The organism is Mycobacterium pseudoshottsii JCM 15466, assembly GCF_003584745.1.
In the GTDB taxonomy this organism is placed as follows: Bacteria; Actinomycetota; Actinomycetes; order Mycobacteriales; family Mycobacteriaceae; genus Mycobacterium; species Mycobacterium marinum.
This window is the reverse complement of sequence record NZ_AP018410.1, coordinates 1,497,974-1,555,644: the sequence shown is the minus strand read 5'-3', so window position 1 is coordinate 1,555,644 and position 57,671 is coordinate 1,497,974. Positions and strand designations below refer to the sequence as shown.

Genomic DNA, 57,671 nt, shown 5'->3' with positions numbered 1-57,671 from the left:
GACGATGCGGCAACAGGTCGCGCTCGGCGGCGAACGCCTGGTCGACCAGCCCGGCGTAGTCCGGTGCCGTCATCTTGATCCGCAACGGGACCGTGTTCAAGAACATCCCCAGGGCGCTGGCCGAGTCGTCGGTTTCGGGCCTGCCGTTGACGACAACCCCGCTCAGGACGTCGTCGGTGGCGCCGAGACGGCCGTTGACCGCCAGGTGGGCGGCCAGCAGCGTGCTTTTCAGCGGTACGTGTCGACTGCGAGCCATCCGCACCAGGCCCGCCTCGATGCGCTCGGGCAGCTCGATCCACCGGAACTTGGGGCGGACGTGCTGCAGGCGGTCACCCGCGAAGCGCAGCGTTTGGAAGCCCTGTAGCCGATCGAGCCAGAAGGCCCTCGACGGGCTGGCCTCGGCTTCGCTCTCGAGCATGACAAATTCCCGAAAATGGTTCTGCAGCCGCGGTCGGGCCGGGGGCGCGCCGGTGGTCCGCAATGCGTCGTAGCTGACGAGCAGGTCACGCTGAAGTTCGGCCACGCTCCACCCATCCAGAAGCGCATGGTGGACCGTCAGCCCCAGTTCGAAGCGTTCGCCATCGCGCACGTGGATCACCACCCCGAACGGAGTCTGGGTTTGCCACTGCATGGCCGCACTCGATTCGGCTTCCATCCAGGCCGCCACGGTGGCCTCCTGTTCGGCGGCGCTCTGCCCGGACAGGTCGATCACCGTCAGTGGGGTGCACGCCTCTTCACGCACCACCTGTAGCGGTCGCGAATAGCCGGACAGATCAAAGGTCGTCCGCAGGATCGGGTGCCGGGCGGTGACCACGTCGACGGCGGCGCGGAACGCGATCTCGTCCCACGGGGCGTCTACCAGATAGCTGAACACGTCGTGATAGATGCACGGCCCATCGACTCGGCTGTGCAGCAGCATCCCGGCCTGTAGGGCGGCCAGGGGGTAGGCATCCTCCACACCCGGCGGCAGATCGCTGGGTTGCGGACCCTCGACCATCGGCGTTCGCGGCTCCGATTGCAGCGCCGCACCGGCCGAACCGGTGCGGATCATGCCGGCCGCGAGTTGCTCGGGCGTCTGGCACTGGAAGAGATCTTGAACCTCCACCGCCAGCCCCAACGCTCTGGCCTTCGCCGAGAGCTGCACCGCGTGCATCGAGTCGCCGCCGATATCGAAGAAGTTGTCGTCAGCACCGACCGAGGGAAGTCCCAGGACCTCGGCGAACACCTGCCGGATCTGGTCAACCGTCGAGGCGGCGAGATTCCGGGTGGAGTCGGTGGTCTCACTCGGCGTTGCGCTGGGCGCCCCGGCCGCCACCATCGGTGCCGGCAACGCCCGCTGATCGATCTTGCCGTTCGCGGTCAGTGGCAGGGATTCGACGGTGACGATCGCTGACGGGAGCATGTAGCCGGGAAGGCGGGCGGCCAACTTCTGGCGGCTGGAACTGATCGGCAGTTGCTCGCCGGTCGAGGTCACCACGTAGGCCACCAACCGGGGTTTGTCGTCGTCGTGGCGCACCATCGCATGACAGGCCACCACCTCTTCCAGCCCCGAGACGGCGTTTTCGACCTCTCCGAGCTCGATCCGAAAACCGTGCAATTGGACTTGGTGATCGAGGCGGCCGAAGTACTCGATCTCGCCCGACGGCAGTCGCCGTCCGACGTCGCCGCTTCGGTACAGCCGCTCCCGAGGGCGAAACGGGTGTGGGACAAAGCGTTGACCGGTCAGTTCCGGCTGCCCCAGGTAGCCCTTTGCCAGCCCGGGACCGGCCACGCAGATCTCGCCGCGCACACCGAGCGGGACCAGGTTGCCGGCAGCGTCGGTGAGCAGGCACTCGAGGTCGGGTATCGGGCGTCCGATCCGCGAACCCCGCCCGCCCAGCACATCCTCGCGGCGCAATCGACGAAACGTCACATGCACCGTCGTCTCGGTGATGCCGTACATGTTGATCAGGTCGGGATGGGAATCGCCGTGTGCCTCGATCCAGGGGATCAGGTCCGAGGACGTCAGCCTTTCGCCGCCAAAGATCACGTAGCGCAAATACAGCGGTGTGTCGGCCTCGGCGTCAGCGTCGCGCAGCAGTCGAAACGCGGACGGCGTCTGGTTGAGTACGGTGATCCGCTCACGTGACAGCAATTCGCGAAACGCGCGCGGGGTCCGGGTCTCCAGATAGGGCACCATCACCACGCATCCGCCGTACAGAAGCGGTCCCCACAGCTCCCAAACCGAGAAGTCGAAGGCGATGGAGTGGAACATCGTCCAACGGTCCGCGCTGGTGAACTCGAAGAGCCCCTCGGTCGCGCTGAACAGCCGCATCACATTGGCGTGGGTAACCTCGACACCCTTGGGGCGGCCGGTCGAGCCCGAGGTGTAGATGACATAGGCGACGTCGTCGTCGTTCACCTCGATGTCGACCCCGGTCCCGGGCTGGTCGGAGAGGTCCAGCGCATCCAGCTGCAGGATCGGCGCGTCATGGTCGGCCACCACGTGTTGAAGCGCGGTCTCGGTGAGGATTGCCGTCGGGGCGCAGTCGCACAGCACGAGTTCGGCTCGTTGCGGTGGCCAGCTCGGGTCCAGCGGCACATAGGCGGCGCCGGTCTTGATGATGGCCAGTACCGCAATGGGTATCAGCGGGGTGCGTTCGAGCAGCATCGCGACCTTGTCACCGGGGCGCACGCCACCGGCGATCAGTAACCTGGCCAGCCGGTTCGACTCGGCGTCCAGCTGGGCATAGGTCAGCCCACGCCCCAGGAACCGGACGGCTTCGGCGTCCGGATCAACTCGCACCCGGTCCTCGAACCATCGGTGCAGCGCAGGGTGTGCGGGCCGAATCTCGCGGCGTCCATCCAGAGCCCGCAACTGGTCGGTCTCGCCCTGGGTGAGCATGGAGAACTCGGCCAACGTGGCGTCGGGTTGGGTGAGACCCGCGGCCAGCAGTGTCACCAGATGAGCGGCCATCCGCGCGATGCTCTGTGCGTCCCACAACGCATCGCGGTATTCGAACACCAGCCGCAATGCGGTCCCATCGGACTGCAAGGACAGCGAAAGCCAGAACAGCGAACGGCCGGGGTCGTGTGGCACCGGGGTGACGTCGAGCCCGTCCAGCGTCGGCCGATAGGAGCCGGGGACCTCCGGAACGAACGCCGCCTCGATCAGCGACGCGGCCTTGTCCCGCGCCGCGAACCGCTCCCGCAGCTCTTCGAAGGGCACGTCGGCGTGGGCCGTCGTCGCGGCCAGCCGCTCGGCGGTCGCGGTCGTCAGCGACCGCAAGGTGAGCGCCGGCGAGAAATCCGCGCGCACCGGCAGGAGGTTTGCGAAATATCCGATCGCGGCCTCGGACACCCCGGCGGGGCGGGCCGGGAACGGCAGCCCAACCAGCAACGCGTCTTGCTGGGAGTAGCGGTGCAGCAGGTACTGCCACATCGCCAGCACCACCGTGGACCGCTGCACCTGGATCTGCGCCGCGAACCGGTCCAGCCGCTCGAGCACATCATCGGGCAGCGGCGATTCGAACCTGGCCCCGGAAAACGACGCCACCGACGGCGCCGGGAAATCAGTGGGAAGCTCCAGGCGACCCGGGAGGCCGGAGAGCATCTCGTCCCAGAACGGCAGGTCGGTTTCCTCCAGCCGATGGCGGGGTTGGGCGGACTCGGCCAGGGCCAGCTGCCCCATGGTCGGCGCGACGGGGGGTTCATCATCGAGCGGCCCGTCGCCCAGGGCGCCGTAGAGCCGGGACAGTTCGGCCAAGATCGTCGCCCCGGCCCAATCATCGGCAACGATTTGGTGGTAGTTGAGTCCGAGCACCACCCGGTCGTCGGCCAGCCGAAGAATGAGCGCACGCAGCGGAGAGTCGGTGGTGATGTCGATCGGTCTGGCGGCATCCGCGCAGACCAGCTCTCGCAGTAGCGATTCCTGATCGCTTGGGTCATGGCCGCGCAGATCGCGGACTTGCACCGGCTCGGCGTCCCCGATTATCTGGACCGGCCCGGTCGCGCGTTCGGGGAATCTGGTCCGCAGCACGGGGTGGCGCTGTGCAAGGAGCTCCAGGGCGTCGTGCAACCGCTCGACGTCAACCTTGCCGCGCAGGTCGAAATACCGCTGCGCACACAGTTCCGGGCCACCCGCGTTCCTCCGGTCGAGCAGCCAGATCCGCAGCTGGGCATGGGTCAGCGGGGCTGGGGTGACCGCAACGAAGGCCCCACCGCCCACGGCGTAGTCCTCGATGCGGCATTCGGGTGTTCGGGTGAGCGAACCGATGGTCGCGACCAGCTCGGCCGCCAGCCGTTCGGCCGTGGCCGCTTTGAACAGCTCGCGGTCGTATTCCAGGAAACCGCCCAGCGTGTTCCCGTCGTCGGCAAACGACGCCACCAAGTCGAATTTGGCCGACCCCGGGTCGACCGCCACGTGACTGACCTCGGCACCCTCGATGCGCACCGGGGCGATATCGCCGTCGAACAACGTGACCACGGCCTGGAAGATCGGGTTGCGGGTACCAGCGCGCTCCGCGCGGACCACATTGACGATGTCGGGGAATGCCAAAGCACTGTGGTCGACCATGGCTTGGACCTCATCGCGGGCGCGGACGACCAGGTCGGCGAACGTGGGGTTGTCGCGCAGCCGGCAGCGCAACGGCAGGGTGCTGGCGAAGTTGCCGATCACGTTCTCGATGCCGGAATGCTCACGCCCGGCGGTCACGCCGCCGATCACGATGTCGCGCTGGCGGCCACGGCTGGCGATCCACGCCATGAAGGCCGCGACCAGCACGCTGTACGGGGTCGCGCCATGCTCGCGAGCCAGTGCTCGCACCGCCGCCCGGTCGTCGTCGTCGATCACGATCGGCACTCGCGCCCCGCGGAAGCTACCCCGCAGCGGGCGCGGGAAATCCCTGGGCAGATCGATCGCCGGCGGCGCATCGCGCAGATGCTCACTCCAATAGCCCTCCAGCGCCGCGCGGTCGCCGGAGGTGATTTGCCCGGCCACCCAGTGGTGGTAGTCGATTGGTTGCAGGCTTAGCTGGAGCAGCCGCGCTGCCCTACCCGGCGCCGCGTAGGCCTTGCTCAGCTCGGCGTTGAGCAGTCCGGCGGCCGACCACCCGTCGGCGGCGATGTGGTGCACGCTCCAGGCCAGGTAGTGGTCATCGGCGCCGAGCGCGATGAGCAGCACTCGGATGGGTAGATCCTTTTGCAGGTCGAATGGGCGCGCCCCCAGTTCGGCGATGAGCTCGTGGGCGCGGGCATCGCCGTCGTCTTGGCCGCCGCCGCAAAGGTCGGCATGTTCGATCGGCGCGGCGCCGCCGGGTGCCAGCACAACCTGGACCGGCTGCCCCTGCTGATAGGGGAAGATCGTCCGCAGCGCCTCGTGCCGCCCGAGCACCGCGGCGAACGCGGCTTCCAAGCGTCGAGTGTCCACCTCGCCACGAATGTGCACGGCCTCGACGATGTTGTAGGCCGACATCGTCGGTGCCAGCTGCTGCAGGTACCACAGATTGGCCTGCATGGGTGCCAGCGGCAGGGGCGCCCGCCGGTCCACGGGCGCCGGTTCAAGCATCTCGACCTCGGCGGCGGTGGCGACCTGTCGCAGTTTCTGCTCGATGAGGTCTTGCAGGCCGGTCAGGGTCCCGGCCGAAACGAAGTCGCGCATCTGCAGGACCACGCCCATCCGTTCACGCACCCGCATGATCACCCGCAACGCAGCAAGGGAATGCCCACCGATGCGGAAGAAGTCCGCATTGGGATCGAGGACGGGCCGGCCGAGGATCTCTTCCCAGATTCTGGCCAGTCCGATCAGTCGCTGCGGCACATCGCGCACATCGGCGTCAGCATCGGCAGCACCGACAGCACCGGCGAAGGGAACGGCTGGTAGCGCGGCCATATCCACCTTGCCGGTCGAGGTGCGGGGAAGCGAGTCCAGCACCATCACCGCGGCCGGAACCATCGTGGCGGGCAACTTGGTGCGGCAGGTCTTGAGCACGGCCTCCAGATCCAGCTCCATGTTCGGGGAGTCGGAAATGAGATAGGCGGCCAGGGCCTTGTCGCCGGGCGCGCGCTCTTTGACGGTGACCACCGCATGCTGCACACCCGGGTGCTCACACAGGGTTCGCTCGATCTCTGCCGGTTCTATCCGCACGCCATGCACCTTGAGCTGCCGGTCCATCCGACCGAGGAACTCCAGCGTCCCGTCGGGTCTTTGGCGTACCCGATCACCGGTGCGATAGACCCGGGCACCGGGATGCGCGCAGCGGACGTCGCGGCGGAAACGCTGCGCGGTGATGGCCGGGGAGCCGAGGTAGCCCATCGTGACGCCGGCACCGCCGATCCACAGCTCGCCTTCGCCCCCCGGGGCGGCCAGCGCGCCCTCCGGATCGACAACGTAGAGGCACGCGTTGGCGATCGGACGTCCGATAGGCGCCCAGGATGCCTCGTCGGCGACTTCGACACGCCAGAAGGTCGCATCGATGGTCGTCTCGGTCGGTCCGTACAGATTCACCAGCTCGGCGTGGGGCAACACGGCGGCAAACCGCCGGCACAGCGCCAGCGACAACGGTTCACCACCGCAGAACACGTAGCGCAAGGTCATGCACTGGCCAAGATCGGGCTCCTCGAGCAGCACATCCAGCTGCGAGGGAACGATCTGCAGCATCGTGATGCTCGACTGCCTGACGCGTTGGACGATAGAGTGCGGATCCCACTCCCCCGGGTTGAACACCAGCCGGGCACCGGCCACCAGCGGGCCGAAGATCTCCCACATGAAGATGTCGAATGTGGGTGCGGCCGTCTGCAGCAACGCATCATCGCCGCCAAGGCCGAATTCGTCGCACCGCCACAGCAGCTGATTGCAGAATGCACGGTGCGAACTGGTCACCGCTTTGGAGCGGCCGGTAGAACCCGACGTGAAGTTGAGGTAGGCCGGCTCAGCAGGATCGAGCTGGGGCGGCGGCATCGACGCGACCGCTGCGCCGGCGCGGTCGGCCGCGATCAGCTCGGGTGCGTTGACCGGAACCAATGGCCGGGTCTGATCGTCGACGACAACGCGACTGACACCGGCATCGGTGATCATGTCCGCGACGGCCAGGTGAACGCTGCGCCCGAGGAAGACGCCGATGGCATCACCGGGTCGGACCCCCGCCGCGGCTAGGTGTTCGGCGAACGCGTCGACCCGCTCGCCCAGCTCGGCATAGGTGACCGTGGCCCCGTGAACGTCTTCAATGGCGATGGCCTGGGGGGTGCGCTCGATCTGGGCGGCAACGAGTTCGTGAATGCTGTGATCCCCGCCCGGCCGCCGGGGACCGACGATCGGTTCAGCCTCCCGCCGGCGAAGCGGATGCAGGGCCGGGTCAACCTCGGCGTCGCCGGCGAGAAATTCATCAAGCGTGCCGACCGCATCGGCGTAGGCAGGTAGCGCCTGTTCGTAGCCGCTGGCGTGCTCGTCTCGCCCGCCCACCTTGGTCCGTTCGAAACGCCAACCCCGCTCGATGAGCGCCTGCGCCGCCGACCCTTGCGGTGCCACCGCCGCAAGGATCGCCCAGCCCCCAAGCCGGCCCAGGTCGTGAAAATTGTTGACCGAGGTATCGGCAGCGAGTTCGTCCACGATTTCCCGCAGCCGGTTTGCCGCATCGCGGCCTGAGCCGCGGCTGGCCATCCAGTCATAGACGGTGTCCGATCGCGCGGCCAAGCGAGCGCCCAGTTCGGTCAGCAGGGCTTCCGAAGGCCCCTCCCCGATCCGCAGGAACCGGACGTCTCGCATCAATGCGGCGACCCGGTTGCGCTCCACGTAGCCGCGCCATCCCAGCGTCTGCATCGCGTTGTCGGTGGCGTGATAGGCGAACTCGGAGGCGGCGACCTTGAGCGTCAGGAAGATCTCTTGCGGGGTGTCGGGCTCGGTCGCGACGACGCCGAGCAGGGCCTCGATCGATTCGATCTCTGCGGCGATGCGCGCCGTGCGGCGCTGGACAACCGGGTCGGTGATGAGCAGGCCGGTGCTCACCTCCCGTTGTGACGCGAAGCGGTAGATCAACTGCGCGCATCGCTTCATCACGCCCAGGCCAATCGCGCCGGCGCTAGCGCGGCCGATCCGCAGGCCCTGGTCGATCACCTCGAGCCCATCGCCAATCCCGCCGAGGATCTGCCAGGGCGCTACCCGCACCCCATCGAAGCGGATGCCCGACACCGGAACGGACCGCAATCCGAAGGTTCTCTCAGGGGGCAGCACGCTGACCCCCGGACTGTCAGCCGGGATCGCCACCGCGGTCAACGCGGTGCCACCGTCGACGGCGAACGGCACCAGAGTCACGAACACGCCGGTGCATCCCGCACCGGTAATGCAGGATTTCGCGGCGCTGATCACCCAGTCGGAGCCGTCGGGGATCGCTGTGCTGACCAGTTCACGCAGGTTGGAACCGGACACGCTGGGCTCGGTGATCGCCAGGGAACCCAGCAGCCGGGCGGTGCGCATCGGATCGATGAATCGCTGACGGGCTTGGCTGCTGCCATGGAGCAAGACGGTCTGCATCGCACCGTGATGTACCGCGAGCAGGGCCGCATGGCCGACATCGATGCCACCGACGCGCTCCACGATCGCACTGAGCTCGGCGAGATCGACCGCGGATCCGTCGGCTCCGGCACTGATGTGTCCGAAGTGTCCCGCGTCGGCGAGTTCATGCAACGACCGATCAAGGGTCAACGATGCCGAAGCCGCTACCCACCGGGCTGCCTGGTCCCCGTCGTCCTCACCAGGGCATTGCGAGACCGTCGGGGTACCAGCCGTCATATGAAACTCCTCAGCTCATTCGCCACGGCTACCTGCCACGCGACACAAGGGCGGCGCGCATTCCCTGCCCAGGGGGACCACAAGACCGCGCGATGCGGTCACGCCCTTTAGGTACATGGCTATGTTGTCATTGTCAACGTGAAATATTGATATTGGCGACTTGACATTGGCTACACGGCTCGGCGTGAAGTTAGCTGAATGTTCCGATTGGCGAGGCGGCAGACGGCGGGCTGCCGCGACGCAGAGCCAGAACGATCAATTACTAGCAGGTCATAGCTTTTTGCTCGCGGCGCCGGTATTCAATAGAGGATTCGACGCAACGCCGCTGATCGGCAAACGTAGTTAGCCTGTGACGTCCGTAACACAGCGGATCTTCCGGCAAGAGCCACGATCAGCGCGTCAGAACGAGACAAGCAGGCGTTAGTCGGCAAACTTTGATGAGCCACCGGTATCGGTAGCCGAACGGCGTCCCGACGCTGCGGAACTGCGGCACGCCAACGTCGATAAGCTGGGCCGAATCTCCCGCCACGGGTTGGCCTACCTGTCGACCGAAGGGCCGGACCCGCCTCGTTGACTTACCATGAGCTAACGCGTGGCGGCTCAGGGCCAACTCGTACGATGCTCGAATGAGTGAACGCTCGCAGTATCACCATGGCGGTCTGCGCGACGCGATCCTGACCGAAGCGGCCACCCTGGTCGCCGAGCGCGGAGTTGGCGCCGTGTCGGTGCGTGAGCTGGCCCGCCGCGCTGGCGTGTCGCACAATGCCTATGGCCACCACTTCACCGACCGGCGCGGATTGTTCACCGCACTAGCGGCGCAAGGCTTCATGTTGCTTGCCGAAGCACTGCGTGAGGCCCGCGGAAACTTCCTCGACGGTGCCCGCGCCTACGTCCGCTTTGCGATCGGGCATCCGGGCCACTACGCGGTGATGTTCGACTGGTCCCTGATCGACCGCACGGATAGCGATCTGGCCGCCGCGCACGCGGCCGCCTCGATGGAGCTCGCCCGGGGCGCCTCACTGCTCCAAGATCCAAAAGCCGTGGCGGATCGCCACGGCGCCGAACTCGCGGCTTGGTCGCTCATCCATGGCTTCTCGATGCTGTGGCTCAACGGCGTGCTGCCGTCGGACCCGGGCGAATGCACGGATCCGATCGCAACTGCGGAGCGGGTCGCGCTCATGTTGTTCGAGACGTGACATCGGTCAACGGACACTAGGGCACGCGAAAACCGGCCGCGAACGGGACGCGCGGCCGCGCTTACTCGAGCTGATCGCGCAGCCGCGCCAGGGACTTGGCCAGCAGCCGCGAGACGTGCATCTGTGAGATGCCCACCCGTTCGGCGATCTGCGTTTGTGTCATCGAGTCGAAAAACCTCAGCACCAGAACCGTTCGCTCCCGCTCGGGCAGCGCCTCGAGCAAGGGACGAAGCGACTCGCGATCTTCGATCCGATCCAAACCGGCGTCCATGTCACCCAACGTGTCCGCGATAGCGCGGGCGTCGTCGTCCTCGCTACCGCTACCGCTGTCAATGGACAAGGTGTTGTAGGAGCTGCCCGCTACCAAGCCCTCGACTACCTCGGCTCGGTCCATCTCGAGCTCGGCGGCAAGTTCGGTCGCGGTGGGCGCCCTGCCCAGCCGCTGCGACAGCTCGGCGGTGGCCGCGCCCAACCGCAGATGCAGTTCCTTCAGCCGCCGCGGAACCTTGACCGACCAACTGTTGTCGCGGAAATGCCGCCGGACCTCGCCCATGATGGTGGGCACCGCGAACGAGACGAAATCCGAACCCGTCTCGACATCGAAGCGGACCACCGCGTTGACCAGCCCGACCATCGCGACCTGAACCAGGTCATCGCGTGGTTCGCCACGTCCCTCGAACCGCCGGGCGATGTGATCGGCCAACGGCAAGCAGCGCTCGACGATCGTGTCGCGGTGGCGCTGGAAATTCGGTGAGTCGGCATCGAAGGTGGCCAACTCACGAAACATCTCCGGGACATCGGCGTATTCGTTGGGTCGTGAAGAGGAACCGCCGGCAGTTCGGGAGGTCACCTGCCGGAGGCCACCCTTCGAGCCGTCAACATGATGCCGAACACGCTGCCGGCTGCCTCAGGTGGGCGACCATCGTGAAATGTCTGAACATCGTCGGCCAGCGATGTCAGCACATGCCAGCTGAAACTTCCCGGCGCCACCACGTCGTGCGTACCGCACGCGGCAGAGGCCTGGACCACAAGTTCGTCGTCGCGCGGGTCCACCACCAGGGTCAGCGTGGCGTCCGGTGTGGCCGAACGGATCAGCCGAGTACACACCTCGTCGACTGCCAGCCGCAGGTCTGCCACAGCGTCGAAATCCAAGTCTTCAAACGTGCCGATGGCACCAACCAGGGTGCGCAGCATCGACAGGTTCTCCAAGCGCGCAGCAACGTTGAGTTCGACGGCACGGTGGCCGCGTTCGCGCTTGTTGATGCGCGGATCCGCATCGGTCATCTGGCCTCCCGGCAATTTTGCACCGACAGTACTCTCGCTTTGAGTCCCGCTTTGGGCCCAGCGTTGCAGCCGGTTGGTCATGATCGCCACCGGGTATTCAACCAGCTACCGGCGAGGCGGGCGGGACCGACACAGTCCGGACGCGCCGGCTCGAGCAAATCGCGATGTTTGCCGGGATGACGTCGGTCGTCGTGATCGTGGTCGCAGTGGAAATCTAGGTCGGTGCTTTGGCGATTTTGTCCCCCATGATGGGGTGACAACGCGGACGCAACAATGCCGGTACTCATCATGGTTTAGACCTGATACCCAGTCGCTACCGCCGGTAAAACCGCGAATCGATTTTCGATTGCATGTTTCTTCGCGCACCGGGTACCGCCGAGATGCCCCACCCCCGCAGCCGCGACAAACACCAACAAGCACCGGCGCGGCAGGGGGCGGACTCCGCAGCCGCCAAGCGACGACGGGGTGCTCACCAATGGCGTCTAGCTGGCCAGCCGCTGTCGACGGACTTCGGGGTGTTCGCTGTACCGGCGATCGGCAATCCTGCGAACCCGTCGATGCTCGAACGCCAGCCAGATCAAACCGACCACGGCGACAGTGAGCGCGACCACGCCGGAAGCCATGCCCTCGGAGTGATGCCCGGTACCGAAGGCCGCCAGCGACCCGACGCCGCCGATTACGCCCGCCACGACCAAGAGGTACCCAGGCCAGTGCAGCACGTCGATCAGCGACTCGCCTGCGAGTGGCCGCGTCGTCCGCAAGTGGTCGACGGGGTCACGATAGGTGTCCCCCATGGCTCCTCCTCTACTATCCCGTTCTATCCCGCGATTGCTGCCATTACCAGGCATTACCTTCAACGGTAGAACTCCCCGAACAGGATGTGGAGTGATCAGGGCAAATTATTTGTCAAAGTGCCAGTACCGGACCCGCAATTGACGGAACGCCCAGGGAAAGAGCCACCACCATCAGCGTCAGCAAAAACCAGCCGGCGCCGTGCCACCCCCACCAGGTGCCCCCGTCACGCCACACGCGATAGGTGCGCACGAAGGCCCATATCCCGCTGGCGAACAGGATCGCCGGCGCCCCGAGCGCGAGCAAGGTGCGCTCGGGCATGCCACACGCCGCGGTGTCGACTCCTGCGCGTCCGCCGCACGTACTGACCCATAACGCCGCCATGATGAGGAAGCCGACGACAGCGCTGGCCGCCAGGGCCGCAAAGCGGATAGCAGCTCGGACCTCTTCGTCATCCTGTCCGAGGCGATCACCGTCCGATCGCTCATGCACCCTTTGCATCCTGAACCCCAATCCTGCGTTCTGCGGATACACAGCAAACCGAATACCCCGCCGGGAGCTGGGATAAACAGCGCGCGGCTCAGGTCATAGCCGATAATGCGCTACGCACGGCCGCAATTGCCAGATCGATTTCGTCGCGACCGACGGTGAGCGCGGGACGAAATCGCACACTGACCTTACCGGCCGGCAACGCAATGACCGCCCGCTGCCACAGACGCTGAATCAATTCGTCGCGATCGGCGGTGGTCGGCAGGTCGAAGGCGCACATCAGGCCACGCCCACGGGGATGCAGAACCACCGCCGGCAGGTCCTTGGCCAGCTCGTCGAATTGGGCACGCAGGTAGCGACCCTGCTCGGCCGCGTTATCGACCAATCCTTCGGCCTCGATCACTTCCAGAATGCGGCGGGCGCGCACCATGTCGGTGAGATTGCCGCCCCAGGTCGAGTTGAGCCGCGACGAGGCGGCAAACACGTTGTCGACGATCTCGTCGACCCGGCGGCCGGCCATCACCCCGCACACCTGGGTCTTCTTGCCGAACGCCACCACATCGGGTTTCACCCCGAGCTGCTGGTAAGCCCAGGGGGTACCGGTCATTGCGCAACCCGTCTGGACCTCGTCGAAGATCAGCAGCGCATCGTGCTCGTCGCAGAGCCGTCGCATCGCCCCGAAGAACTCGGGCCGGAAATGCCGGTCACCACCTTCACCTTGAATGGGTTCGGCGATAAAGCAGGCAATGTCGTGCGGGTGCGCCTCGAACGCGGCGCGGGCCTGAGCCAAGGACTCCGCCTCCACGGCATCCATGTCGGCATCCGGCCGAATGTATGGAGCATCGATGCGCGGCCAGTCGAACGTCGGGAAGCGGGCGACATTGACCGGCTTGGTGTTGGTCAGCGACAACGTGTAGCCGCTGCGGCCGTGAAACGCCCCGCGCAGGTGCAACACCTTGGTGCCCAGCCCCGCATCGATACCGAGTGCCTGGTTGTGCCGGCTCTTCCAGTCGAAAGCCACCTTCAGCGCGTTTTCGACAGCCAATGCGCCACCGTCGACGAAGAACAGGTGCGGCAGTGCCGGGTCGCCCAGCACTCGCACGAAGGTCTGGACGAAGCGCGCCATCGGCACCGAGTACACGTCGGCGTTGCTGGGCTTGTTCAGCGCCGCCTCGAGTAGTTCGGCGCGGAACTGCTCGTCCTCGGCCAACCCCGGGTGGTTCATCCCCAATGCCGACGAGGCGAAGAAAGTGAACATGTCCAGGTAGCGCCGACCGGTTCGGGCGTCGACCAGATACGAGCCGGCGGATTGGGACAGATCGAGCACCAGGTCGAAGCCATCGACCAGCATGCTGCGCCCCAGCACCTCCTGGACGTCATCTGCTTCTATTTGCTGGCATGCAGGCACGGTGGATCTCACGGCGGCGGTCATGCCGACCATGCTAGCGTGTTATTTACGAAAACATGACCCTTGGGCCGGAAAGATTATGGTATAAACTGCCGATAACTGTAAAAAGTGTTCAAAATGATGGCGCTTCGCGTGCGCACGTTAGCGGTCGCCCGGATCCGCTGCAGCAGGTCCTCCAGCGCCCGCGCGGAGACAACCCGCACCAGCAGGACATAGCTCTCTTCACCGGCCACCGAATGACACGACTCAACCTCATGGATGTGTTCCAGACGGGCGGGCGCATCATCGGGTTGGGAAGGATCAAGAGGAGTAATCGCCACGAACGCCGATAGAAAGTGCCCCACCGACTCGGGGTCGACGCGCGCTGAGTACCCGGTCACCACACCGCGTGACTCCAGTCTGCGCACCCGCGACTGGACCGCCGAGACCGAAAGACCGGCACTGGCCGCCAGCTCCGCAAGGGTCGCACGCCCGTCGGAGACCAGCTGGCGCACCAGGATCCGGTCGATGTCGTCGAGCGTCTCACCCATGGGCGCAGACTATCGCAGCAGCCAGGGCACACCATGAGTTCGACGAATAAGCTGGCTACCTGGGAACTGCGGGCCCGCTTCGCCGCGGGACTGTCGGCCATGTACGCCGGCGAAGTCCCCGCATACAGCACGCTGGTGGACGTCACCGCAGAGGTGAACCGTGACTGTGTGGCAGCGCACTCCGGCGCCGAACGGCTGGGATCACTGCAGCGGGTCACCGCCGAGCGCCACGGCGCCATCCGGGTGGGCAGCCCCGCCGAACTTGCCGCCGTCGCCGACCTGTTCGCCGCGTTCGGCATGTTCGCGGTGGGCTTCTACGACCTGCGCTCGGCCCGGTCGCCGATTCCCGTGGTATCCACCGCATTCCGCCCAATCGACGCCGAAGAATTGGCGAACAACCCCTTTCGGGTGTTCACCTCGATGCTGGCCACCGGCGACAGCCGGTTCTTCGATTCCGGGCTGCGCGCGCGAGTGCTGACATTTCTGGGCCGCCGGCAGCTGTTCGACCCCGCGCTGCTGGCCCAGGCCCGGGTGATCGCCGCCGAAGGCGGCTGCGACGCCGCGCAGGCACCGGACTTCGTCGCCAAAGCCGTGGCGGCGTTCGCGCTCTCGCGCGAGCCGATCGACAAGGCGTGGTACGACGAGCTCTCGCGGGTATCGGCGGTGGCGGCCGACATCGCGGGGGTCGGCTCGACCCACATCAACCACCTCACGCCACGCGTGCTCGACATCGACGACCTCTACGCGAGGATGACCGGGCGCGGCATCACCATGATCGAGGCGATCCAGGGTCCGCCGCGCACCGTCGGACCCGCGGTGCTGTTGCGCCAGACGTCGTTTCGCGCATTGGCCGAGCCGCGACTGTTCCGCGGTGCCGATGGCACCGTCACCGAAGGCAGCCTGCGGGTGCGGTTCGGCGAGGTCGAGGCGCGCGGCGTCGCGCTGACGCGACGCGGACGGGAGCGCTACGACGCCGCGATGGCACGGCTCGCCGGCGCCGGGGACCCAGCCACGATCTGGAGCGACCACTTTCCGGCGACCGATGCCGAAATGGCGGCGCAGGGTCTGGCCTATTACCGCGGCGGTGACCCGTCGGCGCCTATCGTCTATGAGGACTTCCTGCCCGCCTCGGCGGCCGGCATCTTCCGCTCCAACCTGGACGGCGATACCCGCACCGGGCAGGCGGCCGGCGCCGTGGACAGCGACCCCGATTACCACGTGGGGTGGCTGGCCGGGGCCATCGACCGCGACATTCACGACCCGTACTCGCTCTACGATGCACTCGCCACCGAGCGGGCGCGATGACGGTGCACGGCGCAGCGACAATCGGCAACAAGCAGCCACAGACAGCGACAAACAGTGAAAAGGAGCGAGCGGGGCCAATGACCCACTCAGATGAGCTACGTAACCGGGTACGCAAGGCGTTCGAGGCGATCGGCGTGACCGCCAGCCTCGACGAGCCGGGCGGACACGGGATGCCGTCGAGCACGCCTATCACCTGCGAGACGCTGTTCACCCTGACCGCCACCACTGCCGAACAGACCGAGCGCAGCATCGCCGACGCGCAGGCCGCGTTCACCCAATGGCGAAGCACGCCGGCGCCGGTGCGCGGCGCATTGGTGGCCCGCCTCGGTGAGTTGATCAGCGCACACAAGCACGACCTGGCCGAGCTGGTGACGATCGAAGTCGGCAAGACCGGCTCCGAGGCGCTGGGCGAAGTGCAGGAAATGATCGATATCTGCGAGTTCGCGGTCGGCCTGTCCCGCCAGCTCTACGGTCTCACCATCGCCTCCGAGCGCCCCGGGCACCGGCTCATGGAGACCTGGCATCCGCTCGGTGTGGTCGGCGTGATCACCGCGTTCAACTTCCCGGTTGCGGTTTGGGCATGGAACACCGCGGTGGCGCTGGTGTGCGGCGACACCGTGCTGTGGAAGCCCTCGGAGCTGGCGCCATTGACGGCGCTGGCCTGCCAGGCACTGCTGACCCGGGCCGCGGCCGACGTCGGCGCGCCGCCGTCGGTGGGCGCTGTGGTGCTGGGTGGGGCCGAGCTGGGCGAACAACTCGTCGATGACCCGCGCATCGCGTTGCTGTCCGCGACGGGTTCGGTGCGCATGGGCCAGCAGGTGGGGCCCCGGGTCGCCCGGCGATTCGGCCGGGTACTGCTGGAACTGGGCGGCAACAACGCGGTCATTGTGACGCCATCGGCCGACCTGGACCTGGCGGTGCGGGGCATCGTGTTCGCCGCCGCCGGTACCGCCGGGCAGCGCTGCACCAGCCTGCGCCGCCTGATCGTGCACAGCTCCGTGGCCGACGATGTGGTGGCGCGCGTCGTCGCCGCCTGCCGCACGCTGCCCGTCGGCGACCCGTGCGATCCGGCGACCCTGATCGGCCCGCTGATCCATGAGACCGCCTACCGCGACATGCTGGGCGCGCTGGACCAGGCGCGCGCCGAGGGCGGCGAGGTGATCGACCCCAACCCGCGCCGCGACGGCCCCGCGGGCGGCTATTACGTCGCACCGGCGGTGGTCCGGATGCCGGCGCAGACCGCCATTGTGGCGACCGAAACCTTCGCCCCCATCCTCTATGTCCTCACCTACGACGATCTAGATGACGCGATCGCGCTCAACAATGCTGTACCGCAGGGACTCTCGTCGGCGATCTTCACCAACGACCTGCGTGAGGCCGAGCGCTTCCTGGCCGCATCCGACTGCGGGATCGCCAACGTCAACATCGGGACATCGGGCGCGGAGATCGGCGGGGCGTTCGGCGGCGAGAAGCAGACCGGCGGCGGCCGCGAGTCCGGTTCGGATGCCTGGAAGGCGTATATGCGCCGCGCCACCAACACCATCAACTACTCCACCGAGCTGCCGCTGGCCCAGGGCGTCCAGTTTGGGTGAGCCTGCGCGCTAGCGGAGGGCGTTGGCCGCGTGAGTAGTATCTTCCCCATGGCGACAGCCAGAAGGCGGTTATCCCCCGAGGATCGACGCGCTGAACTGCTCGCCCTGGGGGCGGAAGTTTTCGGCAAGCGACCTTACGACGAGGTCCGCATCGATGAGATTGCGGAGCGCGCCGGGGCTTCGCGCGCGCTGATGTATCACTACTTCCCGGACAAACGGGCGTTCTTCGCGGCGGTCGTCAAGGACGAGGCGGATCGGCTCTACGAGGCCACCAGCATCGAGTCCCCCGTCGGAATGACGATGTTCGAGGAGATCCGCCTCGGCGTGTTGGCCTACATGGCCTACCACCAACACAACCCGGAGGCCGCCTGGGCCGCCTACGTGGGCCTGGGACGCTCCGATCCGGTTCTGCTGGGCATCGATGACGAGGCCAAGAACCGCCAGATGGAACACATCATGACCCGGATCGGCCAAGTCGTGAGCGGCATTCCGGGCAGCACCGCGCTGGACCAGCATGTCGAGCGTGACCTGCGGGTGATCATCTACGGCTGGTTGGCGTTCACCTTCGAAATCTGCCGCCAGCGGATCATGGACCCCGGCACCGACGCCGACCGCCTCGCCGACGCCTGTGCCCACACGCTGCTGGACTCGATCGCGCGGGTGCCCGAGATTCCCGGCGAGCTCGCCGAGGCGATGGCGACCGCCCGACACACGCCGCAATAGTTTTTGTCGGTGCCCGTTGGCACCATGGCTAGGTGAGCACCGCGCGCCCCGAACCCCTGGGCCCCGAACCCCTGGGGCGGTTCAGCGCGATCACTCGCGAATGGTTCACCAACACCTTCGCCGCGCCCACCCCAGCACAGGCCAGCGCCTGGGCCGCCATCGCGGCCGGCGACAACACGTTGGTGATCGCCCCGACCGGCTCGGGTAAGACGCTCGCCGCGTTCCTGTGGGCCCTGGACAGCCTGGCCCGTTGCCCCGACCGCACGGCCGGCACCCGGGTGCTCTACGTATCGCCGCTGAAGGCCCTGGCGGTCGATGTGGAGCGCAACCTGCGCACGCCGCTGGCCGGGCTCACCCGGCTTGCCGAACGCCGGGGTCTGCCCCCACCGCAGATCAGCGTCGGGGTCCGCTCCGGGGACACACCGCCGGCGGTGCGCCGCCAACTCATCACGCGACCGCCCGACGTGCTGATCACCACCCCGGAGTCGCTGTTTCTGATGTTGACCTCGGCCGCACGCGAGACGTTGGCCGGGGTGCAGACCGTCATCGTCGACGAGATCCACGCGATCGCGGCCACCAAGCGCGGAGCGCACCTGGCGCTATCCCTGGAGCGACTCGACCAACTGGCCCCCGATCGCCGCGTCGGGCCCCCCGCGCAGCGCATCGGGCTATCGGCGACCGTACGACCGCCCGAGGAACTCGCCCGGTTCCTGTCCGGATCGGCGCCGACCACCATCGTCGCCCCGCATTCGGCCAAGACCTTCGACCTCGCGGTGCAGGTTCCGGTGGCTGACATGGCCAACTTGGCGAACAACACCATCTGGCCCGATGTGGAGTCTCGGTTGGTCGACCTCATCGAGTCGCACAACTCGACCATCGTGTTTGCCAATTCGCGGCGACTAGCCGAACGGCTCACCGCACGGCTCAACGAGATTCACGCGGAGCGGTCCGGCATGACGCTCCCGTCGGAGGCCAACACGCAGGTCGCCGGCGGCGCCCCGGCCCAGATCATGGCCAGTGGGCAGACCTTCGGCGCTGCGCCCCTGCTGGCCCGGGCCCACCACGGTTCGGTCAGCAAGGAACAGCGCGCCCAGGTCGAGGAGGACCTCAAACGCGGAGCGCTCAAGGCGGTGGTGGCAACCTCGAGCCTGGAACTCGGGATCGACATGGGGGCTGTCGATCTGGTGATTCAGGTGGAAGCACCGCCGTCGGTGGCCAGCGGCCTGCAACGCATCGGGCGGGCCGGCCACCAGGTCGGCGAGGTTTCCCGCGGGGTGCTGTTCCCCAAGCACCGCACCGACCTACTCGGCTGCGCGATCAGCGTGCAGCGCATGCGCACCGGCCAGATCGAGACCATGCGGGTGCCGGCCAACCCGCTGGACATCCTGGCCCAGCACACGGTCGCCGCCGCCGCCCTGGAGCCGCTCGACGCCGATCAATGGTTCGACACCGTGCGCCGCAGCGCTTCCTTCGCCACCCTGCCGCGCAGCGTCTTCGAGGCCACGCTGGATCTGCTGTCGGGCAAGTATCCGTCCACCGAATTCGCCGAGTTGCGCCCACGACTGGTCTACGACCGCGGAACCGGAACGCTGACCGCACGCCCCGGGGCGCAGCGCCTGGCCGTCACCTCCGGCGGCGCCATCCCCGACCGCGGCCTGTTCACCGTCTACCTGGCCAGCGAAGCGGAAAAGCCCTCTCGGGTAGGCGAACTCGACGAGGAGATGGTCTACGAGTCCCGGCCGGGTGACGTGATCTCGCTGGGTGCCACCAGCTGGAGAATCACCGAGATCACCCACGACCGGGTGCTGGTGATACCCGCTCCGGGCGAACCCGCTCGGCTGCCCTTCTGGCGCGGTGACGATGTCGGCCGCCCCGCCGAACTGGGCGCCGCACTGGGCGCGCTCACCGGCGAGTTGGCCCGGCTAGACCGCGCGGAATTTGACAAGCGTTGTGCGGGGTTGGGTTTCGACGATTTCGCGACGGACAACCTGTGGGGACTGCTCGACGACCAGAAGACCGCGACCCGGGTGGTACCCACCGACACCACGCTGCTGGTCGAGCGCTTCCGCGACGAGCTCGGCGACTGGCGGGTAATCCTGCACTCGCCCTACGGCCTGCGGGTGCACGGCCCACTAGCGCTGGCAGTCGGCCGGCGACTGCGTGATCGCTACGGCCTCGACGAGAAGCCAACGGCCTCCGATGACGGCATCGTGGTTCGATTGCCCGACACCATTTCCGACACCGGCACCGAAACGCCCCCGGGTGCCGAGCTGTTCCTTTTCGACGCCGACGAGATCGACGCGATCGTGACCGCCGAAGTGGGCGCTTCGGCGTTGTTCGCCTCCCGATTCCGGGAGTCGGCGGCCCGGGCGCTGCTGCTCCCCCGCCGCCATCCCGGCCGCCGGTCACCGTTGTGGCACCAGCGCCAGCGCGCCGCGCAGCTGCTGGATGTGGCGCGCAAGTACCCCGACTTCCCGATGGTGCTGGAAACGGTGCGCGAGTGTCTGCAGGATGTCTATGACGTTCCGACGCTGACCACCCTGATGACCGACATCGCCCAGCGTCGGGTTCGGGTGGCCGAGACCGAAACCACCAAGCCCTCGCCGTTCGCGGCGTCGCTGCTGTTCGGCTACGTCGGCGCGTTCATGTACGAGGGCGATGTGCCGCTGGCCGAGCGCCGCGCCGCGGCACTGTCACTGGACAGCACGCTGCTGGCCGAGTTGCTCGGCCGCGTCGAGCTGCGCGAGCTGCTGGACCCCGAGGTGATCGCCGCGACCGGCGGCCAATTGCAGCACCTGTGCGCCGATCGGGCCGCCCGCGACGCGGAAGGGGTGGCGGATCTGCTGCGGCTGCTGGGTCCACTAACCGAGGACGAGGTCGCGGCGCGGTCCGACACCACCGGCGGCACCGACATCGGCGGCTGGCTAGAGGGCCTGCGTGCCGCGCGGCGCGCGCTGGAGGTGTCCTACGCGGGCCACAGTTGGTGGGTGGCTGTCGAGGACATCGGCCGGCTGCGCGACGGCGTCGGCGCGGCGGTTCCGGTGGGCTTACCGGCCGCCTTTACCGAGGCGGTGGCCGACCCGTTGGCCGAGCTGCTGGGCCGCTATGCACGCACCCACCCGCCGTTCACCACCGCCGAGGCCGCGGGCAGGTTCGGCTTGGGGCTGCGGGTGACCGCCGATGTACTGGGCCGGCTGGCCAGCGACGGGCGCTTGGTGCGTGGCGATTTCGTCGCCACCGGGGTCTTTGGCGGCGCGGGGTCCGAGCAGTGGTGCGATGCCGAGGTATTGCGCATCTTGCGGCGCCGTTCGTTGGCCGCGCTGCGGGCCCAGGTTGAGCCGGTCAGCACCGCTGCCTACGGACGTTTCCTACCGGAGTGGCACCAGGTGGGCGGCGCCGACTCGGGCCACGGCGGCATTGACCGGCTGGCATCGGTGATCGATCAGCTCGCCGGCGTGCGGATCCCCGCGTCCGCGCTGGAACCGCTGGTGCTGGCCCCGCGGGTGCGCGACTATTCCCCGGCGATACTCGACGAGCTGCTTGCCACCGGCGAAGTCACCTGGGCGGGCGCCGGATCCATTTCGGGCAGTGACGGTTGGGTGACGCTGCACCTTGCCGATTCGGCTCCGTTGACCCTGGCCGCACCCGCCGAGATCGAGTTCGGCGAAGCCCACCGGGCGATCCTGGACACGCTGGCCGGCGGAGGTGCCTACTTCTTCCGCCAGCTCATCGGCGACATACCGGATGAGGCGGCGATCAAGGCCGCCCTGTGGGAACTGATCTGGGCCGGCCGGGTCTGCGGCGACACGTTCGTGCCGGTGCGGGCATTGCTCGGTGGCGGCGGCCCGGGGAGCCGAAAACGCTCCGCCCCCGCGCATCGCGGACACCGCCCACCCCGGCTCAGCCGATACAGCGTCGCCCATGCCCAGCCCCGTTCCGTCGACCCGACCGTGGCCGGCCGCTGGTCGCTGCTGCCGCCGCCGGAGCCGGACTCGACGGTGCGGGCCCACTACCAAGCCGAGCTGCTGCTGAACCGACACGGTGTGCTGACCAAGGGTGCGGTGGCCTCCGAAGGTGTTCCGGGCGGATTCGCGACCCTCTACAAGGTGTTGAGCGCGTTTGAGGATGCCGGGCGATGCCAACGCGGCTACTTCGTCGAGTCGCTCGGTGGTGCGCAATTCGCCGTCGCGGCCACCGTCGACAGATTACGCAGCTACCTCGACGATCCGAGCGCTTTCACCGACAGCCGGCGTCCGCAATATCAGGCCGTGCTGCTGGCCGCCGCCGACCCGGCCAACCCCTATGGCGCCGCGCTGCCGTGGCCCACTTCGGACGACGACGGTTCCAACGTCGGGGCCCGCCCAGGCCGCAAGGCCGGGGCACTGGTCGTGCTGGTGGATGGCGCCCTGGCCTGGTTCCTCGAACGAGGCGGGCGAACGCTGCTGACCTTCACCGACGACCCCGAGGCCAACGCTGCGGCGGCCATCGCGCTGGCCGACCTGGTCGCCACCCGGCGGGTCGGGTCACTATTGGTCGAGCGAATCAACGGAGTGCCGGTGCTACAGGCCGGGGCCGGCCAGGCGAGCCTGGCGGTCACCGCCCTGGCCGATGCCGGCTTCCTACGCACGCCTCGCGGTCTGCGGCTTCGGTGAGCCATCCCCGAGGGTGACACCGTCTGGCACACCGCAGCCAGGCTGCGTCAATACCTGGCCGGAAAAACGCTGACCCGCTGTGATATTCGGGTGCCGCGGTTCGCGACCGTGGACCTGACCGGGCAAGTGGTGGAGGAGGTGCAAAGCCGCGGCAAGCATCTGTTCATCCGGACCGCTCTGGTCAGCATTCACTCCCATCTGAAGATGGACGGCAGCTGGCGAGTCGGCGACCGGCCGCCGCGGGTAGACCACCACGCACGAATCATCCTGGAAGCCAACGATATCCGGGCAGTGGGCGTTGACCTGGGCGTGCTGGAGCTGCTGGAGCGCGACAACGAGGGCGCCGTCGTCGCGCATCTGGGGCCCGATCTGCTGGGTGAGGACTGGGATCCACACATCGCGGCCGCCAACCTGGCCGCCGACCCGCATCGTTGCATCGCCGAGGCACTGCTCGATCAACGGGTGCTGGCCGGGATCGGCAACATTTACTGCAACGAGCTGTGCTTCGTCAGCGGACACCTGCCAACCGCGCCGGTCAGCGACGTTGCCAAGCCGCTGCGCCTGGTTACCCGCGCTCGAGAAATGCTGTGGGCCAACCGGCTGCGCTGGAACCGCACCACCACCGGCGACACCCGCGCCGGTCGGCAGTTGTGGGTCTACGGCAGGGCCGGTCAGCCATGCCGGCGCTGCGCGACCGGCATCGAGCGCCAAGGGCCTGACGGCTCCAGCGAGCGGGTGCGGTACTGGTGCCCGGCCTGCCAACGCTGAGCCGGCGATCCCAGCTACTCGCGGGCGTGGGTCACGAAGAATTGGACAATCGCCTCCGACCCGTCGAATGCGCGGGTGGTGGCCCCGATGACCGGCTTGGGCAGGTACTGCCTGCTGCCCGGCCAGGTGTGCCCGCCGTTGCCGATCTGGTAGAAGATCACTTCCGTGCCGGGGGCGCACGCGGTGGAATCGAAGCGCAGCACCACCGTTGAATCCCCGGCTTCGGGCAACTCTGCTACCGCTGGTTTGCCTTGGCACTCATCGACTGCCCGCCAGCGCTCGATCATGCTCGCGGCCGAGATGGCGCGGCTGAGCCCGCCGCGCCCGCGCACCTTGCCTCCCTTGAAGGGCACCACCCGATCTGCGGTACCGTGCGCCGCCAACACCGACACCGGGCGGGACGGATTGCACGGCACACCCACGCCCAGCGTGCCGGCGATCGGAGCGATCGCCGCGAATACGTCCGCGCGGTCACACGCCAGGCGGTTGGACATGAATCCCCCGTTGGACATCCCGGTGGCGAAGACGTGCCCGGCCGGCACCCCAAAGTCCTTCTGTACCTTGCCCACTAGGGCCACCAGGAAGCCGATGTCATCGAGGTGGCGCCGGTCGGCCGGTGCGGCCCCCCGCCCGTCGGCCCAGCTCTTGTCGTAGCCGTTGGGATACACCACCAGCAAGTTGTTCGCGTCGGCCGCGGAGTCGAAGTCGGTGAGGCGTTGCTGTCCGGCGCCGCTGGAGCCGCCACCGTGCAGATTGAGTACCAGCCCAGTCGGCGGACCGGGCGGCACGTGCAGGATGTAGGTCCGCTTGAGACCGCCGAACGCAAACATTCCGGCCTCGTTTCGCGCGCGGGGCACCGAGGTTTGTTGTTCACCGCACCCCACCAGGCATAGCGCCAGAACCAGCAGTGATAGCCAGCGCACCCCGAGCATGACGCAAAGTTACCGACCGCTGCCCCAACGTGCTTGACGGCCTCCCCGCCGTTCAGCCCGCCGATGGCGGTCGGGGCATGAACGTCCCCTTGAGTTCCAGGCCGTATTCGAGGTCTTCGTACTTCTGCTGCTTGCGCTTGCGCCAACCGCTGCCCGCCGAGATCGGCGGTGGCATCAGCGGTGGCAGCATCGGAAACCCGGACTCCGCGGTCCCGAGCGGTGATGCCACCGACGCGAGTTGCACCGGCGTCTGGGCGGCTGGCAACAGCCCGGCCGCAGCGGGTGGTGCGGTGAGGTTGCCTATCGGCATGCCGACCCCCAACGCGGCCGTCGGCGCCGCCGCGGCGCCGACACCTTCCACAGCGCTGGACAAGGTGGCCGCCGACTCCCCCAGCGCCGACTCACCTTCCGACAGTCCCTCGGCGATGTCGGGGGCCACCGACGTCAACGCCTGCGCCGAGGTGTTCTGCGCCAGGTAGCTGAGCAGGTTGACCGGAAAACCGGACGACACAAATTGATTGGCATAGGTGTTGGCCAATCCAAACCAGCCGCTGTTGGGATCGATAGAGGTCAGCGACTGCAATACATCAAGCGGGGAGGCGGCCGCAACGGGAGCCGCGGCCGCCGCGGCCACGTTGGCTCGAGTGGCCGGGCCGGTCAGATCGGGCGTCGACAGCGGCGAAGAGAACTGCGGTAATGCGACAGCTTGTACCGAGGCCGCCTCGTAGCGACACATGGCCGCAGAGTTGTTCACCCACATGCCCTCGTACTGGGCTTCGGTCTCGGCGATGGCCGCAAGGTTTCGGCCCAGTCGGTTGGTGGCCAACAACTGCGCCAGCGCAATCCGGTTGGCCCTGACCTCCGAGGGGTGCACCACGGTCGCCAGCGTGGAGCCAAATGCGGCCGCGGCGACCTGCGCCGATGCCGCCAGTTGCGGGCACTGTTGGGCAGTGGCTCGCAGCCAGGTGAGATACGGGCTGATGGCCCCAACCATCGCCGCCGAGGACGGGCCGCGCCAGACATCGGTCAACACGGACAACACCGGATCGTGAGCGCGAACGGATTCCTCCAAATCGGCGCCCAGCCGCTGCCACGCATCGGCGGCCTCAATCAGTGATTCGGGACCGGGCCCCGAGTGGATCAACGCCGAGGTCATCTCCGGGGGCATCGCGATGAAGTCCATGACATCACCTTGACTACGCGAGAAAATTTTCCGGAACATCGCGTTGACGACGGCGGGAAATGCCTTGGAACATTGCGCGTCACCGTCAGGCGATGGCACTGACGGCGCGCGACAATCGCGACTTGAATTCGTCGGGAATCGGCACGTATCCGGTGCCCGCAAGGGCATTCTGGCCGGCACCGACCGAGCTCTGCAGAAACGCTTTGACAGCCATTGCGACCTGCGCATCGGGGTACTTCGAGCACACGATCTCATAGGTCGCCAGCACGATCGGGTAAGCGCCCGGTTGGTTTGGCCGGTAGAACGAGAGGGTATCGAAAGCCAGATCGTTGTCCTCCCCGACAAACCAGGCAGCCGAAATCGTCTTTCCCACCGACTCTTCGCTGATCGCTACCGGAGCGGGCCCGGCCGAGGTGATGATCTTGGCCATGTCGAGATGCTGCTCACGAGCGAACGACCATTCCACATAGCTGATCGCTCCTTCGGTGCTGCTGACGACGGCGGCGGCGCCGGCGTTGCCCTTGGCGCCCTCCCCCACGCCGCCGTTGAAATGCTTGCCGGCACGCTTGCCCCACCCACCGTTGGAAGCGCTATCGAGGTATCGCTGGAAGTTGTCCGTGGTGCCGGACCCGTCGCTGCGGAAGACGACGCGAATGGGTTCGGTGGGCAGGTCGGCGCCCGGATTGAGTGCTTCGATCGCGGGATCGTGCCAGTTGGTGATGCTGCCGTTGAAGATCCTGGCCGCGGTGGGGCCGTCCAGGTTCAGCGATGTCAGACCGTTGACCCGGTAGGCGATGGCAATCGGGCCGAACACCAGTGGCAGATTCCAGACGGGCGAGCCGCAGCGTTGCTCGGCCTGGGTGTGCTCGTCGCTGTTCAGCGGCGAATCCGAGCCCCCGAAATCGGTCTGGCCGCGGATGAATTCGCTAATCCCGGCGCTTGAGCCGTTGGCCGTGTAGTTCAACGACTGACCGGGGCAGGCTTGCTCGAAGGAACGGACAAACCGGATCATGGCGTTTTCCTGGGCGGTGGAACCACTGGCCGCCAGAGTCCGCTTGCCGCCGCAGGTCACTTGCGCCGAAGTGGTTCCCGGCGCCGCGCTTTTGCCGGCGACGTTGTTGTCACCCGAACATCCCGAAAGTATCGATGCGCCGAGGGCCAATACACTCACCGCGGCGCCAAATCGATTGAATCTCACTTCAATTCCTTGCAACGATGAAATGATCGCCGTCGGCATGGTCGCGGCCAGCCAGACGCATCGTAACAAGATCTCCGATGCAAAGATCGGCTCCGGCGAAGCCGCAACAGGGCCGCATTCGCAAATTCAGCCACAGTTTGCGACCGGTACACGCTCCCGAAAGACGGCCGACATCACCGCGCCCGGATGGCCAACTACAACCTGTTGCGGGTATGGCGGCCGAGGGCCGAAGGGCTCTTCTCGGCGGGGAGGTTCCAGCAATGAGGAGCAGCAGAACGCGTGCCCTGGTCTTGGTGGTCGCGCTGGTCGGGCTCACGGAGTTGGCCACCGCGACCGCGCACGCCGATGCGGTGGATGACGCCTTCTTGAACGCCGTGAGGTCCCACGGCATCAACTTCGCATCGCCACAAGCCGCGATCATGGCCGGTCACCAGGTGTGCAATGCGCTCGATTCCGGCAGGCAGAAGTCCGATGTCGCTGGTGACGTGGCGGCCAGCAGCAGCCTGGACGGCTACCGTGCCGGCTACTTCGTCGGCGTGAACATTGCCGCGTACTGCCCCAGGCATCACTCCCAGGCCTAAGCGTCGGGCGAGCGTCTCGGGCTAGCCGGCAGCACCCTGACCCACGGCTTGGATCGAGGCATGCTCATGCAACGCCTTCTCCGCGTCAGGATGGACGGGTTTGAGGTCGAAGACGACCTCTTTTACCGTGCCGCTGAACATGTACAGCGCCTTGTCCTCGTAGTCCCGGTCGACGACCAGACCGTTGTCGCGACCGACATCCAGCCCGGCATAGGACGTGAAGGCCAGCGTCACGGTTTGCGGCAACTCGCCCTCGCCGATCAGACGGTCGTTGGCCCACAACGTCACCCGGCCACCGGAGCCGACCACGGGCGCTTCGGATTCGAACAACATCCGGACCGTGACATCGCCGGTGGGGACGGGTTCGGTGGACACCTGCCGGTAGGTCTCGATGCCGAGGAACGAATAGGTGTGGTGCAACCGCCGCTGTTCGTCTACCCATAACGCGAACCCACCCATGAAGTCGGCGTTGGCCACGATCACTCCTTCGGCACCGCCATCGGGGATGTGCAGCCGTGCTTCGATCGCGTAGGAGCGCCCGAAGACGCGCGGCACCATGCCACGCTGGATGTTCTGCACGCCGCCCTGGAAGGCGAACCGGGTGATGGTGGGCAGCGGCGGTAGCTCGCCGTACATCACCGCGAGCCCGCCCAGCAGCGGCAGCACCCGATTGCGTTCGGCTTCCTGCCACCACAGCTCACGTAGCTCGGCCAGTTTGTCCGGATGCTCGGCCGCCACATTTCTGGCCTGAGAGAAATCGTCGGGCAGGTAGTAGAGCTCCCAGACATCCTTCTCCGGGTCGTAGTTGCCGGGCGAAAAGCGCGCCATGGTCTGCGGAGACAGGTCCCACGGCGCCTTGTCCAGCCGGGCACACGCCCACCAGCCGTCCTGGTAGATGGAGCGGCTGCCGAAGTTTTCGAAGTACTGCACGGTATGACGTTCTTCGGCCTGCGCGTCATCGAAGGTGTGCACGAAGCTGGTGCCGTCCATCGGTTCCTGCTCGAAGCCATCGACACTGGTGGGCTCCGGTAAGCCGATGGCCTGCAACACAGTTGGCGCGATATCGATGCAGTGGGTGAACTGGCTTCGAATACCGCCTTCGCGCGGGATCCGGCTGGGCCAGCAGACCACCATCGGGCCCCGGGTGCCGCCGAGGTGGCTGGCCATCTGCTTGCCCCACTGGAACGGCGTGTTGTTGGCGTGCGCCCACGCGCTGGCGAAATGCGGTGCGGTGAACTCGTCGCCGAGCGCCTCGATGCCACCGTATTGTTCGATGAGCTCCAGCTGCCGCTCGGCATCGAGATCCAGGCCGTTGAGGAACGTCATCTCGTTGAACGATCCGGTGTTGGCGCCCTCCATGCTGGCGCCGTTGTCGCCCCAGATGTAGAAGACCAGCGTGTTGTCCGATTCACCGAGACCGTCGATCGCGTCGAGCAGCCTGCCCACGTTCCAGTCCGCGTTCTCGGAGAACCCGGCGAACACTTCCATCTGTCGGGCGAAGAGCTTCTGTTGCGCCTCCGACAAGCTGTCCCAGGCCGGGAACAGGTCGGGACGCTCGGTCAGTTCGGCGTCGGGCGGAATGATCCCGAGCTCCTTCTGGCGCTCGAATGTCTTTTGCCGATACACATCCCAGCCCTCGTCGAACTGGCCCTGGTATTTGTCGGCCCACTCTTTGAACACGTGGTGCGGTGCATGTGTGGCGCCGGTCGAGTAGTACAACAGCCACGGCTTGGTCGCGTTCTGCGCCCGTACGGTGTGCAGCCACTCGATGGCCTTGTCGGTGAGGTCGTCGGGGAAGAAATAGGGCTTCCCGTCGTCCCCCTGCGGTATGCCCAGCACGGAGTTGTCCTGGGTGATGATCGGGTCATACTGGCCGGCCGCACCCGACGGGAATCCCCAGAAATGGTCAAACCCCCAACCCAGCGGCCAGTTGTCGAATGGACCCGCCGCTCCCTGAACGTTGTCCGGGGTCAGATGCCATTTACCGAAAGCGCCGGTCACATAACCGTTGTCGCGCAGGATACGCGGTAGCGCTGCGCAGCTGCGCGGCTTGACCGTCGAATAGCCGGGGTAGGGGCCGGGCAACTCGCACACCGATCCAAAGCCGACCCGGTGATGGTTGCGGCCGGTCAGTAGCGCGGCACGAGTCGGCGAGCAGATCGCGGTGAGATGAAAGCGGTTGTAGGCCAGACCATTGTTCGCCACCCGCGACAGCGTCGGAGTTCTGATGCCGCCTCCGAAGGTATCCGGTCCCCCGAATCCGGCGTCGTCGATGAGCACGATGAGCACGTTGGGTGCATCGTCGGGGGCGTTGGCGCCCGCGACGATCGTCCAGTCGCCGACCGACTCCGCCATGGTGCGGCCGATGGTGCCACCGAAGCTGCGCTGCGGGATCGGCAGTTTGGTGCGGTCCGGATTGAACTTGCCCATCGCTTCCTGCAGCGCCGCACCCAGGCTCCGCATCGTCGACCGGCTCAATTCGGCAACCGATTTCATCGGCGAGCCCGACAACGTCTGCTCCACCGGCAACCGGCCCTGCGCCGGCGTCACGGCGATGACCACCGCGCTGCCCGCCGACAACGCCTGCCCGATCTTGTCGGCCAGGCCGCTCTTGACCCGGTGCTGGATGAAGGTGCCCGCCAGCGCGCCGGCCGCCGCACCCACCGCCGTCGACGCCAGCAGCGCCGGCGAGAAGACGCCGACCGCCAGCCCCGCGCCGGCCCCCCAGGCGGCACCACGGCGGCCGAGACGGTTGCCGGTATCGATCAGGACGGGATTGCCCTCATTGTCCTTGCCGACCAGCACCGCGCCTTGCAGCGGCAGAGTCTTGGCGTTGGCCCGACCGGTCAGATTCTCGAAATCGTGTTGAGCCGCATCCAGATCCTGGTACCCGGCGACGATGACCAGTGTGTTTTCTTCACTCATGAGGCACTCCCGGTGGTTGGCTCATATTTCTCGGGGACTGACGAACTCGCGGCGCGAGCCGGACAGCGGATCCTCGAACTCGATGCGCTGAGCCAGCAGGCTCAGCGGCGAGCTGAAGTCGCTAAGGTCATGTGGCGACTCGGGTATCACGTTGGGGTACAGGGGATCCCCGAAGATCGGCAGGCCAAGCGAGGCCATGTGCACCCGCAGCTGGTGGGTGCGCCCGGTCCGCGGGGTCAACCGGTACAGGCCCTCGGGTGAGATCAGCTCCACCAGCGTTTCCGCATTGGGCTCACCGGGCTCGCAGACCGCCTGCAAGTGGCCCCGCCGCTTGACGATGCGGCTGCGGATAACCCGCGGGAATGCCAGGTCAGCATCGACCGCGGCCCGGGCCAGGTAGGTCTTTGCGTACCGCACCCCGGGCAAACAGCGTCTGATATCGCCCGCGCAACTCGCGCCGGGTGGTGAACAGCAACACCCCGGCCGTCAGCCGATCGAGCCGGTGCGCCGGGCTCAGCTCGGGCAACCCGAGCTCGCAGCGCAACCGCACCAGCGCGGTTTGCGCGACGTGGCGACCCCGCGGCATGGTCGCCAGAAAGTGCGGCTTGTCGGCGACCACGATGTCCTCGTCCTGGTGGAGCACCGGCATCTCGAAGGGCACCGGCACTTCTTCGGGAAGATCACGGTAGAGGTACACATGCGATCCGGGCTCCGCCACCGTCGCGGTATCGACGATGGCGCCTGCCGCGTCGACCACCTCGCCGGCCAGCACCTTTGCGCGGGCGGCCGCGCCGAACCGTTCGCTCAGCTCGGCCAGCACCGGCCCACCGTGCAGTCGTACCCGCGCCGGCCCCAAAGCGTCGCGGACGCGCAGCGGTGCGGGCTTCACAGCGGTCCTCCTAGCCGGGTGGCGACGTCGCCGGTGGGAGACTACCGACCCAGCCGAGCATAGGGGCCCTAACGGCAAAGTTTGCGCCGTCGCGTCCGGGGTTGGCGCTGCGGACTCCTTGGGTTCATTCACCCAAATGCCGGACGGACTGGTGCTGGGCGCGCCCTTGAACGCAAAACACCATGTCCCGCATGTGATTCGGGATCAGAGCCAGTCGCGACGGCGGAACATCACGTAGAGCAACGCCATCAGGACCACGATCACGCTGGTACTGGCGAGGAAACCCGCTAGCGTTCCGAAGCCCGGGTAGGGAACGTTCTGGCCGTAGAAGCCCGTGATCGCGGTTGGCACCGCGATGATGGCCGCCCATCCGGTCAGCTTCTTCATGACGGCGTTGAGCCGGGCGTCCTGCAGCGAGAGGTTGGTTTCGAAAATGGTTGAGATCATGTCGCGTAACGACTCTGTCCACTCCGAAACCCGAAGCACGTGGTCATACAGATCGGCGTAGAGCGGGTCGAGTTCCCGGGCGGCCTCAACGTGCAGGCGGTGATGCTGCAGGGAGTTGACCACTTCGCGCATCGGTAGCGCGATGCGCCGCAGGTTGACCAGGTCTCTGCGGATCTGAAAGGTTCGGCGCTGAAAGCTCCCCCGTGGCGAGTTGTTTTCGAACAATTCATCTTCGATCGCCTCGATGCAGTCATCGAGGGCTTCCACCGCCGCGAAGTGACTGTCGACCACCACGTCAAGCAAACCGTGCACCAATGCACCCACGCCGTACTGTTGCCCGCCGATCTCATCCCAGCGCCGGGTGACTTGGGTGATGTCGAAATCCGGCGTCAGCCGCACGGTGATCAACCCCTCGAGCACGAACGCCGAAATCCGGCGCATCGACAACATCGGCGCAGTGTCTTCGCCCAGGCCGCCGACCACACCGGCGTCTTAGACGGTGAAGAAGGTGTGGGTCACATAGGCGGTCGACTTGACCCGCTCCGCCGCCGCCACCGCGTCTTCGACGGCCCAGTGGTTCAGGCGGAGTTTTTCGGCCAGGTCGCTCAACGTGTCATGGTCCGGATTGCACAAATCGGCCCAGACCAGGGTGTTCTCCTCGCTGAGGTACTCAGCGATCTTGTCGAAATCGAACTCATCCTGGAGCTGCCCAGACCGCCACACGCGGCCCCGGACACTCGGCGCTACCTGCACGAGGTCATCTTGTCAGCCCAGAGCAGATGCGGCGCGCCGACCTAATACGTGGATATCTCGTCCTCGGAAGGCAGTACCCCGGTAACCATGAAGATGACGCGGCGCCCGACCTCCACCGCATGGTCGGCGAAGCGTTCGTAGAAACGGGCCAGCAGTGCGGTTTCCACACCCGTGGCGACCCCGTATTTCCATTCCTGGTCAATCAGCACACCGAGCAGGCGCCGATGCAGATCGTCCATCGCATCATCTTGGTCGTGCAGCAACGCGGCCTTCTTCGGGTCACGGGTCAGCAGCACCTGTTTTGCGCTGTCCCCCAACGCGATTGCCACCTTGGCCATCTCGGCGAAGCAGCCGCGGACTCCCTCGGGAAGCACCTGCTTGGGATACTCCACCTGGGCGATCTTGGCGATGTGTACCGCCAGCGCACCCATCCGCTCGGTATCGGCGATGATCTGCGCGGCGCTGAAGACCGACCGCAACTCGCTGGCCACCGGCTGCTGCAACGCCAGCAACGCCAACGCGTCTTTTTCGATTTTCGCGCGCATCGCCACGATCTGCTCGTGGTCGGCGATCACCTGGTCGGCGGCCACCGCATCGGCCTCCAACAGGGCTTGGGTCGCACGCTTCATCGCCAACCCGGCCATGCCACACATCTCTCCTAGTCGCGCGGCCAGATCGGCGAGCTGCTCGTGGTAGGCGGTCCGCATGGGTAGAACCTCTCTAGGCGTGAATTTCCGGGTAGTGCCACCGCGGAGTCGACAGGGCCATCATGGACCAGGCGGCGCCCGCAGACATGAGATTGCGAGCCAAATTTTTCAACCCGCGCGGTCACCGTCGCGCGACTTGCGCTAGTGACGAAAGACCCGCGGATCCGGGCCTGAATGGCTCCTGCGCATGTCGTCGCGCCCGACTAGTGTTCCCAGTGAGAGCAGCGGCGCTAACGCATTCGAGTGTGGTGCGACCGGGGAGGCTGCCAGACCGCTCGGAAGTTCTTGACAGACCAATCGGGAATCGGTGCTAGGTAACGTGAACAACTCGATCACGCGGTATCTGCCCGGTTTCGGCCTGGTGACGGCGCCGCTGCGGGCGGGAGCCCTGCTGGCGGCCACCGCCGGCAGCACGGCTCTGCTGGGCGGCAACGTTGCGGCCAGCATCGGAAAGTCCTTGGTCCGCGCCACCCCCGATGTGCCGGCCTTGGCCCGGGCGGCGGCGGCCGTGGCGGTCGAGGCGATGGGCGGCCCACCGGCACGGCGCTGCAGCACCAATGGTCGGCGGCGCTGGATCGAGGTGCGCGGCTTGAGCGGCGACGACGCCGCGGCCATCGCCGGCGACGTACTGGCGGCCGTGCGCCAGACACCGGGCGTGCACACCGCATTCCTCAATCGCACCCTGGCACGGCTGGTGGTCACGTTGGATGCCGAGGCCGAGGGGCCCTCGACGGCGCAACTGTGCCGGATCGTCGCCGCTGCCGAGGGGCGCCATCGGACCCGGACAACCGGGCAGCAGCCGACCGGCCTGCCGGGCGACGACGTGGTGCTGATGGGCCGCATGATCGCGGCCGGGGCCGCCACCATGGGCCTTGGCCTTTCGCTGACCGGCAGCCTGCTGCGGCTGCCCCGATTGCCCGACTTGGTCGCGGTACCCCCGACGCTGATAGACCACCTTCCCCGGCTACGGCGTGAACTGGAAAAGCGGCTCGGGCCGGAGGGCACCGACGTCCTGTTCGGCGTCGTCAATGCCACCACGGCCGCATTGACGCTGTCGCCGACGGCCGCCGCCGCCGAAGCCGCCACCCGGGCGATGCTCGCCGCCGAGGCGTGGAACGGCCGGTCCACCTGGTTTCGGCACGAGCCGCGCCTGGGCAGCTACGCCACCCCGGACGCTACCGCGGCAACACCAAAGCGCATCTCGAGTCCGCCCGATGGACCCGCGGAACGCTACGCCAACCGGATCGGTTTGACCGGTCTCGGCGCCGCCGCCGTGGTCGGGCTGTTGTCACGTAACCCGGACGCGGCCGGCGCCGCCGCCCTGGCCGCGGTCCCAAAGCCGTTGCGCACCGTGCGCGAAGCGTTCGGCTGCGCATTGAGCAACGGCCTGACCTCCCAGCACGACGCGCTGGTGCTGCGCCCCCGCGCCCTGCGGGCACTCGACCGGGTCGACGCGATCATGATCGATCCGCGCGCCCTCTACACCGACGAGTTGACGGTCAGCCGCGTCTTGGGAGTACAGAATTCGGCGCGCGGCAAGGCCTGGGAGGCGGTCGCGGCCGCCCTCGACGACCAACGGCTGGCCCCCGGATGGCACCACCTGGCTGACATCCCGGGAGCCGGGCGGACCGGCCGGGCCCTGATCAGCCCCGTTCGCGACCCATACGCGGCCGCGGTGATCACCGAAGCACGCCGCGCGCGCCCTCGGGTCTTTTCCCTGGAGGATGACGGATTACGTTCTCTGGCGCAAGGATTCGACCATCTTTATCCCTCGGCCGAGTCGATCGACGATGCGATGGCGGCCGCGCTTGCCGAGCTGAAAGCCGGTGGGGCCACGGTGGCGCTGTTGACCACCTCGGCGCTGCAGGCCGAGCACCGGTCCGACGTCACCATCGGGGTGCTCCGGGCGCGCCATCCGCCGCCGTGGGGCGCCGATGTCCTGGTTTCGGACCTGACCGGCGCCTGGCGGGTGCTGCACGCGCTGCCGGCGGCGCGCACCGCCACCGACAGCGCCATCCGCCTGTCGGCGTCGGCTTCGGCGATCGGCGCGCTGATGCTGATTCCCAGTGTGCCGGGGCGCGGTTCGGCGTCGGTCAATGTCGGCATGGCGGTCAGCCTGTATCTGGGATTCCGCTCGGGCACCAAGGTTTTTCACGATACGGTGCCGGAGCCCGAAGCCGGCCACGACTGGCACAGCCTGCCCATCGCGGAGGTGCGGCGGCTGCTGCCGCGTCCGGCCGAAGAAGACCGTCGTGACGCGGAGAACCGATGGGAGAAGTTGCCGCCGATTCGGATGGTGCACCGCGGCACCGCAGCATCGTTGCGCCTGGTTCGTGATTTCGCCGCCGAGATGCGCGACGATCTGTCCGATCCGATCACCCCGATGCTGGTCACCGGCGCCGCCGCCAGCGCATTGCTGGGTTCTCCGCTGGATGCCTTCCTGGTCAGCAGTGTGCTGTTGCTCAATGCCGCGCTGTCGGCCGAGCAGCAACTGCACGCCGAGCGCATCCTGAATCGCTTACTGGCAGTGCAGGATCCACCCGCGCGGCGACGACTTGGCCCGCTCGACGACCAGCGCCGCGAGAAGGTTCCGGCCAAGCGGCTGCGTCCGGGCGACATCATCGAAGTCCACGCCGACGAGGTGGTGCCCGCCGACGCCCGGCTGTTGCACGCATCCAGTGTCGAGGTCGATGAGTCGACGTTGACCGGCGAGTCGCTGCCGGTCTCCAAGCAGACCGAGCCCACCCCGGGCGCCCCGCTGGCCGAGCGGGCCTGCATGCTCTATGCCGGCACCACGATGGTGGCGGGCACGGCGGTGGCCGTGGTCACCGCAGTCGGTTCGCGTTCGGAGATGCGCCGGGCGCTGGCGATGGCCCCGCGCAAGTCCCGGGAAATCGGCCTGCAGCGGCAGTTGAGCCGAATCACCCGGCGCGCGTTGCCGTTCAGCGTCGCCAGCGGGGGCCTGGTCGGGCTGCTCAGCATGTCGCGCGGCACTCCGCTGCGAGAGGCGGTGGCCAGTGCGGTCACCCTGGTCGTCGCGGCAGTGCCGGAAGGCTTGACGCTGGTGGTGACGCTGGCCCAGCTCGCTGCGGCGCGCCGGCTCACCGGCGAATCCGTGCTGATCCGCAATGCCCACTCGATCGAAGCGCTCGCCCGGTTGAACGTGGTGTGCTTCGACAAAACCGGAACGCTGAGCGAGAACCGGCTGAAGGTCAAAACGGTGCGCCCGGCGCCGGGTTTCACCCCGGGGCAGGTGTTGGATGCCGCGCTGAGCAGCACCTACTCCAGACACACCCACCGGGTTGAGCATGCCACCGACGACGCGATATTCCAGGCCGCCGACGACCCCGCGGTTCGCGGCGACGGTTCCCAGCCGCAACCGCGGCTCTCCCGTGACGCGTTCCTGCCGTTCCAGTCGGGCCGCCCGTTTGCCGCCGCCCTGGCCGGGACCCGACTGACCATCAAGGGCTCACCGGAGGTGCTCTCGGCGGCGCTGCGGCGGGCCCCCGAGGCCGCCGCGGACCCCTTCACCAAGCAGATCGACGAGATGGCCACCGGTGGCCTGCGGGTGCTGGCGGTGGCCGAGCGTCAGCTGCGCCCCGAGCAAGCCACCGCGGCCGCCGCCGATCCCGATCTGCTGGAATCCCTGTGCCAGTCCGAACTCACGCCGGTCGGTCTGCTGGGCCTGGCCGACACTCCCCGGCCGACGGCCCAGTCCGTGCTCAATGGGCTCGCCGACCGCGATATCGGGGTCCGTCTGATCACCGGCGACCACCCCGCCACCGCCACCGCAACCGCCCAGGAGCTCGGACTGGACGTCACCGACTCCGAGGTGATCACCGGCGCCGAATGGGAAGCGCTGTCGGCCGACCAGCGGGCCACGGTGGTCGCATCACGGCTGGTCTTTGCCCGGATGTCGCCCGAACACAAGGTGGAGGTGGTGCAGGCTCTCGAGCGCGCCGGGCTGGTTACCGCGATGGTCGGCGACGGGGTCAACGACGCCGCCGCGATCCGAGCGGCCAGCGTGGGTATCGGGATGGCCGCCCGCGGCAGCGATGCGGCCCGGACGGCGGCCGATGTGGTGCTGTTGGACGGACGGATCGACGCGCTGCTGGAGGCTCTCGACGAAGGCCAACAGCTGTGGCGTCGCGTGCATTCGGCGGTCTCGGTGCTGTTGGGCGGCAACCTCGGCGAGGTGTCGTTCGCGCTAATCACCACGCTGCTGACCGGCCGCTCGGTGTTCAATGCGCGGCAGATGCTGCTGGTCAACATGCTTACCGATGCGCTGCCGGCGGCGGCGTTGGCCGTCAGTCCCCAAACCAGCAACGTCGAGGTGGAACGCGACGAGGCGGCCATGTGGCGAGCGATCGGGATACGCGGCGCCTCCACCACGACCGGCGCCATGCTGGCGTGGCTGATGGCCAGCGCGACCGGCACCCGGCGCCGGGCGGCGACGGTCGCGCTGATCGGTTTGGTCGGCACGCAACTCACGCAGACCGTGGCCGACTCGCACGGCCCGCTGGTGGTGCTGACCACGGTCGGGTCCTTCGGGGTGCTCGCGGTGGTGGTGACCACCCCGGGCCTCAGTCACCTGTTCGGTTGCACCCCGGTGGGCCCGTTGGCCTGGGGGCAGGCGCTGCTGGCCGCCGCGGTGGCGGGTTCGGCGTCGGTCATCGCACCCGAACTGCTCATGCGGGTGTCGCGGCAAGCTCAGCGCCTAATCAGCGTCACCGCCGATGGGCAGGCAACGGTGCAGGAACGCGAAGCCGGGGCGCCCACGTAACCAAATGTTCGTTCAGCCGCTACCCCGACGTCGAGCTTTCGAGTCGCGGGGCGTTCCCTACGCCCGTAGTTTTTGATTCGGGGTCCGACGGGTTGGCTGACAACCCGCACAGTCAACCGACGGGTGGTTGGGATGGAGCGCGAAACTCTCTTGCAGCTGAGATCATTTCGGCCTGCTTTGGAACATGTCGATGGCGCGTGGTGGCCGCGGTCGAGGCAGTTGGTGGACGAGCTGCCGGGCCTGGTTGCCTCGATTACCGTACGCCTGGGACCGATCGTGATGGTCAGCTACCACCGCAATGGGTGGGAACAGACCCCGACGGTGGCCGAGATCGCCGGTCACACTGTCGAATTGCTGGGCTTCAGCAGCGACGACCCGGCCAGTCTCATCCTGATCGGCCAAGACGGTCACCATCTGACGCTGCGGGTGATCTCACCGGATGCCAGCGACCAGAGTGCGCAGTGGACCCTCGATGAGGTGCGGGTCGATACCGGCGCCGGCAGCCCGCCCGCGGGCCGCTCCCTGGTGGAGCGCAACGTCGCCGACGTCGCCGACAAGCTGGCCCGCCACGAGGGGCTCGACGACGATCAGCGGACCGCCCAGATCAAGCGGTGGTGTGAAGAGGCCGCAGCACAGTTCGTCGATGCGCCGGTGCAAACGTTCGTTCCGATCCTGGTCGAGCACATCGTGCGCAATCGCATGATCGAATCCCGTGGTGCGACGCGCTCGCCGCTGCTGGAACGCTCACCCGAGCCGGCGAACAGCCGCTGAACCGTCCCTATCGGGGCGGGCTCGCCTTGGTCATGAGAGCCGTGATCGCCGCCACGTCAGCGGGGCTGGGTATGCCCCAACCGGGCTGGTAGCCGAACAAGTCGTCGACCTGCACCGTCTGCAGATCCACGTCGAGAAGCTCGATCGCCTGCAACGGGACGAGGGCGGGGTGCACGTAGCCGCAGTCCCGGGCCAAAGACAGCAACTCGAAGCGCAGCGTGGCCAGATAGTTGGCACAGCGCACCGCTTTGAGGGCCGGGTCCAGACCGTGCTGCAACCACGCCGACTGGGTGGCCACGCCGGACGGGCATCGGCCGGTGTGGCAGCGCTGAGCCTGGATGCAACCGATGGCGAACATGGCGGTCCGTCCGACGTTGATCATGTCGGCGCCCATCGCCAGGGCCAGCAGCGCGTTCTCGGGGATACCGAGCTTGGCGGAGCCGATGAACACCACGTCGTGGTGCAGGTCCTCTTCGGCGAAGGTGCGAAACACCCTGGGGAAGGCCCATTTGAAGGGCGGGGCGACATGGTCGCTGAAGACCAGCGGGGCCGCGCCGGTGCCGCCCTCTCCGCCGTCGACGGTCACGAAATCGACACCGCGACCGGTGCGTGCCATCCGCGCGGCAAGCTGGGGCCAAAACAACCCTTCGCCGACGGCGGACTTGATGCCGACGGGAAGACCCGTCGCATCGGCGATGGTCTCCACCAGCTCGAGCATCCCGTCGATGTCAGCGAACGCGGAGTGTCCGGCGGGGCTCTTGCAGTCCACTCCGACCGGAATCCCCCTGATGGCAGCGATATCCGCGGTGACTTTGGCGCCGGGCAGCATGCCGCCCAGCCCCGGCTTGGCGCCTTGCCTCAGCTTGATTTCGATCGCGCGTATCGAGGGCGTGGCGGCCACCCGATCGATCAGCCGCGACAGGCTGAACGTCCCGTCGTCGTTGCGGCAGCCGAAGTATCCGGTGCCGATCTGCCATACCAGGTCGCCACCGTTGAGGTGATAGGGCGACACCGCGCCCTCACCGATGGTGTGCAGGGCGCCCGCGATCCCCGCGCCCTGATTCAGCGCGCTGATGGCCGCGCCACCGAGCGCGCCATAGCTCATCCCGGAAATGTTGACCAAAGACGAGGGCCGGAAGGCTTTGGCACGCCCGCGGGCGCCACCAAGCACCTTTGCCGCCGGCAGCGCGACGGCGGGATCCGGATGAGCGGGCTCGCCGTCCGGGGCCGATACCGGAAATGCCGCGTGCTTGATGATGGGGTAGTTGTGGGCCCGCGCCAGGTCGTTGTCGGTGCCGAATCCGAAGTATCGGTTGGTCAATTTCGATGACGTGTACACCCAGCGCCGCTGGTCACGGCTGAAGGGCCGCTCTTCGTTGTTGTCGGTGACGATGTATTGGCGCAACTCCGGTCCAAAGGCTTCGAGCAGAAAGCGCAGATGGCCGATGATCGGGAAGTTGCGCAGGATGGCGTGCCGGCGCTGCCAGAGATCCCAGCCCGCTACCCCGGCCATACCGCCGCCGAGCACCGCCGCCACCGATCGCGGCTTCATGCCGAACCCGGGTTCGTCGTCATCACCATGTTTGCCCCTTGCTGATCCCCAGGAGAAATTTGTTCACGTGGATTTGACGCGCAAATGTCGGATTTGACGTCACCGATGAATAACGTGATCTACCAGCGGCCGGGTGACGGTTCGACGGCGAACCGGGGCCGCTGGCCTTAAATCCCGGGCCGCAGGTGTCCTCTTCCCACGAAGGAGGCCAATGGTGTCGTTGCCCGATCACATCAACATGCGGCCCGACGGTGTGCGAGCCGCGGCCGTTCTGACAGCGCGATCTCGCGAGGCGGTGCGCTCGGCGTTGGCGGCGGTCGCCAGCAAGCTGACCCCGGCCGCCAGCGATGAGGACGACCCGATGCTCATGGCTCGCGGCGCCGAGCGGTGTTGAGGTCCAGCTAGTTTCAATTCAGCGGCACCGGCTCGAGGATCTCGGCACGCGCCTCGGGTGCGCTGGCCCGCAACATGTCCGCCGATACGTCGTCGGGCTGGGCCTGCGACAAGACCTCCGCTTCCACCCGCGCCTTGTAGTTCGCGACTTCTCGCTCGATGTCCTCGACGGTCCACCCGAGCACCGGTGCGACCACGTCGGCCACCTCACGGGCGCAATCGACACCTCGGTGCGGGTACTCGATGGAGACTCGCATGCGGCGGGCCAGGATGTCTTCCAGATGCAGCGCGCCCTCGGCGGTGACGGCGTAGAGGGCCTCCACCTTGAGGTAGCCAGGAGCCTCCTTGATGGGCGTCAGCAGGTCCGGATCGTCGGCCGCCAGTTCCAGCACCTCGTTGATCAGCGATCCGTAGCGGTCCAATAGGTGACGCACTCGGTAGGGGTGCAGGCCGACCATCTCGCCGACGTGTTCCACCTGGTTGACCAGCGCAAAGTAGCCGTCGGCGCCCAGCAGGCTGACCTTCTCGGTGATCGACGGCGCCACCCGGGCCGGAACGAACTGCACGGCGGCGTCGATCGCGTCGGCCGCCATCACCCGGTAGGTGGTGTACTTGCCGCCGGCGATGGCCACCAGCCCTGCCGCCGGTACCGCCACAGCGTGCTCGCGCGACAGCTTGGACGTGTCGTCGCTCTCCCCGGCCAGCAGCGGCCGCAGACCGGCGTACACGCCGTCGATGTCGGCATGCGTCAGGGGCGTGGCCAGCACCGCATTGACCGTTCCCAGGATGTAGTCGATGTCGGCCTTGGTGGCCGCGGGGTGGGCCAGGTCCAGGTTCCAGTCGGTGTCGGTAGTCCCGATGATCCAGTGGCTTCCCCACGGAATGATGAACATGACCGACTTCTCGGTGCGCAGGATCATCGCGACGTCGCTGACGATGCGGTCCCGGGGCACCACCACGTGCACACCCTTGGACGCTCGAACCTGGAATCGCCCGCGTTGCTTGGACAGCGCCTGAATCTCGTCGGTCCAGACCCCGGTGGCATTGACCACCACGTGCCCGCGGACCTCGGTGATCGAGCCGTCCTCGGAATCGCGCACCCGCACCCCGACCACCCGGTCGCCCTCGCGCAGCAGCGCTACCACCTGGGTGGAACAACGGACGACCGCCCCGTAGTGCGACGCGGTACGAGCGACCGTCATGGTGTGCCTGGCATCGTCGACGACGGTGTCGTAGTAGCGGATACCGCCGATCAGGGAGCCGCGTTTGAGGCCCGGGCTCAGCCGCAACGCGCCGGCACGGGTCAAATGCTTCTGCGCGGGAACCGATTTCGCGCCGCCGAGGCGGTCGTAGAGGAAGATCCCGGCGGCAATGTAGGGACGTTCCCAGCCACGCTTGGTGAGCGGGAACAGAAACGGCAGGGGCTTGACCAGATGCGGCGCCAACGTGGTCAGCGACAGCTCCCGCTCGAAAAGGGCTTCGCGCACCAGGCCGAATTCCAGTTGTTCGAGGTAACGCAGTCCACCGTGGAACATCTTCGACGAACGGCTCGACGTGCCAGAGGCCAGATCGCGGGCTTCGATCAGGGCCACCTTCAGCCCGCGGGTGGCGGCGTCCAGCGCACACCCGGAGCCCACTACCCCGCCGCCGATAACCACCACATCGAACTGCTCGGCACCGAGCCGCTCCCAGGCCAACGCGCGCTGCTCGGGCCCCAGCGAACCGGCGGGCCCGGTCTGGTCACGCTGCGATGCGCCGGTCGGATTGCTCACGACAATGAACTCCTGTCGGTTGCTTGTCAGTAGGCGTTAGGTGCACCACAAGGCTAATTGGTGGGGCGTGGCAGTAGTTGGGCTTCAGTCCAGATCATCGTGGGCCATCAGGCGGCGAGCGGCCTCGGTGATCGAACCCGATAACGACGGGTAAACGGCCAGTGTCTGGGCCAGCTCGTTGACCGTGATCCGGTTCTGCACCGCCACCGCGATCGGCAGGATCAGCTCGGATGCGATCGGCGCCACCACCACGCCGCCGATGACCACACCGGTGGACCGCCGGCAGAAGACCTTGACGAAACCGTGCCGCACCTCCGACATCTTGGCCCGGGCGTTGGTCCGCAACGGCAACATGATGGTGCGGGCAAGCACCGAACCGTTGTCGATCGCCGACTGCGGCACGCCGACGGCGGCGATCTCGGGCCTGGTGAACACCGTCGCCGCAACCGTGCGCAAACGGATCGGGCTCACGCCCTCGCCCAGCGCGTGGTACATCGCGATGCGGCCCTGCATCGCGGCGACCGAGGCCAGCGGCAGCAGGCCGGTGCAGTCACCCGCGGCGTAAATGCCGGGCACCGACGTGCGCGACACCCGGTCCACGTTCAGATAGTTGCCCGGGCCGAGCTCGATACCAACGCGCTCCAGGCCGAGGCCGCTGGTGTTGGGGATCGACCCGATCGTCATCAGCGCGTGGCTGCCCCCGACGGTGCGGCCGTCGGTCATGGTCACCAGAACCCCGTTTTCGGTGCGGGTGACGGACTGGGCGCGGGCGTTCTTGAACAGTCGGACGCCACGTTCGGCGAACGACTCCTCCAAGACCAGTGCGGCGTCGGCGTCCTCGTAGGGCAACACGTGATCCTGGCTGGCCACCACCGTGACCCGCACACCCAGCTCGGTGTAGGCGTCGACGAACTCCGCGCCCGTCACCCCCGAGCCCACCACGATTAGGTGCTGCGGCAACGCGTCCAGGTCGTAGAGCTGCCGCCAGGTCAGGATGCGCTCGCCGTCCGGTCGCGCCGACGGCAGGATCCGCGGGCTCGCTCCGGTGGCGATCAACACGACGTCGGCGTCGTGCTCGCTGGTGGTGCCGTCGGCGGCCGTCGCCTTGACGCGGTGGCGCAGGCCGGGTGCGGGGTCGAGCAGCTCGCCCTTGCCGGCGATCACGTGCACGCCCACGCTGAGCAGCTGGGCGGTGATGTCCGCCGACTGCGCCGCGGCCAGCTCCTTGACCCGGGCGTGGATCTTGGGCAACGAGATTTTCGCCTCGTCGAAGTCGATGAGGAAGCCCAGGTGAGGCGCTCTTCGCAGCTCGGTGCGCAGGCCGGTGGACGCGATGAACGTCTTGGACGGCACACAGTCGTCCAGAACGGCGGCACCACCGATACCGTCGGAGTCGATCACTGTGACTTGGGCTGATTCGGGGTGTGAGGTGGCGGCCACCAGCGCGGCTTCGTAACCGGCTGGGCCTCCACCGAGGATCACGATGCGGGTCACCACACGCAATAACCTAGCTTGAGGGGCTCAGAACTGCCTCGCGTGCCGCCGTGAGAGCCCGACCGGGCGCGCCTGAGCATGAAGAGCCAAGCATCACACCCAGGGATGAGCCGCATCCGTTTACGTGACGTTTAAGATTTCCGCGTGCCGCTCTACGCCGCGTACGGATCGAACATGCATCCCGATCAGATGCTCATGCGTGCACCCCACTCCCCGATGGCCGGAACCGGCTGGTTGCCCGGGTGGCGGCTGACCTTCGGCGGCGAGGACATCGGCTGGGAAGGAGCCCTGGCCACCGTCGTCGAGGATCCCGACTCCAAGGTGTTCGTGGTGCTCTACGACATGACACCGGCCGACGAGAAGAACCTCGACCACTGGGAGGGCTCGGAGTTCGGCATCCACCAGAAGATCCGCTGCCGGGTGGAGCGATTGTCCTCGGACACCACCACCGATCCCGTCCTGGCCTGGCTGTATGTGCTCGACGCCTGGGAGGGCGGTCTGCCGTCGGCGCGCTACCTGGGCGTGATGGCCGATGCCGCCGAGATCGCGGGCGCACCAAGCGATTATGTGCACGATTTGCGTACCCGGCCGGCCCGCAACATCGGCCCGGGGACCGGAACCTAGCCGGGGGTTGCGTCACCCTCTGCCGCGAGGGTGCGTGTCTGCACGCCGACACGCCGTTGCGGCCGGCAATTTGGGCACCCTCGCGAGCCCATCAGGCGGCCTGAGCCCGGGCCAGCGCCCCGGCCAGCCGCTGAACAAGTTCGGCCGGCCGATGCCTGACATCGCCGGCCACGATGGGCACTATCACCCACCCCAACTCCTGCAGCGCCGCACTGCGCCGTCGATCCCACAGGAACGCTTGCGGCCCGCTATGCCAGTCGACGCCGTCGTACTCTGCCGCGACCCGCAGACCCGGCCACGCGAAATCCAGTCGCCAGCGCCGGCCGTCGGAGCCGACCAGCTCGTATTGCAGCACTGGCGCGGGTAGTCCGCCTTCGATCATCACCAGCCGGGTCTCGCTCTCCATCGGCGACTCCGCCAGCGGACTCGCCAAGGCGAGCAACTCGCGCACGGCCACGACGCCGCGCCGGCCGGATTGCAGACAGACCGCTCGGTCGAGGTCGTCACGGTCGCATGTCCCGCTGCGCAGGGCGGCGTCCAGTGTCGCCAACGCTCGCGGCCGACGCAGCCCCCGGGCGACCTCTATCGCCGTCCACGCCGGCGTCGTGAGTTCTCGCCCCGCGAGGCGAGTCAACGGTGCACCGGCGCGCCGGTACACGGTCAGGCCGTCGGTGGATCGCAATTGCCGCCCCTCGGGATTGAGCACATGCAGATCCCCGGTTTGCTCGGTGTCAAAGCCGTAGGCCGCGGCGGCGGTCCCCAGGCATGCGGCGACCGGTGTGCCGACTGCCAGGTCCACTCCGCGCAGCCGCAGCCCACTGGTCAACTCACCGCGGCCATAAATGCCATGCCAAACTCTGCTCAGTACCCCGCTTTTCAGGTCGGCTTCCAGCCCGCGCCGGGTCAGGAACGTCAGTACCTGGGCGGACGTCGCCACCCCGCCTTGGGCGTCGAGCAACCGGGCGAGCTCTGCGTGCATGGGGCCATCGTCGAGGCGCAACTGACGGGCCCACAATTCACCACGACGAGCGTGCGCATAATGCCGGCAATACCGGCGTGTCGTTGTCCAGACACGCACCCTCGCGAGCGGTTAGAACGCCGCAGCCTGCTCGATGATGTTGACCATCACGCGCACGCCGATCCCCAGTGCCCGCTCATCGAGGTCAAACGTCGGCTGATGTAGGTCCAGCTGCGGTCCGTCGCCGGACCAAACTCCCAGACGCCCCATGGCACCCGGGACCTCTTCGAGGTACCAGGAGAAGTCCTCGCCGCCGCCTGACTGGCGGGTATCGGCCAGCGCATCCGGGCTGACGGCTTCGATGGCGTGGGTGAGGATGTGGGTCGAGACTTCCTCGTTGACCACAGGTGGAACGCCGCGCCGGTATTGCAGCGTGTGCTCGATCGCCAAAGGCGACAGCAGCGCAGTGATGGACTCACGGATGATCTCTTCCAGATCGATCCAGGTCTGCCGGCTGGCGGTGCGAACGGTGCCGGCCAACACGCCGGTTTGCGGAATGGCGTTGGCCGCCACGCCCGCGTTGACCGCCCCCCAGACCAGGACGGTGCTGTTACGGGGGTCGACGCGCCGCGACAGCACGCCGGGCAGCCCGGTGATCAGCGTGCCCAGCCCGTAGACCAGGTCGGCGGTCAGGTGTGGCCGCGACGTGTGCCCACCGGGTGAATACAGCGTGATCTCGATATGGTCGGCCGCCGAGGTGATAGGCCCCTGCCGCACCGCAACCCTGCCCACCTCGAGCCGGGGATCGCAGTGCAGGGCAAAGATCCGTGACACCCCGGTCAGTGCTCCGGCCGCGATCGCGTCGATGGCGCCGCCGGGCATCAGCTCCTCGGCGGCCTGGAATATCAGACGCACCCCGACCGGCAGCTCCGGCACCGTCGCCAACGCCAGCGCGGTACCCAGCAGAATCGCGGTGTGGCCGTCGTGCCCGCAGGCGTGGGCGATGTTGGGCATCGTCGAGGCGTACGGCGCACCGGTGCGCTCGGCCATCGGCAGCGCGTCCATGTCGGCACGCAGCGCGATCCTGGGCTGATGCTCGGGACCGAAATCGCAGGTCAGTCCCGTCCCGCCGGGCAATATCTTGGGGTTGAGCCCGGCGTCGGCCAGCCGTTCGGCGACAAACTGGGTGGTGGCGAACTCCTGGCGGCCCAGCTCCGGATAGCGATGGATGTGCCGGCGCCAGCCGACCAGGTCGTCATAGTGCGCGGCCAGCCAGGATTCAGCGGTGTCGACAAGGCTCATGACGCCGCCCTGCGCTGCTGGGCGGCCAGCACTCGGTCCCGCTGGTCCGGATTCTCGGCCAGCGCGACCGCGGTGCGCGCCAGCATGATTGCGCCGTCGACGACCGCTTGGTCAGCGCTGTGACCGGCCGCGGCGGCCGCGAAGGCGCGCTGGTGCACCGTGGCCCCGCCGGCGTCGACACCGATCACCGGATGGATGCCCGGCAGCACCTGTGTCACGTTGCCCATGTCGGTGCTGCCCAGCGGCAGCCCCTCCTCGACGCTGGCCGGCACCGGGGTGCGCCCAAGCCGAAGCATCTCTTCTCGACACACCTCGACCAGCCAGTGGTCGGGTTTCAATTCCGCATATGCGGGTGCGGCCGCATCGATGTCGTATTCACATCCGGCGGCCAGCGCCCCCGCCGCAAAGCAAGCAAACATCCTGCCCTCCAAGTCGCGCAGCGATTCCGACTCGACCGCGCGCATCGCGTACTGCATCATCGCGTGCCCGGGAATTACGTTGACCGCCTGACCTCCGTCGATAACGATTCCATGGGTCATCTGCCCCGGCGCCAGTTGCTGCCGCAGCAATCCGATTGCCACCTGCGCAATGGTTAGGGCGTCGGCAGCATTGACCCCCAGGTGCGGCGCCACGGCGGCGTGTGATTCCTTACCCCGGTAACGCACGGTGACCTCGGACAACGCCAGGGATCGAGCGCCGGCGATGTCCGTGGGCCCCGGATGCACCATCAGGGCCAGCGTGATGTCGTCGAATACCCCGGCGTCCAACATCAGTGCCTTGCCACCGCCGGACTCCTCGGCCGGCGTGCCCAGCAATGCGACCGTCAGACCGAGATCGTCGGCGACTTCGACCAGGGCCAGCGCGGTCCCCACCGCCGATGCCGCAATGATGTTGTGCCCGCAGGCGTGCCCGATTTCGGGCAGCGCGTCATATTCGGCGCAAATTCCCACCACCAGCGGTCCATCGCCGAAATCGGCCCGAAATGCGGTGTCCAGCCCCGCGGCGGCCCGGGTGATCTCGAAGCCACGTTCGGCCACCAGCGCCTGTGTCTTGGCACAGCTGCGGTGCTCGGCGAAGGCCAACTCCGGCTCGGCGTGGATCGCGTGGGAGAGCTCGACCAGATCACCGGCACGCCGTCGCACCAACTCTTCGACGGTGTCCAAGACGAGTGCGGGCATTCTGGCAGTATCTCATCGACGCGCGCCCGGCCCCGCACAACAGCCATCTCAACGCCCGGCCACACTCGCTAGGCTCCCCAGTGTGACTGGCCCCCAGCCCGATCCCGACGAACTCGCACGCCGCGCGGCCCAGGTCATCGGCGAGCGCACCGGGATCGCTGAGCATGACGTCGCGGTAGTTCTCGGATCCGGATGGTCGGCGGCCATCGCCGCGCTGGGATCCCCGACCGCCGTGCTGGCGCAGACCGAAGTTCCCGGGTTTACCCCGCCGAGCGCGGCCGGGCACGCGGGCGAGCTGCTGTCGGTGCCCGTCGGCGATCACCGGGTGCTGGTACTGGCGGGCCGCATTCACGCCTACGAGGGGCATGACCTGCGCCATGTGGTGCACCCGGTGCGAACGGCGTGCGCGGCGGGCGCGCGGACCGTGGTGCTGACCAACGCGGCCGGCGGGTTGCGACCGGACATGCAGGTCGGCCAGCCGGTGTTGATCAGCGACCACCTGAACCTGACCGCGCGATCGCCACTGGTCGGGGCGCAGTTCGTGGATCTGACCGACGCCTACTCGGCGCGGCTGCGCGCGGTCGCCCGGCAAGCCGACCCCGAGTTGGCCGAAGGCGTGTACGCCGGCCTGCCGGGGCCGCATTACGAGACACCCGCCGAGATCCGCATGCTGCGGGTGTTGGGCGCCGACCTGGTCGGCATGTCGACGGTGCACGAGACCATTGCCGCCCGCGCGGCGGGGGCCGAGGTGCTCGGTGTTTCGCTGGTGACCAACCTGGCCGCCGGGATCACCGGTGAGCCGCTGAGCCACGCCGAGGTGCTTGCGGCGGGCGCCGCGTCGGCGGCGCGGATCGGCTCACTGCTAGCCACCGTCATCGCCGGGTTGCGCAACAGTGACGCCTGAGGAGTGGATCGCGCACGATCCTGACCCGGTGACCGCCGCCGAGCTGGCGGCCTGTGACGCCCAAGAACTTGCCGCACGGTTCGCCCGGCCGCTGGCCTTCGGCACTGCCGGGCTGCGCGGACCGGTGCGCGGCGGGCCGGACGCGATGAACCTCGCGGTGGTGTTGCGCGCCACCTGGGCGGTGGCACGGGTGCTCGCCGAGCAGACCCCGGCGGGGCCCGCGACAGTGATCGTCGGACGTGATGCTCGTCACGGCTCGGCGTCTTTCGCCACTGCGACAGCCGAAGTACTTGCCGCCGAAGGATTCCAGGTGGTGCTGCTGCCCGAGCCGCTACCCACACCGATAGTCGCGTTCGCCGTACGTCACAGCGGCGCGGTGGCCGGCATCCAGATCACGGCGTCACACAACCCGGCCACCGATAATGGCTACAAGGTCTACCTCGATGGCGGAATCCAGATCATCTCCCCCACCGACCGCAAGATCGAGGCCGCGATGGCCGCCGCTCCGCCGGCCGACCAGATCGCCCGCAAACCCGTCACACCCGCTCGCACCGATCTGGTTGAGCACTACATCGCGCGTGCGGCCGGGATCCGCCGTTGCGCCGGTTCGGTGCGAGTCGCCCTGACCCCGATGCACGGGGCGGGCGGCACGGTTGCCGTGGCGACGCTGCGTCGGGCCGGCTTCACCGACGTGCATACCGTCGCGACACAGTTCGAGCCCGATCCGGACTTTCCCACCGTCGCATTCCCGAACCCGGAGGAGCCGGGCGCGACCGATGCGCTGTTGGAGCTGGCCGCCGGCGTGCGGGCGGACGTGGCAATCGCACTGGACCCCGACGCCGACCGATGCGCGGTCGCGATACCGACGTCCTCCGGCTGGCGAATGCTATCGGGCGATGAAACCGGTTGGCTGCTGGGCGATTACATCCTCTCGAAGCAACCGCCTGGCGACTGGATCGTGGCCAGCACGCTGGTCTCGTCGCGGATGCTGGCCGCTATCGCCGCGGACTACGGCGTGGTCCACGTGCAGACCCTCACCGGCTTCAAATGGCTGGCCCGCGCCGATGCCGACCGGCCCGGCACCCTGGTGTACGCCTACGAGGAGGCGATCGGGCACTGTGTGGACCCCACCGCCGTGCGGGACAAAGACGGCATCAGCGCCGCCGTCTTGACGTGCGATCTGGTGGCCAGCCTCGAGCGGCAGGGCCGATCGGTTCCCGATGTCCTCGACGACCTCGCCCACCGGTACGGAGTCCACGAGGTTGGCGCGGTAGCGCGCCGGGTTGCCGATGCCGACCAGGCCGCGGCACTGATGCGTCGGCTGCGTGAATCCCCGCCGGATCGGCTCGCCGGTTTCACCGCAACCGTGACCGACATCACCGACGCGCTGATCTTCGCCGGCGGGGACGACCGCACCTCGGTGCGAGTGGTCGTGCGGCCGTCGGGCACCGAACCGAAACTGAAGTGCTACATCGAAGTTCGGTGCGAAGTAGCCGGCGACTTGGCGGCCACCCGTCAACGGGCCCAGGAGCTGCGTCGTGAGCTGGCTTCCACGGTCAGCGGTTGGTAGTTCAGCGCGGACCGAATTGGCGGTCGCCCGCATCGCCGAGCCCGGGCACGATATACGCCTCCTCGTTGAGCCCGTCATCGATGGCTACCGTGAACAGCCACGCGTTCGGTGCCGCCTTCTCGAGCGCCGAGACGCCTTGCGGCGCCGCCACCACGCACAGCACCGTGATGTCCGTCGCACCGCGGGACAACAACAAGTCGACGGTAAAGGTCATCGATCCGCCGGTGGCCAGCATCGGGTCCAACACCATTACGGGTAGCCCGGACAAGTCGTCGGGCAGCGATTCAAGATATGGGACGGGCTGGTGGGTCTGCTCATTGCGGGCGATACCGACAAAGCCGACCCGCGCCTCCGGCAGCGCCGCATGCGCTTCGTCGACCATGCCCAGTCCGGCGCGCAGCACCGGAACCAGAAGCGGGGGGTTGGCCAGTCTTAGGCCTGTCGTGGCCGCAAGCGGTGTACGGATAGCGACGGATTCGGCGGGCGCTGCGCGGGTCGCCTCATAGACCAGTACCAGTGTCAGCTCACGCAAGGCCTGGCGGAAAGCAGCGTTTCCGGTGCGTTCGTCACGCAGCGCGGTCAGGCGGGCCGCCGCCAGCGGGTGATCAATGACGTGGACTTCCACATGGGTGACCCTATATAACAATCGGATTCAAGCCGCTGACACGCTCCCCCTTCTCGCGGCGCCGAGGCCGAGCCGCCCATATACTCCGGGCGTGTGTGGCCTGAAACAGCATTTTACCAGTACATTTCGAGCTCTGGCGGTGCTCGGCGCGGTGGCGGTATCCCTACCGGCCCACGGTAGCGACGCTCCCCCGCGTATCGACCTGACCGCCACTGCGTTGCCGGCGTTCTCACATGTGGTGGTCGTGGTGGAGGAGAACCATTCGCAGGCCAACATCATTGGCAACAAGGCGGCCCCGTTCATCAATGCGCTGGCCGCCAATGGTGCGATGATGTCGCAGTCGTTCGCCGAAACGCACCCCAGCGAACCCAACTACCTGGCCTTGTTCGCCGGTACCACCTTCGGCTTGAAGAAGAACACGTGTCCGGTCAATGCGGGCAGCACGCCCAACCTGGCTTCGGAGTTGCTCGCCGCGGGCCACACGTTCGTAGGTTTCGCCGAGAGCCTGCCCGAAGTCGGTTCGACGGTCTGCAGCGCCGGAAAGTACGGGCGCAAGCATGCGCCTTGGGTGAACTTCAGCAATGTTCCGGCCACGCTGTCGATGCCCTTCTCCGCGTTTCCGACGCCGGCGGACTACGCCAGGCTGCCCACGGTGTCCTTCGTCATCCCCAACGGGGATAACAACATGCACGACGGCACCATCGCGGCAGCTGACGAGTGGTTGAACCGTCAACTGTCGCCGTACGCCAACTGGGCCCGATCCAACAACAGCCTGCTGATCGTGACGTGGGATGAGGACGACGGCGGCAGCCGCAACCAGATTCCCACGGTGTTCTACGGCGCACACGTACGGCCGGGCACTTACAACCAGACCATCAGCCACTACAACGTGCTTTCCACGCTGGAGCAGATGTACGGCTTGCCCAAGACGGGTTTCGCGGCGAACGCCCCGGTCATCGCTGATATCTGGGGCGGCTAACCACTACCGGGCCGGGCCCGCCGGCGGGCCGTCGCTATTCTGTGCCGCATGGCTGCTGACCTCGTGCCCATTCGCCTGAGCCTGTCCGATGGTGACCACTACACGCTGTGGGCACCGCGCTGGCGTGACTCCGGGGACGAGTGGGAGGCGTTCCTGGGCAAGGACGAGGACCTCTACGTCTTCGACAGCGTCGCGGACCTGGTCGCATTCGTACGCACCGACACCGACAACGACCTGGTTGATCACCCGGGGTGGCAGGACCTGACGGAGGCCCACGCCCACAACTTCGATCCGGCCGACGACAAGAAGTTCGATCTGGTCATCGTCGAGGAGCTGGTGGCCGAAAAGCCGACCGAGGAATCGGTGAACGCGATGGCCGCAACCCTGGCGATCGTGTCGTCGATCGGATCGGTCTGCGAGCTGACGGCGGTTTCGAAGTTCTTCAACGGCAATCCCACGCTGGGCACCGTGTCGGGCGGCATCGATTACTTCTCCGGTAAAGCCGGCCAGAAACGCTGGAACGCGATCGCCGAGATCATCGCTCGCAGCTGGGACGACGTGCTCAAGGCGATCGAAGAAGTCGTCAGTACCCCTGAGGTTGACGAGAAGCTATCCGCCAAGGCCGCCGAGGAATTGGAAGAGGAGCCCGAGGAGCCCGAAGAGGACGAGGGCGCAGCCGGCGAGGACGACGAGGCCAGCGCTGACTCCGCGGATGAGGACGACGAGGACGAGGCCGCCGAGGACGAAGACGAGGAAGACGAGGAAGACGAGGAAGACTCCGTCGAAGAAGACCGCGCCGCCGGCGACACCGTCGTGCTGGGCGGCGACGAGGATTTCTGGCTGAAGGTGGGGATTGACCCGATCCGGATCATGACCGGCGCGGGCAACCTCTACACGCTTCGTTGCTACCTGGACGATCGCCCGATCTTCCTGGGCCGCAACGGCCGGATCAGCGTCTTCAGCTCCGAGCGGGCGCTCGCGCGCTATCTTGCCGACGAGCATGATCACGATCTGTCGGATTTGGCCACCTACGACGACATCCGCACCGCCGCCACGGACGGCTCACTGGCGGTGGATGTGACCGACGAAAACATCTATGTGTTGACCGGGCTGGCCGACGATTTCGCCGACGGACCCGAGGCGGTGGATCATGACCAGCTCGACCTGGCCGTCGAATTGCTCCGCGACATCGGCGACTACTCCGAGGAAGGCACCGTCGACAAGGCGCTCAACCCGGCCAAGCCGCTGGGCAAGTTGGTGGCCTACGTGTTGGACCCCGATTCGGGCAGCAAGCCGGCGGCTCCGTATGCGAAAGCGGTGCGCGAGTGGGAACAGTTGGAGCGGTTCGTGGAGTCGCGGCTAAGGCGCGAATAGCGCCGCCAGCCGGCGACGACATATAACCAAAGCGTCGCGGCTAAGGCGCGAACAGCGTCGCGGCTAAGGCGCGAACAGCGTCGCGAGCTCAGATGTCGGCGGCGCAGGCAGCGAAAATCGCATCCCAGTCCTCGACGTTGAAATGGCCCTTGCCGGCGGCCCAATGCAACTCGACGTTGGGGATCACACGCTCGAGGTACTCCCCCATCTCGCGCGGCACGAAGCTGTCGTGGGTGCCCAGCCAGATATGGGTGGGCACGTCCACCTCACTGGGGTCGAACTCCCACGGCCGATACTCGAGAAACGCTTCGTATGCGGCACCCCGGCTGCCTTGCCGAAACGCCTCGAGCTGCACCGCCTGGAAGTGTTGGACGAAGCGTTTGTCACGCATCCGGTGCTTGTCGACCGCGGGTACCGAAGCGGTTATCAGCTTGGTGAACAGTCCGGGTGCGTACTTTGCACACCAACCGAGCGGGGCGAACAGGGCGTGAAACAACCGCGGCCCATGTTGGGCCAGACGGGCGTAGGACCGGTCCGCCAAATTGAGGCTACCCATGATTTCCGGCGTCGCCAGCGGCCCCCAGGGGCCGAGTGCGCCGATGAACGCCAGACGCGAGAGGGCAATCCGGGCACCGCAGGCGAACAGGTGCGGTCCCGCCCCCGAATGACCCACCACGCCGAACTTGTCCAACCCCAACGCGTCGGCCAAAGCGCAGACGTCTGCCGGCCAGTCCCGCAATGTGCGGCCCTCTTGGAACGTCGATCGCCCGTAGCCGGGCCGGTCGACGGCGATGAGCCGAAACCGGGCACGCCGCGCGGCGCCGTCGGCGAAGGCTCCTTCCAGCCGCGAGCTGGGTGTGCCGTGAAAGTAGAACGTCGGGTATCCGGTGGGGTCGCCCCATTCGAGGCAGGCAAGTTCGCGCCCATCGGGCAAGGTGACCACGTTGGCCTCGTCGGCGCGAATGTCTTCCGGCAAGGTCTGCATCAGGCGCGCGCCGCCCCGGCGGGGGCGGTGACCCGGTTGCGCAGCACACGAGCGATGGTAGGCCGCGATGTGCGTGCTCAGGCGCTGCGCCCCACGGTGTCGGTGGACCAGCATATGATCGAACATGTGTTCGATATTGACGATTCCGTGCCCCTGACTCGGATCACCGCTGCCGCGCGGGCCGAGGCCCGGGCTGCCGCGGAACGCCTGGCGGCCATCGGCGATCTGTTCCGGTTGCGGCTGTCCCAGCACGGCAACCGCGAGGATTGGGTGGCCGACACCTGCGACGCGGTAGCGGCTGAGGTCGCCGCAGCGCTAAACACCAGCGTGGCGATGGGGCACAGCAACCTGCGTTATGCGCGGGCGATGCGTGAGCGGCTACCGCAGTTGGGTGCGGAGTTCCGGGCCGGCGGCATCGACTTTCGGCTGTTCCGCACGATTGTGTTTCGCACCGATCTGATCACCGACTCTGACGCCCTGGCGGCCGTGGACGCTCGACTGGCCATCAAGGCGCCCCGCTGGCCATCGATGACCAGTTGGAAGCTCGCGACAGAGGTCGATCGCGTGGTTGCAAAATTCGATCGCGACGCGGTACGCCGCTCGCGACGCGATGCCGCCGACCGGTATGTGGACTGCGCCCCGCTCGAGCCCGGGATGGCCTTGGTCAACGGCCAGGTCTTCTCGGCGACGGCCGAGGCGCTAGCGCGTCGCCTCGATGAACTCGCCAAGACAGTCTGTGCCGATGATCCGCGTACCGTCGTACAGCGGCGTGCGGACGCACTGGGCACGTTGGCCGCCGGTCAGGACCGGCTGATATGCGACTGCGGCAGGACGGACTGCCCGGCCGCGGGCGCTCCGCAACAACCCAGCCGAGTGGTGATTCACGTTGTTGCCGGTCGCGAGACGGTGGACGGGGCGGGCGAGGCGCCGGGAGTTCTTCCGAGCGACGGGATCATCCCCGCCGAGATCGTGCGCGAACTGGCCAAATCAGCCAAGCTCCAACCAATGTCGACGCCGATACTGGCCGAAACCGGATATGTACCGTCCCCGGCACTGATGGACTTTGTTCGCGCCCGCGACCTGACCTGCCGGGCTCCCGGCTGCGATCGACCCGCAACCCAGTGCGATGTCGATCACACAATCCCGTACAGCGACGGCGGAGCGACGCATCCGTCGAACCTGAAATGCCTCTGCCGCAAACATCATCTGCTCAAGACATTTTGGGGCTGGCACGACGAGCAGCTACCGGATGCAACTGTCATCTGGTCGTTGCCCGATGGGCAGACCTACGTCACCACGCCGGGCAGCGCATGGCTTCTCCCGGGACTATTCGCGCCCAGCCCAGAGCTGCCGCCCCCGCTCGGAAGCCGCAGGATCACTGCGGAAGCCGCGACGCGATGATGCCCAAACGCGCCCGAACTCGCGCCCAAAGCTCGGCCGCACGCATTGCGGCCGAACGCAACCACAACATGACTCGCCGCGAAGCCCGGCGACGGCGTTGGGAAGAGTGCTATTTCGGGCCGCGCGACGCATCGGCATCCGATGACGAGGAACCGCCACCCTTCTAACGCTGGACCCATCCGCCTCACGCGCAATAGGCACATAGCCCGCGCGAAATGTGACGGCAATACCTTGGAAATAGTGTCATGGGTTCATCGACGCCCGACGGAAGAGCCATGATCGACACCACCGCACCGCACAGTCCAGTGCATTCGCCGAGCCATGGAGCCGGACCCGCCAACATCAAGCCCGATTATCACCCTCGGCTGACCAACGACGACCTGGCGCCGCTGCGCGAGCAGACGTGGGGCACCTACAACATCTTCGCTTTCTGGATGTCAGACGTGCACAGCGTCGGGGGCTACGTGACGGCGGGGAGCCTGTTCGCGCTGGGACTGGCCAGCTGGCAGGTGTTGGTCTCACTGGTCATCGCGATCACCATCGTCTACTTCCTGTACAACCTGGTGGCGCGGCCCAGTCAGGCAACCGGCGTGCCGTATCCCGTCATCTGCCGGACCGCATTCGGCGTTCTCGGCGCGAACATCCCGGCAATCATCCGCGGGCTGATCGCGGTGGCTTGGTACGGAATCCAGACATACCTTGCTTCGGCCGCACTCGATGTGGTCATGATCAAGCTGTTTCCCGGCCTGGCCCGCTACGCCGTCGTCGAGGACTACGGATTCCTGGGGTTGCCGGCACTGGGCTGGGCCAGCTACTTGATTCTGTGGGTTCTGCAGGCATGCGTGTTCTGGCGCGGCATGGAGGCCATTCGCAAGTTCATCGACTTCTGCGGTCCTGCGGTATACGTCGTGATGTTCGCGCTGTCCGGATATCTCATCAGCAAGGCCGGTTGGGCTGCCATCGTTTTGAATCTCGGCGACGTGAGGTACTCCGGATGGGATGCGATACCGGTGATGTTGGGGGCCATCGCGCTGGTGGTGTCCTACTTCTCCGGCCCGATGCTCAATTTCGGCGACTTCTCCCGCTACGGACGCTCGTTCGGCGCGGTACGCAAGGGAAATTTCCTGGGGCTGCCGCTCAACTTCCTGCTGTTCTCGCTTCTGGTGGTGGTCACGGCCTCGCTCACCGTTCCGGTGTTCGGCGAACTGATCACCGACCCGGTGCAGACGGTGGCACGCATCGACTCCACCTTCGCGATCATCGGCATCAATATCGTCGCCAACTTCATCTCCCCTGCGTTCGACTTCTCCAACGTCAACCCGCAGCGGATCAGCTGGCGAACCGGCGGGATGATCGCGGCGGTGGGGTCGGCGCTGATCACGCCGTGGAATCTGTACAACCACCCTGATGTCATCCACTACACGCTCGAGACCCTTGGCGCCTTCATCGGCCCACTGTTCGGCGTGCTGATCGCGGACTACTACCTGGTGCGCAAGCAACACGTCGTCGTCGACGACCTGTTCAGCCTCTCGCACGACGGAACCTACTGGTACCGCAAGGGATACAACCCCGCCGCGGTCATCGCCACGGCCGTGTCAGCGGCGATTGCCATGGTCCCGGTGTTGGCCAGCGATGTCTACGGCATGTACACCGCCGCGGAGTACAGCTGGTTCATCGGCTGCGGTGTCGCGCTAGTCGTCTACTACCTGTTGGCTACCCGCGGCCGGCTCGCCATAGCGCCGCCCTATCACCCGGTTGGCGCCGGATGAACCTCGCGCCAGTGCTCGGCGATCTCGACGCGCCGGGCCAGCCACACCCGATCGTGGGACCGCACATGGTCGAGGAAGCGCTGCAGGGCAGCCGTTCTGGCCGGGCGGCCGACCAGCCT

The 57,671-nt window shown here is 67.2% G+C and carries 38 protein-coding genes and 2 pseudogenes (2 of these 40 running past the window's edge); 17 read left to right on the top strand and 23 right to left on the bottom strand.

The features are described 5' to 3' along the window. Positions 1-8,764 carry the 5' portion of a non-ribosomal peptide synthetase gene (locus tag MPSD_RS06985; protein ID WP_119571710.1) on the bottom strand. The gene continues 629 nt to the left of window position 1, outside the view, so 8,764 of the gene's 9,393 nt are visible here — the first part of the coding sequence; it begins with the start codon at positions 8,762-8,764; the stop codon falls past the left edge of the window. 626 nt (positions 8,765-9,390) lie between these two features. On the opposite strand from MPSD_RS06985, the gene MPSD_RS06980 reads away from it, so the two are divergent. Continuing rightward, positions 9,391-9,960, top strand: coding sequence for a TetR/AcrR family transcriptional regulator (locus MPSD_RS06980; RefSeq protein ID WP_012393123.1), 570 nt, complete (start codon positions 9,391-9,393; stop codon positions 9,958-9,960). A gap of 61 nt (positions 9,961-10,021) precedes the next feature. Here the strand turns inward: MPSD_RS06980 and MPSD_RS06975 are convergent, their stop codons facing one another. The 6 genes from MPSD_RS06975 to MPSD_RS06945 all read right to left on the bottom strand — a co-directional run bounded on the left by MPSD_RS06975 (position 10,022) and on the right by MPSD_RS06945 (position 14,463). After that, positions 10,022-10,810, bottom strand: coding sequence for an RNA polymerase sigma factor SigF (locus MPSD_RS06975; RefSeq protein WP_086084687.1), 789 nt, complete (start codon positions 10,808-10,810; stop codon positions 10,022-10,024). After that, the gene (locus MPSD_RS06970) at positions 10,807-11,244 is read right to left on the bottom strand and encodes an anti-sigma factor RsbW (protein ID WP_015354822.1); all 438 of its coding nucleotides are present in this window, start codon (positions 11,242-11,244) and stop codon (positions 10,807-10,809) included. Before MPSD_RS06970 ends, MPSD_RS06975 begins: the two co-directional genes overlap by 4 nt. A 482-nt stretch (positions 11,245-11,726) precedes the next feature. After that, positions 11,727-12,038 (bottom strand): protein UsfY, encoded by a 312-nt coding sequence (usfY, locus tag MPSD_RS06960; protein ID WP_020788405.1) that lies wholly within the window; start codon positions 12,036-12,038, stop codon positions 11,727-11,729. A gap of 112 nt (positions 12,039-12,150) precedes the next feature. After that, a complete protein-coding gene (locus MPSD_RS06955; RefSeq protein WP_036426866.1) occupies positions 12,151-12,537 on the bottom strand; it encodes a hypothetical protein in 387 nt (128 codons plus the stop codon). 79 nt (positions 12,538-12,616) lie between these two features. Next, positions 12,617-13,957 carry an L-lysine 6-transaminase gene (gene lat / locus MPSD_RS06950; RefSeq protein ID WP_036427482.1) on the bottom strand — a complete coding sequence of 447 codons (1,341 nt, stop codon included), beginning with the start codon at positions 13,955-13,957 and terminating at the stop codon, positions 12,617-12,619. A 53-nt stretch (positions 13,958-14,010) separates the two neighbouring features. Further along, positions 14,011-14,463 (bottom strand): Lrp/AsnC family transcriptional regulator, encoded by a 453-nt coding sequence (locus tag MPSD_RS06945; RefSeq protein ID WP_020788408.1) that lies wholly within the window; start codon positions 14,461-14,463, stop codon positions 14,011-14,013. Between the two features lie 33 nt (positions 14,464-14,496). On the opposite strand from MPSD_RS06945, the gene hglS reads away from it, so the two are divergent. The 5 genes from hglS (at position 14,497) to nei2 (ending at position 23,503) form a co-directional block, all read left to right on the top strand. Further along, positions 14,497-15,768 carry a 2-oxoadipate dioxygenase/decarboxylase gene (hglS, locus tag MPSD_RS06940; protein ID WP_020788409.1) on the top strand — a complete coding sequence of 424 codons (1,272 nt, stop codon included), beginning with the start codon at positions 14,497-14,499 and terminating at the stop codon, positions 15,766-15,768. 77 nt (positions 15,769-15,845) lie between these two features. Further along, positions 15,846-17,360: an L-piperidine-6-carboxylate dehydrogenase gene (gene amaB, locus MPSD_RS06935; RefSeq protein WP_020727300.1), complete on the top strand. Its 1,515-nt coding sequence runs from the start codon at positions 15,846-15,848 to the stop codon at positions 17,358-17,360. Between the two features lie 48 nt (positions 17,361-17,408). Then, positions 17,409-18,083 (top strand): TetR/AcrR family transcriptional regulator, encoded by a 675-nt coding sequence (locus MPSD_RS06930; protein ID WP_020788410.1) that lies wholly within the window; start codon positions 17,409-17,411, stop codon positions 18,081-18,083. A 32-nt stretch (positions 18,084-18,115) separates the two neighbouring features. Continuing rightward, complete coding sequence (locus MPSD_RS06925) at positions 18,116-22,735, top strand: ATP-dependent helicase (protein WP_020788411.1); 4,620 nt, start codon at positions 18,116-18,118, stop codon at positions 22,733-22,735. A gap of 3 nt (positions 22,736-22,738) precedes the next feature. Next, positions 22,739-23,503: an endonuclease VIII Nei2 gene (gene nei2 / locus MPSD_RS06920; RefSeq protein ID WP_036426867.1), complete on the top strand. Its 765-nt coding sequence runs from the start codon at positions 22,739-22,741 to the stop codon at positions 23,501-23,503. A 14-nt stretch (positions 23,504-23,517) separates the two neighbouring features. Here the strand turns inward: nei2 and MPSD_RS06915 are convergent, their stop codons facing one another. The 3 genes from MPSD_RS06915 to pstS all read right to left on the bottom strand — a co-directional run bounded on the left by MPSD_RS06915 (position 23,518) and on the right by pstS (position 26,816). Then, positions 23,518-24,435, bottom strand: coding sequence for a CE1 family esterase (locus tag MPSD_RS06915; RefSeq protein WP_012393114.1), 918 nt, complete (start codon positions 24,433-24,435; stop codon positions 23,518-23,520). Positions 24,436-24,487: 52 nt separating this feature from the next. Beyond that, positions 24,488-25,618, bottom strand: a complete 1,131-nt coding sequence (locus MPSD_RS06910; protein ID WP_020788413.1) for a PPE family protein — start codon at positions 25,616-25,618, stop codon at positions 24,488-24,490. 85 nt (positions 25,619-25,703) lie between these two features. Next, the gene (gene pstS, locus MPSD_RS06905; RefSeq protein ID WP_036427483.1) at positions 25,704-26,816 is read right to left on the bottom strand and encodes a phosphate ABC transporter substrate-binding protein PstS; all 1,113 of its coding nucleotides are present in this window, start codon (positions 26,814-26,816) and stop codon (positions 25,704-25,706) included. Between the two features lie 260 nt (positions 26,817-27,076). Between pstS and MPSD_RS06900 the strand changes: the two genes are divergently transcribed. Then, the gene (locus MPSD_RS06900; RefSeq protein ID WP_086084685.1) at positions 27,077-27,397 is read left to right on the top strand and encodes a DUF732 domain-containing protein; all 321 of its coding nucleotides are present in this window, start codon (positions 27,077-27,079) and stop codon (positions 27,395-27,397) included. Positions 27,398-27,418: 21 nt separating this feature from the next. On the opposite strand, the gene MPSD_RS06895 is transcribed toward MPSD_RS06900, so the two are convergent. The 4 genes and pseudogenes from MPSD_RS06895 to phoU all read right to left on the bottom strand — a co-directional run bounded on the left by MPSD_RS06895 (position 27,419) and on the right by phoU (position 33,118). Further along, a complete protein-coding gene (locus MPSD_RS06895) occupies positions 27,419-30,322 on the bottom strand; it encodes an arylsulfatase (protein WP_020788415.1) in 2,904 nt (967 codons plus the stop codon). A 21-nt stretch (positions 30,323-30,343) separates the two neighbouring features. Continuing rightward, a pseudogene (locus tag MPSD_RS06890) lies at positions 30,344-31,211 on the bottom strand (pseudouridine synthase). Between the two features lie 204 nt (positions 31,212-31,415). Continuing rightward, a pseudogene (locus MPSD_RS06885) lies at positions 31,416-32,411 on the bottom strand (magnesium transporter CorA family protein). A 41-nt stretch (positions 32,412-32,452) separates the two neighbouring features. Continuing rightward, positions 32,453-33,118, bottom strand: a complete 666-nt coding sequence (gene phoU, locus MPSD_RS06880; protein WP_011740600.1) for a phosphate signaling complex protein PhoU — start codon at positions 33,116-33,118, stop codon at positions 32,453-32,455. Positions 33,119-33,437: 319 nt separating this feature from the next. Between phoU and MPSD_RS06875 the strand changes: the two genes are divergently transcribed. Further along, the gene (locus MPSD_RS06875; protein ID WP_086084684.1) at positions 33,438-37,901 is read left to right on the top strand and encodes a cation-translocating P-type ATPase; all 4,464 of its coding nucleotides are present in this window, start codon (positions 33,438-33,440) and stop codon (positions 37,899-37,901) included. A 132-nt stretch (positions 37,902-38,033) separates the two neighbouring features. Beyond that, a complete protein-coding gene (locus tag MPSD_RS06870) occupies positions 38,034-38,672 on the top strand; it encodes a DUF5994 family protein (RefSeq protein WP_086084683.1) in 639 nt (212 codons plus the stop codon). A 7-nt stretch (positions 38,673-38,679) separates the two neighbouring features. Here the strand turns inward: MPSD_RS06870 and MPSD_RS06865 are convergent, their stop codons facing one another. Then, the gene (locus tag MPSD_RS06865) at positions 38,680-40,224 is read right to left on the bottom strand and encodes an FMN-binding glutamate synthase family protein (protein WP_086084682.1); all 1,545 of its coding nucleotides are present in this window, start codon (positions 40,222-40,224) and stop codon (positions 38,680-38,682) included. Positions 40,225-40,435: 211 nt separating this feature from the next. Here MPSD_RS06865 and MPSD_RS06860 point away from each other — a divergent pair, with 211 nt between their 5' ends. Next, positions 40,436-40,618 carry a hypothetical protein gene (locus MPSD_RS06860; RefSeq protein ID WP_020727309.1) on the top strand — a complete coding sequence of 61 codons (183 nt, stop codon included), beginning with the start codon at positions 40,436-40,438 and terminating at the stop codon, positions 40,616-40,618. A gap of 13 nt (positions 40,619-40,631) precedes the next feature. Here MPSD_RS06860 and MPSD_RS06855 read toward each other — a convergent pair whose 3' ends face one another. Both MPSD_RS06855 and MPSD_RS06850 read right to left on the bottom strand, forming a co-directional pair. Beyond that, positions 40,632-42,389, bottom strand: a complete 1,758-nt coding sequence (locus tag MPSD_RS06855; protein ID WP_020788424.1) for a glycerol-3-phosphate dehydrogenase/oxidase — start codon at positions 42,387-42,389, stop codon at positions 40,632-40,634. An 84-nt stretch (positions 42,390-42,473) separates the two neighbouring features. Beyond that, positions 42,474-43,886: an NAD(P)H-quinone dehydrogenase gene (locus tag MPSD_RS06850; RefSeq protein WP_020788425.1), complete on the bottom strand. Its 1,413-nt coding sequence runs from the start codon at positions 43,884-43,886 to the stop codon at positions 42,474-42,476. 141 nt (positions 43,887-44,027) lie between these two features. Between MPSD_RS06850 and MPSD_RS06845 the strand changes: the two genes are divergently transcribed. Then, positions 44,028-44,507, top strand: a complete 480-nt coding sequence (locus MPSD_RS06845) for a gamma-glutamylcyclotransferase family protein (protein WP_011740604.1) — start codon at positions 44,028-44,030, stop codon at positions 44,505-44,507. Between the two features lie 91 nt (positions 44,508-44,598). Here the strand turns inward: MPSD_RS06845 and MPSD_RS06840 are convergent, their stop codons facing one another. The 3 genes from MPSD_RS06840 to MPSD_RS06830 all read right to left on the bottom strand — a co-directional run bounded on the left by MPSD_RS06840 (position 44,599) and on the right by MPSD_RS06830 (position 47,945). Further along, positions 44,599-45,486 carry an endonuclease domain-containing protein gene (locus tag MPSD_RS06840; RefSeq protein ID WP_086084681.1) on the bottom strand — a complete coding sequence of 296 codons (888 nt, stop codon included), beginning with the start codon at positions 45,484-45,486 and terminating at the stop codon, positions 44,599-44,601. Between the two features lie 111 nt (positions 45,487-45,597). Then, on the bottom strand, positions 45,598-46,767 hold the full coding sequence (locus MPSD_RS06835) for an amidohydrolase (RefSeq protein ID WP_012393100.1): 1,170 nt from the start codon (positions 46,765-46,767) through the stop codon (positions 45,598-45,600). Next, positions 46,764-47,945: a M20 family metallopeptidase gene (locus MPSD_RS06830; protein ID WP_015354803.1), complete on the bottom strand. Its 1,182-nt coding sequence runs from the start codon at positions 47,943-47,945 to the stop codon at positions 46,764-46,766. The genes MPSD_RS06835 and MPSD_RS06830 overlap by 4 nt, the downstream gene beginning before the upstream one ends. 82 nt (positions 47,946-48,027) lie before the next feature. Here MPSD_RS06830 and MPSD_RS06825 point away from each other — a divergent pair, with 82 nt between their 5' ends. Both MPSD_RS06825 and MPSD_RS06820 read left to right on the top strand, forming a co-directional pair. Beyond that, positions 48,028-48,849 (top strand): purine-nucleoside phosphorylase, encoded by an 822-nt coding sequence (locus MPSD_RS06825; RefSeq protein WP_015354802.1) that lies wholly within the window; start codon positions 48,028-48,030, stop codon positions 48,847-48,849. Further along, entirely contained in the window at positions 48,839-50,419 is a 1,581-nt protein-coding gene (locus MPSD_RS06820) for a phospho-sugar mutase (RefSeq protein ID WP_020788427.1), read from the top strand. The genes MPSD_RS06825 and MPSD_RS06820 overlap by 11 nt, the downstream gene beginning before the upstream one ends. A gap of 1 nt (position 50,420) precedes the next feature. Here MPSD_RS06820 and upp read toward each other — a convergent pair whose 3' ends face one another. Continuing rightward, positions 50,421-51,044 carry a uracil phosphoribosyltransferase gene (gene upp / locus MPSD_RS06815; protein ID WP_086084680.1) on the bottom strand — a complete coding sequence of 208 codons (624 nt, stop codon included), beginning with the start codon at positions 51,042-51,044 and terminating at the stop codon, positions 50,421-50,423. 91 nt (positions 51,045-51,135) lie between these two features. Between upp and MPSD_RS06810 the strand changes: the two genes are divergently transcribed. Together MPSD_RS06810 and satS are read left to right on the top strand one after the other, a co-directional pair. Continuing rightward, positions 51,136-52,023, top strand: a complete 888-nt coding sequence (locus MPSD_RS06810; RefSeq protein ID WP_085981831.1) for an alkaline phosphatase family protein — start codon at positions 51,136-51,138, stop codon at positions 52,021-52,023. 48 nt (positions 52,024-52,071) lie between these two features. Further along, positions 52,072-53,397, top strand: a complete 1,326-nt coding sequence (gene satS / locus MPSD_RS06805) for a protein export chaperone SatS (protein ID WP_036426868.1) — start codon at positions 52,072-52,074, stop codon at positions 53,395-53,397. Between the two features lie 88 nt (positions 53,398-53,485). Here satS and MPSD_RS06800 read toward each other — a convergent pair whose 3' ends face one another. Next, on the bottom strand, positions 53,486-54,382 hold the full coding sequence (locus MPSD_RS06800) for an alpha/beta fold hydrolase (RefSeq protein ID WP_020788431.1): 897 nt from the start codon (positions 54,380-54,382) through the stop codon (positions 53,486-53,488). Positions 54,383-54,496: 114 nt separating this feature from the next. Between MPSD_RS06800 and MPSD_RS06795 the strand changes: the two genes are divergently transcribed. Further along, on the top strand, positions 54,497-55,783 hold the full coding sequence (locus tag MPSD_RS06795; RefSeq protein ID WP_020788432.1) for an HNH endonuclease signature motif containing protein: 1,287 nt from the start codon (positions 54,497-54,499) through the stop codon (positions 55,781-55,783). A 275-nt stretch (positions 55,784-56,058) separates the two neighbouring features. Continuing rightward, a complete protein-coding gene (locus tag MPSD_RS06790; RefSeq protein ID WP_086084679.1) occupies positions 56,059-57,552 on the top strand; it encodes an NCS1 family nucleobase:cation symporter-1 in 1,494 nt (497 codons plus the stop codon). On the opposite strand, the gene puuE is transcribed toward MPSD_RS06790, so the two are convergent. Beyond that, positions 57,531-57,671, bottom strand: partial view of an allantoinase PuuE gene (puuE, locus tag MPSD_RS06785; RefSeq protein WP_085979794.1) — the 3' portion only. It continues 750 nt past the right edge of the window; 141 of the gene's 891 nt are visible here — the last part of the coding sequence; the start codon falls outside the window, past its right edge; its stop codon occupies positions 57,531-57,533. The two genes, MPSD_RS06790 and puuE, sit on opposite strands and share 22 nt — an antisense overlap.

What these genes read in the sequence shown, in the direction of transcription:
- satS (WP_036426868.1), top strand. Translation starts at nt 52,072, where the DNA reads ATGGCTGCTGACCTCGTGCCCATTCGCCTGAGCCTGTCCGATGGTGAC.
- MPSD_RS06980 (WP_012393123.1), top strand. Translation starts at nt 9,391, where the DNA reads ATGAGTGAACGCTCGCAGTATCACCATGGCGGTCTGCGCGACGCGATC.
- MPSD_RS06955 (WP_036426866.1), bottom strand. Translation starts at nt 12,537, where the DNA reads ATGCAAAGGGTGCATGAGCGATCGGACGGTGATCGCCTCGGACAGGAT.
- MPSD_RS06930 (WP_020788410.1), top strand. Translation starts at nt 17,409, where the DNA reads ATGGCGACAGCCAGAAGGCGGTTATCCCCCGAGGATCGACGCGCTGAA.
- hglS (WP_020788409.1), top strand. Translation starts at nt 14,497, where the DNA reads ATGAGTTCGACGAATAAGCTGGCTACCTGGGAACTGCGGGCCCGCTTC.
- MPSD_RS06835 (WP_012393100.1), bottom strand. Translation starts at nt 46,767, where the DNA reads ATGAGCCTTGTCGACACCGCTGAATCCTGGCTGGCCGCGCACTATGAC.
- MPSD_RS06790 (WP_086084679.1), top strand. Translation starts at nt 56,059, where the DNA reads ATGATCGACACCACCGCACCGCACAGTCCAGTGCATTCGCCGAGCCAT.
- MPSD_RS06915 (WP_012393114.1), bottom strand. Translation starts at nt 24,435, where the DNA reads ATGCTCGGGGTGCGCTGGCTATCACTGCTGGTTCTGGCGCTATGCCTG.
- MPSD_RS06830 (WP_015354803.1), bottom strand. Translation starts at nt 47,945, where the DNA reads ATGCCCGCACTCGTCTTGGACACCGTCGAAGAGTTGGTGCGACGGCGT.
- MPSD_RS06970 (WP_015354822.1), bottom strand. Translation starts at nt 11,244, where the DNA reads ATGACCGATGCGGATCCGCGCATCAACAAGCGCGAACGCGGCCACCGT.
- MPSD_RS06840 (WP_086084681.1), bottom strand. Translation starts at nt 45,486, where the DNA reads ATGCACGCAGAGCTCGCCCGGTTGCTCGACGCCCAAGGCGGGGTGGCG.
- MPSD_RS06910 (WP_020788413.1), bottom strand. Translation starts at nt 25,618, where the DNA reads ATGGACTTCATCGCGATGCCCCCGGAGATGACCTCGGCGTTGATCCAC.
- MPSD_RS06895 (WP_020788415.1), bottom strand. Translation starts at nt 30,322, where the DNA reads ATGAGTGAAGAAAACACACTGGTCATCGTCGCCGGGTACCAGGATCTG.
- MPSD_RS06865 (WP_086084682.1), bottom strand. Translation starts at nt 40,224, where the DNA reads ATGAAGCCGCGATCGGTGGCGGCGGTGCTCGGCGGCGGTATGGCCGGG.
- MPSD_RS06870 (WP_086084683.1), top strand. Translation starts at nt 38,034, where the DNA reads ATGGAGCGCGAAACTCTCTTGCAGCTGAGATCATTTCGGCCTGCTTTG.
- MPSD_RS06900 (WP_086084685.1), top strand. Translation starts at nt 27,077, where the DNA reads ATGAGGAGCAGCAGAACGCGTGCCCTGGTCTTGGTGGTCGCGCTGGTC.
- MPSD_RS06945 (WP_020788408.1), bottom strand. Translation starts at nt 14,463, where the DNA reads ATGGGTGAGACGCTCGACGACATCGACCGGATCCTGGTGCGCCAGCTG.
- MPSD_RS06860 (WP_020727309.1), top strand. Translation starts at nt 40,436, where the DNA reads ATGGTGTCGTTGCCCGATCACATCAACATGCGGCCCGACGGTGTGCGA.
- amaB (WP_020727300.1), top strand. Translation starts at nt 15,846, where the DNA reads ATGACCCACTCAGATGAGCTACGTAACCGGGTACGCAAGGCGTTCGAG.
- MPSD_RS06800 (WP_020788431.1), bottom strand. Translation starts at nt 54,382, where the DNA reads ATGCAGACCTTGCCGGAAGACATTCGCGCCGACGAGGCCAACGTGGTC.
- phoU (WP_011740600.1), bottom strand. Translation starts at nt 33,118, where the DNA reads ATGCGGACCGCCTACCACGAGCAGCTCGCCGATCTGGCCGCGCGACTA.
- usfY (WP_020788405.1), bottom strand. Translation starts at nt 12,038, where the DNA reads ATGGGGGACACCTATCGTGACCCCGTCGACCACTTGCGGACGACGCGG.
- lat (WP_036427482.1), bottom strand. Translation starts at nt 13,957, where the DNA reads ATGACCGCCGCCGTGAGATCCACCGTGCCTGCATGCCAGCAAATAGAA.
- MPSD_RS06795 (WP_020788432.1), top strand. Translation starts at nt 54,497, where the DNA reads ATGATCGAACATGTGTTCGATATTGACGATTCCGTGCCCCTGACTCGG.